Here is a 56,108-nt window from a genome sequence, read left to right as displayed (position 1 = left end):
CGATCAACGCGCCGAGGGTCGGGAAGTGATGCAGCAGCGCCCCGCGGCTCACGTTCGCGGCCCGCTGCACGGACAGCGTGGACAGCGCCCGGTAGCCCTGCTCGGCCAGCACGTCGGCGGCGGCGTCGAGGATGCGAACGCGGGTCGCCCGCTTCTGTTCCTCGCGTCGTCCGGCCATGCCAGCTCCTCCCGTCGCCGCGACATTTTCACAGTCAATATTGACTGTCAAATGGTGGGTGCGCCAGACTGCGGAGACCGGTTCGCACCAGCGTCGAAGGGAAAGCGATGACCGACAGTGACAGCCAGGCCGACAGCGGGGCGGGCGCGTGGTATCGCAATTGGACCGAGACACCGGACACCCCGTGGGCCGGACGCCCCGACCCGGACGACGCCCGCGAGTACCGGACGCTGACCTACGAGCGGGACGGCCGCGTCGCCCGCATCACCTTCGACCGGCCGGAGAAAGGCAACGCGATCACGCCCGATACGCCGCATGATCTGGCGCACGCGGTCGAACGCGCGGATCTTGACCCGCGGGTGCACGTGATCCTGGTGTCCGGGCGCGGCAAGGGATTCTGCGGTGGCTACGACCTGAGCATGTTCGCCGAGCAGAGTTTCGCGGTGGCGGGCGGTCCCGATGAAGTGGCGGGAACGGTCGTCGATCCGGTGGTGCAGGGCCGCAATCACGATCCGGCGCGGACCTGGGATCCGATGATCGACTACGCGATGATGAGCCGGTTCAACCGCGGTTTCGCCAGCCTGATGCAGGCGAACAAGCCGACCGTGGCCAAGCTGCACGGCTTCGCCGTCGCGGGCGGCAGCGACATCGCGCTGTTCGCCGACCAGATCATCTGCGCCGACGACACGAAGATCGGCTACCCGCCCACCCGGGTCTGGGGTGTCCCGGCGGCGGGCATGTGGGCTCATCGCCTCGGTGACCAGCGCGCCAAGCGCCTGCTGTTCACCGGCGACTGCCTCACCGGGAAGCAGGCGGTGGAATGGGGCCTGGCCATCGAATCCTGGCCGGCCGCCGAACTCGACGCGCGCACCGAGGAATTCGTCGCCCGGATCGCGCGCATGCCGGTCAACCAGCTGATGATGGCCAAGCTGGCGCTCAACTCGGCGCTGTACGCACAGGGGGTGGCCAACTCCGGCATGATCAGCACCGTCTTCGATGGCATCTCCCGGCACACCAGCGAGGGATACGCCTTCCAGACGCGTGCCGCCACAACCGGTTTCCGCGAGGCGGTCCGGGAACGCGACGAGCCGTTCGGCGATCACAAACGGCACCGGGCGCAGGAGTGAACGCCTACTGAGCCCCGCCCAAATCCGCACAGCGGCCGACGCATCGGGTCCGCAGGCGCGAACCGGCATCGCCACCGCCCCTTCCGAGCGTTCCGCCGGATCGTCAGCGGGCGGGCGGGACGTTTCCGGTCGCCTCTTCCTCGATGCCGCTGTAGCCGAGCCGCACATCGTGCGCGACTTCGCCGCCGCTCACCGTGACCTGGCTGGTCACCGGCGGATAGCCGCGCGCGACGATCGTGTAGTCGCCTTCGGCGAGATCCGTGACGACATAGCGCCCGTTCTCGTCGGTGCGCGTCGTCGCGGTCGGCACGCCCGCGGCGTCGAGCACGCTGATCTGCACGTCCGGGACCGCACGGCCGCTGTCCGACCACGCCGACCCGGCCAGCACCGCCATCGGCGTGAGTTCGATGTCGTGGTGCAGCAGCCCGCTGTCCGGCACGGTCAGCGCGGTCGCGCTGGGTCGCATGTGTTCGGCGACCGCGACCAGGGTGTACGTGCCGGGCACCACGCCGTGGCACAGGTAAGCGCCGTCGGCCGCCGCGGTGGCCGAGCCGACCACCTCGCCGTCGAGGTCGGTCAGCGTGATGGTCGCGCCGGGCAGCGGCTCGCCTTGCCTGCCGGACCGGACCACACCGGACAGCTCGCCGGAGCCGAGCAGGGTGATGTCGAGTTGCTGCGGGCGATCACCGACGGTGACGTTCACCGCGGCGGGCTGATGCCCGGCGGCCGAGACGATCAGCACGTAACCGCCCGCGTCGGGCGCACCGAGGAGGTAACGGCCGTCGGCGCCGCCGCCCGTGCGCGCTGCCTGCCGCCCGTGCTGGTCGATCAGGGTGAGAGCGGCCGCGGGCACCGGGCGGCCGTCCTCGCGATGGACATAGCCGCTGAGCGAACGCCCTTCGTGCTCCGCGCCGTCGAAGCTCGCGCGAGGTTCGCGCCGGTGTGCGCCGTTGCTCGCGGGATCGCCCGCGCCGTAGCCGCCCGCGGCCGCGGCGAGCACCGGTTCCGGCTCCGACAGCGCCTGCGCGGCGCCTTCCCAGACCTGATCCGCGTCCCAGCTCGACTCGGCGGCTTCCGGCTCCTCGATCGGCGTCTGCGCGACGGGCGCCGGAGCGTCCTGCAGCGGAATCTCTTTCATGAACATCAGCACCACGCAGGCCAGCAGCGCGACCCCGGCCGCCGTGTAGAACACGCCGTGCATGGAGTCGGTGAAGCCGGTGAGGATCGGCACCTTCAGCGCGTCGGGCAGCGCCGCGATGCCGCTGGTGTTGGACTGCATGCCGCTGAGCCGGTCGGCGCCGAACCCGGGCGGCAGCGCGCCGCCGAACGCGTCGATGATCCGGTTCGGCAGCAGGTTGAACAGGATGGTCAGGAACACCGCTACGCCGAGCGTGCCGCCCATCTGCCGGAAGAACGTGGCCGAGGCGGTGGAAACACCCATGTCCTTACGCGGTCCGGCGTTCTGCGCCGCGATGATCAGCGTCTGCATGCAACAGCCGAGCCCGAGCCCGATCACCGCGCCGATCGCCAGCGGCTGCCACAGCGGGCTGTCGTAGTGCACCTGCGCGTACAGGGCCGCACCGACCGCGACGATGAACGTGCCCGCCACCGGCAGGATCTTGTAGCGTCCCGTCTGCTTGGTGATCCGGCCCGCCGCCTGCGAGCCGACGGTGATGCCGAGCACCAGCGGCAACATGAGCAGGCCCGCCTTCGTAGGCGAGTAGCCGCGCACGACCTGGAAGTACTGCGGAACCATGGTGATCGCGCCGAACATCGCCACACCGACGATGAATCCACCGGCGATGGTGACGCTGAAGGTCGAGTTCCGGAACAGCCGCAAGGGGATCAGCGCCGAGTCCTTCATCAGGAACTCCACCAGGACGAACAGCGCCAGCCCCGCCGCCCCGATGCCGTAGCAGAGCAGCGACTTCTCCGACGACCATCCCCAGTGGCGTCCCTGTTCGGCGACAATCAGCAGCGGCACCACGCCGATCGTCAGCGTCAGCGCGCCGAGCCAGTCGATCCGGTGGTGCTGGCGCTGGTGCGGCACGTTGAGCACCTTGGCCACCACGAGCAGGGCGAGCAGGCCGACCGGGACGTTCACCAGGAACACCCACCGCCAGCCGTCGATGCCGCCGAGTTCTTCGTAGTCGGAGAAGAAGCCGCCGAGCACCGGGCCGAGCACCGTCGCGGTGCCGAAGACCATCATGAAATAGCCCTGATAGCGCACCCGTTCCCGCACCGGGACGATATCGCCGATGATGGTGAACGCCAGCGACATCAGTCCGCCCGCGCCCAGGCCCTGGAACGCGCGGAACGCGGCGAGCTGGTACATCGAGTCGGCGAAGGTGCACGCCACCGAGCCGATGACGAACAGTCCGATCGCCGTGAGATAGAACGGTTTACGGCCGTAGATGTCGGCCAGTTTGCCGTATAGCGGCGTGGTGATCGTCGCGGTGATCAGGTAGGCGGTGGTCGCCCACGCCTGCTCGTCGAAACCGTGCAGGTCGTTGGCGATCTTGACGATCGCGACGCTGACGATGTTCTGGTCGAGCGCGGCCAGGAACATGCCGAGCAACAGCCCGGACAGGATGGTCAGGATCTGCCGGTGCGACAGTGACGTGTCCGCGCCTGCGTCCGGGTTCCGCGGAGCCCGGATGGTGGAATTCGTCATGAATGAGCCCTATTTCGGATCGGCGTGGTGTCGGGGAGTGGTGGTCTCTATTCCTGCGGTGAGCCGGTCGAGCAGTGCGGTCAAGGTGTCGCGGTCGCTCGCGGGCCAGTCGGCCAGGATGTCGGCCAGCCACCGGTTGCGCAGCGCGCGGTTCTCCTCGAAGACGCGAACGCCTTCCGCGGTGGCCGCCAGCACGCACGCGCGGCCGTCGACCGGGTCGGCCCGGCGCTCCACCAGGCCGTGCGCCACGAGTGATCTGCTCTGTCTGCTGATGGTCGATGCCTCGGTGTGCAGCAATTCGGCGAGCCTGCCCGCGCGCTGTGGTCCCTCGTGCACCAGGCAGAAGAGCACGGAGTAGGCGAGTCGTTCCAGGCCGTCCGGACCGGGCCGAGCGGGCAGCCACTTCGCCCGGTTGACCGCGCGCATGAACCGGACCAGTCGCTGACCGAGTTCGTCGGCGGCCGCGAGTTCGGCCGCCTCGACCCGGCGCTCGCGAGCGGTTGCGGACATGACACCACCTCGATGTTCCCCACCAGCAGATTGATTAGCAACCACAACTAGTTGCTTTGAGCAACTATACATCCGGGTTGCCAGAGGTCTGCGCGGTGGGCCACTCGTGGGTCGCGTTGCTACCGTCGTTGGCGTGTCCGAGCCGCTTGTTCGCTTCCGCGCCGCCCTGCCGTCCGATTGCCGATGGGAGCCGGTCGGCGGCGGGGAGTCCGGCGCCCGGGTATTCCGGTCCGCCGACGGGTCCCGCTATGCCAAGTGCGTCGCCCCCGGCGAGGTCGCCGCACTCGCGCTGGAGCGGGACAAGATCACCTGGCTCGGCGGCCACGATATACCCGGCCCTCGGGTACTGGACTGGCGGCCCGATGGCGACGGCGCCTGCTTGGTTACCAGCGCCGTTCCAGGTGTGCCCGCGAACGCCGCTTCCGCGCAAGATCTCGCGCTCGCATGGGATTCCATCGCGGACACGGTGCGGCGCCTGCACGATCTACCCACCGCGGAGTGCCCGTTCGACCGTGGCTTGGCGCGGATGTTCGCGATGGCCCAGGACGTGGTGGTCCGGGGTGCGGTGCACACCGAGTTCCTTCCCGAGGAGCAGCAGGACACTCCCCCCACCGTCCTGCTCACCAGGCTGGCCACCCGGTTGGAGCCCAGGATGACGCAGGAGTCCGCCGAAGCGGTGGTCTGCCACGGCGATCTGTGCCTGCCGAACATCATCCTCGATCCGGAAACGCACACGGTCGCCGGATTCGTCGACCTCGGCCGCCTCGGCATCGCCGATCCGTACGCCGATATCGCCCTGCTATTGGCCGATGCCCGGGAGTCATGGCAGGACGAGCGGCGCGCCGGAGACGCCGACCGCGCCTTCGCCGATCGCTACGGCATCGATCTGGATGCCGAGCGGCAGCGGTTCTTCCTCGATCTGGATCCGCTCACCTGGGGATAGCCCGAGTCACGTCGCGGGCTGAAGCAGCACCGCGGTGCCGTAGGCCGCCACCTCGCTCATGGTGCCCGCGATCTCGTTGCAGTCGAAGCGCATGGCGATGACCGCGTTCGCGCCGAACGACATCGCGTGCTGGCACATCCGCATGATCGCCTCGTGCCGGGACTGGTAGAGCAGTTGGGTGTACTCGGGGATCTCCCCGCCGCCCAGCGAACGGAAACCGGCGCTGAAATTCGACCCGAAGCTGCGGCTGCGCACGGTGAGTCCGGCGACCTCGCCGAACACCCGGACGATCTCCTGGCCGGGCACGTCGTTCATGGTGGAGACCAGGATCGGGAACTGCGGTCCGGGTGGCGGGGGCGGGGGATACGGCTGGGGTGGCTGCTGATGCGCGGGATATTGCGGGTACGGCTGCGGCGGCTGGCTCATGTGCGGGATGCTACGGGCGGCGGCGATTCCGTTGCGGCCGAGGTATGCCCGCCGATCCGGAACCGCACCGACCACCCGGTCCTGATCAGCCGGTATCTCGCGTTCCGGGGACCGCCGCGCCGCGATTCGGGCTTTTCTGTTGAGCATTCGACCGACAGAATCCGAAGAGATATGCAATGTTGTTATTGCGCAACGGCATTGAGAGGGAACCCACGGTGGCCGAGTAGGCACCGGTAAAAGGGGGTGCGGCGAGATCATGTCGTCGAACACGTCCGAGCCCGGCGCCCGCCGAGGCCAGGTCCGGACCGGACGCGTGCCCACGTGGCCGGGAATGATCTCCGGACAGGAGCCGCCGCCCCGCGGCGACCGGCATCGGGCGTCCCGCGCTCGGCGCCGCGCTCGTCGCGGCCCACGCCGCGCTTGGCTGGTCGGCGGCGTCGGGCTGGCCGCATCGCTCGCCGCCGCCGCGCTGGTCCTGGTGTACACCGACGCGGCCTCCGCCCCCCGGCAATCGGCCACGGTGGCGGACCCGGTGCTCGGTGGTGGCCCAGGCTGCGAGCCGACCCGAGGTGGACAACTGGTGCGCGGCAACGGAACCGGCTCGACCGCGTCGGGGCCGGAGGTGATCCTGGCGTTTCAGCACGCCTACTACGTGACTCGCTCGGGAGCGGTCGCGCGATCGCTGACGGTGCCGGACGCCGCGGTGCCGCCGGTCGCCGTGATCGACGCGGGCATCGCCTCCGTTCCCCCGGGTACGCAGCACTGCGTCATGATCACCCCCATGCTCGACGGACGCTACGACGTGGTCATCACCGAGCTGCGCCCCGACTCCGCCAATCGCACCTATCGCCAATTCGTAACCGTGGCCACCACCGACGGTAAGGCCACCATCATCAAGATCGCCGCGCCGAACTGAATTCGATGCTGCTGGCGCTGCCGGCCGCGCCGTCGGCGGCGGAGCCGGAACTTCCGGTGGTGTCGCCCGAGCAGGACCCTTTTTATCGGCCTTCCGCCGAGCTGGTCGCGTCGAAGCGGCCCGGCGAGATACTCGCCGCGCGGCCGGTCGCCATCGCCAATCAGCTCGACGGGGCGCTGGACGCCGAGGCCTGGCAGGTGTCCTATCGGTCCGGTGACAGCGTCGATCAGCCCATCGCCGCTGTCGCGACATTGCTGAAACCCTCTGCGGGGAACGGTAAATTGGTGTCCCTGCACGCCGCCGAGGATTCCACCGGACTGTTCTGCGCGCCGTCCTACACGGTGCGCCGGTCGGCGCAGGCCGGTCTGCTGGACGGGCAGATCGACCCGTTGCGCAGCGCCCCGGCGTTGCTGGCGCAGGGATGGACGGTCGTGGTGCCGGACCATCAAGGCCCGAATTCGGCGTTCGCCCACGGCCCGCTGGCCGCGCGGATCGCCTTGGACGGCATCCGCGCCGCGGAGCGTTTCGGTCCGCTGCACCTGCCGGGAGCGGCCACCGAGGTGGCGATGTGGGGATACTCGGGAGGGTCGATCCCCACGCTGCACGGCGCGGAACTGCGCGGCGCCTACGCGCCGGAGGTGAATCTCGTCGGCGTCGTCTCCGGCGGTACCGATGTCGATCTCGAAGTTCTGTCCCGCGAGGCGAACAAGGGGCCCGGCGCCGGTCTGGTCGCGGCCGCCATCATCGGTCTCGCGCGCGAGGAGCCGGAACTGGACGCCTACCTGTGGGCGAACGCCACACCGCGCGGACGGCAGCTACTGAACGCGAAGGACCGCGGTTGCGTGCTGCACCAAGCCGCGCTGGAACCATTCCTCGACATAGACAGCCTGGTGCGAGGCGGCATACTGCACACACCGGTGCTGCGCGCGGTTTTTGACCGGACCAGGATGGGCAAGTCGGTCCCCGACACCCCGGTCTTCCTCTACCACGCGACCGCCGACTGGCTCGTCCCCATCGGCCCCGCCGACGCGCTCGCCTCCACCTACTGCCGTGATCCCGCCGCGCGAGTCACCTACATCCGCGACCACGCGAGCGAACACCTGACCCTCAACACGCTCGCCGAGAACAGCGTGATCGCTTGGTTGCGCGACCGGTTCGCCGGAGTGCCGGTGAACAACTGCACCGTCACCGATATGGGTTCCATCGCGCTCGGGCGATGAAGGTCGCCGAACCGCCCTACTCGAGCCCGGCGACCTTCCGGCAGCGCCAGTCCAGGTAGTTGATCAGCGTCCAGAAGTCCTTGAACGCCGGGTTCGTGGTCTGACCGTGGTGATAGCGGTAGTAGATCTGCTGGGCGATGACGGCCAGGCGGAACAGTCCGAAGACCTCGTAGAACGGCCAGTTCTCGGCCGAGCGGCCGGTGCGCGCGCAATAGTGTTCGACGATCTGGGCGCGGGTCAGCATGCCAGGCAGGTGACTCGGCTGGCGGCGGGAAGCGCGCATGACCTCGTCGTCGTCCGCCTGCACCCAGTAGGCCAGCGCCCCGCCGAGATCCATCAGGGGATCGCCCAGGGTCGCCATCTCCCAGTCCAGCACGCCGACGATCGCGCCCGAGCCCGCGGGGTCCAGCACCAGATTGTCGAGCCGGAAATCGTTGTGGATGACCGTGGTGGCGACGTCCGCGGGCTGGTTGGCGTCGAGCCAGGCCATCACCGCGGCGAAATCGCTGACATTGTCGGTGCGGGCGTTCACGAAGCGGCGCGACCAGCCCGCGACCTGGCGGGCGACATAACCTGCGCCCTTGCCGATTCCGGTGAGATCGGCCGCGACCGGGTCCACTTCGTGCAGCTCGATCAGGCAGTCGAAAGCCGTAGTGGACAACCGTCGCGCCTGGTCCGGGGACAGGCTGGTGCCTGCGGGGAGATCGCCGCGCAGGATGGTGCCCGCCACGCGCTCCATCACGTAGAACTCGCTGCCGATCACCTCCGGATCGGCGCAGCGAGCCACCATCCGTGGTACGTAGCGGTAGTGCGGGCGCAACCGCTGCTGCACCAGGAATTCGCGGCCCATATCGTGCGCCGAAGCCGCCTTGGTGCCGCCGGGCGGGCGGCGCAGGATCAAGTCGCGATCCGGGTAGCGCAGCAGATACGTCAGATTGGACGCGCCTCCGGAGAATTGGCGCACCTCGGGGGGCTCGCTCAGACCGGGCACCTGCTCGGCGAGCCAGGCGTGCATCGCGGCGACGTCGAAGGCGTCCTCCGCGCGGACGGCGGCGGCGTCCGCGGCGTTCACCGGTCGGTTCCGTATTTGCGCAGCTCCTGCCGGGCGATCACGCCGAGGTGCACCTCGTCGGGGCCATCGGCGAAGCGCAGCGAACGAATGCCCGCGAATGCGCGCGCCAGCGGGAAATCGTCGGAAAGCCCTGCGCCGCCGTGCAACTGCATCGCCATATCCAGCACCTCTTGGGTCATCCGCGGCACGACCGCCTTGATCTGGGAGACCTCGCTGCGCGCGCCGGCCAGTCCCTTGGTGTCCAGCAGCCAGGCGGTGTGCAGGACGAGCAACCGCGCCTGGTCGATGGCGACGCGCGCGTTGGCGATCCGCTCCCGGTTCCCGCCGAGGTTGGCCAGCGGCTTGCCGAACGCCGTGCGCGACAGGGCGCGACGACAGGCCAGTTCGAGCGCGCGCTCGGCAAGGCCGATAGCCCGCATGCAGTGGTGGATGCGGCCGGGGCCGAGGCGGCCCTGGGCGATCTCGAATCCGCGCCCCGGCCCGGCGATCACGGCGTCCAGCGGAAGGCGCACGTCGGTGAAGGTGACCTCGCCGTGGCCGAAGGGCTCGTCCAGGTAGCCGAAGGTGCTGAGCATCCGTTCGACGCGCACGCCGGGCGTGTCCAGCGGGACCAGCACCATGGAGTGCCGCTGATACGGGTGCGCCTCCGGGTCGGTGAGGCCCATGAAGATGACGAACGCGCAGTTCGGATGGCCGATGCCGGTGCTCCACCACTTGCGGCCGTTGAGCACGATCTCCTCGCCGTCCACCACGGCGGTCGCGGCCATGTTGGTCGCGTCCGAGGAGGCGACCTCGGGTTCGGTCATGCAGAACGCCGAACGGATCGTGCCGTCCAGCAGCGGCCGCAACCACTGCTCCCGCTGCTCGGCGCTGCCGTAGTGCAGCAGGACCTCGGCATTACCGGTATCGGGCGCGTTGCAGTTGAACACCTCCGACGCCCAGCCGGAAGCCCCCATCACCTCGGCCATCGGCGCGTACTCGACGTTGCTCAGGCCCGCCCCGAGTTCCGGATCGGGAAGGAAGAGGTTCCACAGACCCGCCGTCCGCGCCTTCTGCTTCAGCTCTTCGACCACCGGCGGCACCGCCCAGGGCGATTCTCGCAGGGCGGCCGCGTGCTCCTCGTCGCGCGGCTCGATCTCGTCGCGCACGAACTGCCGCACCTGCTCGGTGAGGCGGACGGCTCGGTCGGAATGCGTGAAATCCATACCCATCCTCGTGGCTCGCTGAGCATTGCTCAACTTCCGGTCGAGTCCATTGGTAGCATATTGTTGAGCATTGCTCAATAGAGGAGGGTGGATGACCGAGGTTGCCGTGCAGGCGAGCGGCCGCCGCTCTGCGGACGACCGGCGCAGACAACTGATCGGCATCGGTCTGGGCATGCTGATCGATCGCCCCTGGCACCAGATCACCATCGACGCGGTCGCGCAGCAGGCGGGCATCTCACGCGGGCTGCTCTTCCATTATTTCCCGACCAAGCAGGATTACTACGCGCAGCTCGTGCACGCCGCCTCGCAGCGATTCCTGCGCGGTACCGGCCCCGACCCGGACGCCGCCGACCCGCTCGCGTCGATGATCGCCAATTTCGTCGGCTACATGCGCAGGCGCAGTGGACCGCTGGTGGGACTGCTTCGCGCCGCCGGGCAGGATCCGGTGCTCGAGTCGATCATGGAGCGGATGCACGGCGAACTGACCGATCGGGTGTTCGCCGCGCTCGGCAGGCCCGCGCGGTCGACCGCCGAGCGCCTGGTGGTGCGATCGTGGTGGGCCATGGCCGAGGACCTCACGGTGCAGTGGTTGTCGCGCGACGACGTGGACCAGGACCGGCTGGACCGGCTGCTGTTCGACACGTTGACCCGGGTGCTCGACTCGGTGGACGCCGAAAGCTGAGCGGTTCGCCCGCCCCGGGAATCGCCCTGCGAAACTCATCCGCGATTCGGTGGAGTGCACCGGAAACACCCGCGGCCCGATGGCCGGTGCGAAGAGTGACCGGCCCGGTGCCGCCGAGGGGCGAATCTCGGCGGCACCGGCGTATCCGAACGCGCTGCGGGAGCGCACGCGCCGCCGCGAAGGGAAAGCGCGCCACTCCAGCATAGAGCGATCAATGGTCTGGTGCGCGGTGGCGAAGAAGTGCCTGCGACCCGAGGGAAATCACCTCGTGCCGCGTGTGTCGGCCGCGGCACGCCGAATAGTTGGGTGAGATGGCAAATGAACAGTTTCGCCGGTAGCGGTGGATCGACTATGAATGAGACGTGCCGTTGCCTTACGTGATCACTTGTCTGCCATCGATTCTCCTGTGCGGGGAGCGCTGATGGTCATCGAACATCCCATCGAGGACGAGGTTACACAGCTGGCGAGGCGGGTCGAGAAGGCCCGTGGACGGCTCGCCTACCAGTTCGATCCGGCGCTGACCGAGGCGCTGTCGGAGGACGAACTGTATGCCGAACGTGAGCTCGCCGAACGGATTCGCACCCAGGAGCGCGGACAGCGCTGGAAAGAGGCGCAGGCTGCCGCCGCGGCATCCGACCGCGCCAGGCAGACCACCGAAGCGATCGAGAAGGCCGACATGCGAGACCTCCTGCTCGCCCGCAAGGCGATTGCCGCGCAACGACGCGAATCCAGCCCGCACGCGAAGCTGGCCTCGCTCTACCGGCATCGGTCCTGGTCGCTGCGCGCGCTGGCCGGTGTCGTCGCGGCGGGCATGCTGTGGTCGGCGGTCAACGTCCAGCACAACATCGCTCCCGGTGGCGCGACCGATCCGCTGTACTGGTTCAGCTACCTGCTCGAAGGCATGATCAGCGTCTGCTTGATCATCATCATGATCGGCACCAACAAGGTCGCCGAATGGGGCGTGGTGGACAACCGCCGCCAGGTCGCGACCGCCGAAATGGCCCTGCTGGCCTTGACCGTCAGCCTCAACACCTACCCCTATCTGCGCGCCGGCGCCTGGTACGACGCGGCCGTGCACGCCATCGCGCCGGTGATGATCGGTGTCGCGCTGCTCATCCACGACGCGGCCAGCGCGCGCTACGGCCTCGCCATCGCCAGGGCCACCGAGCAGGTCCGCGACCTGCCCGACCCGGCCGAGCAGATCCGGCTCACGCTGCCCCGATACCGGATGCCGGTGGCGCCGGAGGCCCCGGGCATCCCGCACGAGCACGTGATCCCCGAACCGCAGCCCGTCGTGGTGGCGCCCCCGGTGGAGGTCGTCGAGCCCGAGGCGGTGGAGGCCGTCGAAACCAACGGCGCGCAGGTGGAATTCGAAGAGCAGCCCGAGGTCGCGGTGCAGGTCGAGAAGAAGCGGCCGCCGGTCGAGGCGCCGCGCAAGCCGGTGCTGCCCGAGTCCATCGAAGACCTCGACGCGATGGAAGTCTTCCAGACGCGTCCGACGAAGCCGGTGCAGGTCGAGGACGCCGACGTCACGATCGCCACCAACGGCCACGCGCCCACCAACGGCAAGAAGCTCGTCGCGAGCGAGCCTGTCGCGCCCGCACCGGTTCCGGCGGCCGAGTCCGAGGACCGGCCGGCCGCGCGGGTGCCCGTCGAAGAGCCCGCCGCGGCGAAGGTGGTCGTCCGGCAGCCGTCCGCGGCCAAGCCGAACACCACGGTCTCCGAGGCGGAGGTCCCGACGGCCGAACTCCCGGCGGTCACCCGGCGTCCGTCGGCCGAGGCGAAGAACGACGGTCCGGCGCCGGAGCCCAAGAACGGCAAGGACACTCCCAAGCCCGACCTCGCGCAGCCGCCGACGGCCCGCACCCCGGACATCTACGACACCGGTTCATTCCGCGTCGCCGACATCCTGGAGCAGGAACTCGCCGAGTTGCAGGCCGAACGCCGCCGCGCTCGCGCGGCGAGCAGGCAGCGTTCCGCCTCGACAGCGGGCCGCGAGTCCTAGCGAACTCTTTCGACGATGCCCGCCTGCGCCCTACGCGCGGGCGGGCATCGGCGTCTTCGGGGCACCGCTCGGGTTCGCGTCGCCGCTGTGTGTTCAGGGGGCCGCTCACGGCGTCGGCGGACCGTGGCTCGACTGCTGAGAGCGGATCTGCCGAGGGCAGCGAGGGAGCGGTTCGGCGCCGCGTGTGCGGCACCGTGGAGCCATGGCTCACGATGACAAGACCCCGATGTTCAGCTGGCGGGCGCGAGAACAACTGCTCAGCCGCCGCATAGTCGTGCTCGACGGCGCGCTCGACGACGACAACGGGACGCTGCTGATGACCCAGCTGCTCACACTCGCCGCCGAGGACCCGGACGCGGGCATCTCGCTGTGGATCCATTCGCCGGGCGGATCGGTTCCCTCGATGCTCGCCATCCGCGATGTGATGCGGCTGGTGCCGTGTGAGGTCTCCACGCTCGCGCTCGGATTGGCTTGCAGCGCGGGACAGTTCCTGCTGTCGTCGGGGAGCAAGGGCAGGCGTTTCGCCCTGCCGCACGCCCGGGTGCTGATGCACCAGGGATCGGCGGGCATCGGCGGCACCGCCGTCGACGTCGAGGTCCAGGCCGACGATCTGCGCTACACCGTCGACACGGTGCTCGGCATCATCGCCGAGGACACCGGCCAGCCGTTCGACCGGATCTACGAGGATTCGCTGCACGACCGCTGGTTCACCGCCACGCAAGCCAAGGAATACGGCTTCATCGATCACATCGTCGACTCGTTCGGGCAGATCGTCCCGCAACGCCAGCGAATCGGGATCTCGGCATGAGCGGTCAGATCATGAGCACCTACACCATTCCCAATGTGATCGCGCAGCATCCACGCGGCGGCGAGCGGATCACCGACATCTACTCCCACCTGCTCGCCGAGCGCATCGTCTACCTCGGTACGCCCATCGACTCGGGCGTGGCCAACGCGCTCATCGCGCAGCTGCTGCACCTGGAATCGGAGAGCCCCGAGCAGGAGATCAACCTCTACATCAACTGCGAGGGCGGCGATCTGCCCTCCATGCTCGCGGTGTACGACACCATGCAGCACATCCAGTCACCTGTGCAGACCACCTGCGTCGGCCAGGCGATCGCGGTCGGTGCGGTGTTGCTGGCGGGCGGCGAGCCCGGCCGCCGCGCCATGCTCCCGCACGCCAGGGCGGTACTGCACCAACCCGCCGCGCGCGGGCAGGGAACGATCCCCGATCTGATCCTGCAGGCCGACGAGCTGGTGCGGATGCGGGCGGAGATCGAGTCGATCCTGTCGCGGCACACCGGGCAGACGGTGGAGCGGCTCCGGCGCGACACCGACCGCGACCGGGTCTTCACCGCCTCGGCCGCGGTCGAATACGGCCTCGTCGATCAGGTCCTGGGGCGGCGGGACTAGGCCGCCAGGGCCATGAGCGTGGGCCCGGCGCCGGAACGCGGCGCCGACCGCCGCAAGAAGGCGATCCGGCGCCGGGCGCGGAGTTCGTCCGCCACCTGGCCGGTGAGCTCGCCCAGCGTGGTGCCGAGAGATCCGGCCAGGGCGGCGATCATCTCGCTCGACGGCTCCTTGCGGCCCCGCTCCACCTCGGACAGGTACTGCGGGGAAATGCCTGCCCGCCGGGCGGTTTCGACCAGTGTCTCGCTGCGGTCCTGGCGCAGGGTGCGCAACTGTTCGCCGAGCACCTCGCGCCACAGGGGTTCCGGCGGTGTCGGCGGGACCTGCGGCCGGTCGTCGCGTCCACCGGGAATCGAGTGAAGTCTCGGGTGCTCGCTCATGAGCCGAGCGTACGGTCCCGGAGCAGGGGTCTGCCCGGCATTACGCTCTGGGCGGACGAGTGCGGCGATACGGGCGGATTCGGCGTGGTCGCCGCCGTAATCCGAGCGGAGGCGAGCATGATGGGAAACCATGCCCGAGAATTCGAAGGTCTCCGATCTCAAGCCGCGCAGCCGCGACGTCACCGACGGTCTGGAGAAGACCGCCGCCCGAGGGATGCTGCGCGCGGTCGGCATGGGCGACGAGGACTGGGAGAAGCCGCAGATCGGCGTGGCCTCCTCGTGGAACGAGATCACTCCCTGCAATCTGTCCCTGGACCGGCTCGCCCGAGGCTGCAAGGACGGCGTCTTCTCCGGCGGCGGCTTTCCCATGCAGTTCGGCACCATCTCGGTCTCCGACGGCATCTCCATGGGTCACGAGGGAATGCATTTCTCCTTGGTTTCGCGTGAGGTGATCGCCGACAGCGTCGAGACGGTGATGCAGGCCGAGCGGCTCGACGGCTCGGTGCTGCTGGCCGGCTGCGACAAATCACTGCCCGGGATGCTGATGGCCGCGGCCCGGCTGAACCTGGCGAGCGTGTTCCTGTACGCGGGGTCGATCCTGCCCGGCATCGCCAAGCTCTCCGACGGCAGCGAGCGCGAGGTGACGATCATCGACGCGTTCGAAGCGGTCGGCGCCTGCGCCCGCGGGCTGATGAGCCGCGAGGACGTGGCCGCCATCGAGCGGGCGATCTGTCCCGGCGAGGGCGCCTGCGGCGGCATGTACACCGCCAACACCATGGCCAGCGCGGCCGAAGCGCTGGGCATGTCGCTGCCAGGCAGCGCGGCGCCGCCCGCGACCGATCGTCGTCGCGACGGTTACGCCCGCCGCAGCGGCGAGGCCGTGGTCGAGCTGATCCGGCAGGGCATCACTCCCTCCGACATCCTCACCAAACCCGCCTTCGAGAACGCGATCGCGGTCGTCATGGCGTTCGGCGGCTCCACCAACGCGGTGCTGCACCTGCTGGCCATCGCGCACGAGGCGAACGTCGATCTGTCGCTGGACGATTTCGCGCGCGTCGGCCGCCGCGTGCCGCATCTCGCCGACGTCAAACCCTTCGGTAAGCACGTGATGACCGACGTGGACCGGATCGGCGGCGTGCCGGTCATGATGAAGGCTTTGCTCGATGCCGGATTGCTGCACGGCGACTGCCTGACCGTGACCGGAAAGACGGTGGCGGAGAACCTGGCCGACATCACTCCGCCGGATCCCGACGGCAAGGTGATCCGGGCGATGGCGTCGCCGATCCATCCGACCGGTGGCATCACCATCCTGTCCGGTTCGCTCGCGCCGGATGGCGCCGTCGTCAAGTCGGCGGGCTTCGACTCCGACGTATTCACCGGCACGGCCCGGGTTTTCGACCGGGAACGAGCAGCGATGGACGCGCTCGAGGACGGCACGATCGCGGCGGGTGACGTGGTCGTCATCCGGTACGAGGGCCCGAAAGGCGGTCCCGGGATGCGTGAGATGCTGGCCATCACCGCGGCGATCAAAGGCGCGGGACTGGGCAAGGACGTCCTGCTGCTCACCGACGGACGCTTCTCCGGCGGCACCACCGGCCTGTGTGTCGGGCACGTCGCACCGGAAGCCGTGGACGGTGGCCCGATCGCCTTCGTGCGCCACGGCGACCAGATCCGCCTCGACGTCGCCGCGGGCACCCTCGACCTGCTGGTCGACGCCGAAGAACTCGACCGCCGTCGCGAAGGCTGGAAACCCCTGCCGCCCCGCTACACCCGCGGTGTCCTGGCCAAATACACGAAGCTGGTGGGCTCGGCCTCGATCGGGGCCGTCTGCGACTGACGGTCTGCCCGAACGACCGTCCGGCCGATCGCCGTCGTCTTCCGCGACGAATGCCCGGACCGACGACGGTCTCAGGAGCCCCGCGCGGAGTGAAATCTCTGCCGCGCGGGGCTCCCGAGGTGGTACTACTCGCTCGCCGCTGCTCGCGTGATCAGCTCGGCGACCACGTCCGGCGCGGACACCGAGACCGCGTGGGAGGCCGAGACCTCCACGGCTTCGGCTCCCGCGCGTTGCGCCATGAATCGCTGCGCTTCCACCGGAATGTTCTTGTCCTCGCCGGTGATCAGCGCGAACGACCGGATGCCCCGCCAGGCGGTGGCGGTGGCGGGCTGTTGCAAGGCGTCCAAGGCCACCGGCCGCTGGGTCGCGGCCATCAGTTCGGCGGTGGCGGCGGGCACGTCGGCGGCGAACTGGCGGTGGAATTCCTCTTGCCGGATGTAGAGCTCGGTACCGGTGCCCCCCTCGGGAAGCGGGTAGGAGGCGGGCCGGGTGGTCGGGCCGAGCGTCGATCCGGGGAACTTGTCCGTCAATTGCAATGCGCTCTCACCCTCGTCGGGGATGAATGCGGCGATGTAGACGAGCGCTTCGACATTCGACTTCCCAGCGGCAGCGACCGTGATGACGCTCCCGCCGTAGGAATGGCCGACCAGAACGCACGGCCCTTCCACGGAGTCGAGAACCGAGGCCACATAGGCGGCGTCGCTGTCGAGGCCGCGCAGCGGGTTGGCGGCCGCGATCACGGAATGCCCTTGTGTGCGCAGCCGTTCGACAACCCCGTTCCAGCTGGAGGAGTCGGCGAACGCACCGTGGACCAGCACGATGGTCGGCGCGGAAGTATCGGTGCTCACGAGTGTGGTTCCTTCGGGGTCAGGCGGGGTGCAGGGCGGACCGCAGCGTCGCGACGGCCTGCGCTACCGCGCCTTTGGCGGCATGGGTGTCGTGCAGCGAGTTGACCATCACGAAGTCGTGGACGATGCCGCCGTAGCGCACCTGCGTGACCGGCACGCCCGCGGCGCGCAACTTGCCCGCGAAGGCCTCGCCCTCGTCGCGCAGCACGTCGGCTTCGGCGGTGATCACCAGCGCGGGCGGCAGCCCGGCCAGCTGCTCGGTGGTCGCCCGCAGCGGCGAGGCGGTGATCTGCGCGCGCTCGTCCGCGCTGGTGGTGTACTGGTCCCAGAACCACTTCATGCCCTCGCGCGTGAGGAAGTACCCCTCGGCGAACTGCTGGTAGGAGCCGGTGTCGAAGTTGGCGTCGGTCACCGGGTAGAACAGCACCTGCTGCACGAAGGAGACGTCGCCGCGCTCCTTGGCCATCAGGGTGAGCGCGATGGCCATGTTGCCGCCGACCGAGTCACCCGCGATCGCGATCCGGGACGAGTCGAGGCCTTTCTCCGCGCCGTTGGCGGTGACCCACTGGGCAACCCGGTAGGACTGCTCGTTGGCCACCGGGTAGCGCACATCCGGCGACCGATCGTATTCGGGGAACACCACGGCGGCGCCTGCGCCTACGGCCAGATCGCGCACCAGGCGGTCATGAGTGTGCGCGTCGCCGAACACCCATCCCGCGCCGTGGGTGTAGACGATCACCGGCAGCGTCTCGGTGACGCCCTGCGGCTTGACGATCCGGACCCGCACCGAGCCGGTCGGCCCGCCATCGACGGTGATCCACTCCTCATCGATCTCGGGCTTGAAGATCGGCGCGTCCTGCACGGAGTCCACCGCTTTGCGGCCCTCCTCGGGCGCGAGCTGGTAGAGGAACGGCGGCTGCGAGGTCGCGTCGACGAACTCCTGCGCCGCCGGTTCGAGCGAGATGCCCAGCGGGTTTCCTGACATGATCGTGCCTCTCTCGTAAGGGTGGTGGGAACTGTTGTGGCTCAGGCCGAATGGGCGATCGCGTCGGTGATGACGGCGACGACCTCGTCGGGGTGGGTCTGCATCACCAGGTGTGGTCCGTCGATCTCGACCACGGCGCGGAATCCGGCGCGCTTGTAGCCGAATCGCTCGACGTCGGGATTGATCGTGTGGTCGGCGCTGGACACGATGCCCCACGCCGGCTTCGTCTTCCACGCGGCCGCCGAGGCGGGCTCGCCGAACGCGATCGCCGACAACGGCCGTTGCGAGACCGCGAGGACCGCGGCCTTCGCCGGATCGAGGCCGGCGGCGAAGATCGCGGGGAAGGCGGCGATGTCGACCGAGACGTCCGTGCCGGGCTCGGCGCCCTCGATCGGGTACGGCGCGTAGACGAGGTCGGCCGCCAGGTCGGAATCCGGGAATCCGCCCTGCAACTGCCCGAGGCTCTCGCCTTCCTCCAGGGCATAGCCGGACACGTAGACCAAGCCCACGACGTTGTCGGCGACGCCTGCCACGGTGATGACCGCCCCGCCATAGGAATGCCCGGCCAGCAGCACGGGCCCGTCGATCTGCTCCACGAACGACTTGATGTAGGCCGCGTCGGCCGACAGGCTGCGATTGAACACCGGGGGAACCAGGACGCGATGGCCTCGGGCGAGCAGCCGTTCGGTGACGGGGGCCCAGCTCGCGGCGTCGGCGAAGGCGCCGTGTACCAGGACGATGGTCGGACTTGCCGGGGCTGACATGGTGTTCCTTTCTCCAGCGCTCGCAAGTGGCGCTGCGGCCGACTCAGTCTCGGCCGCACGACCCGCTTCGCGCCCCTCCCCACGGGCCGCAAAAGCCTCCGATCAGGACACCGCCTGCTCCATCACCAGATCCGTGCGGGCGGTCGACCGGAAGCGCTGCTGGTACTTGCGCGGGGAGATGCCCAGACGGGTAACGAACGCGCGGCGCAACGCCTCGCTGGTGCCGTAGCCCGCGGCCATGGCGGCCTCCGTCACGCTGTATCCGGCGTGCAGCATGTCCCGGGCCGTTCCGAAACGGATGAACGCGACGTACTCCGCGGGCGAGCGTTCGAGTTCCGCGCGGAACAGCCGGGTCAGATGCCGGACGCTGACGCGCGCGTGGGCGGCCAGCGTCTGGACGGTGTGCGGATACGCCGGGTCGGCGCAGATGAGGTCCACGACTCCGCGAACCAGCGGGCTGCGCGGCGCCGGTCCGCTCAGCGACGCGGAGAACTGGGATTGACCGCCCGCGCGCTGCATGTGCACCACCAGCGACTGGGCCACGTGCCGGGTGACGTCGGCGCCGTGGTCCTCTTCGACCAGCGCCAGCGCCAGATCGACGCCCGCGGCGACCCCCGCCGAGCTGTACAGATTGCCGTCCCGCACGAAGATCGCGTCCGGATCCACCTCGATCGACGGGTAGCGCCGCGCCAGTTCGGTCGCGAACTTCCAGTGGGTGGTCGCCCGCCTGCCGTCGAACAGGCCCAGATCGGCCAGCACGAACGCGCCGCTGCAGATGGACGCCAGCCGCCGAGTGTTGCAGGACAGATGCCGCGCGGCGGCCAGCACCTCGGGAGTCACGAATTTGCCGGGTGGCAGCTCGCTTCCCGGGATCACCACCGTGTCGAAGCGGCCCGAGTCCTCGGCCGCGCAGCTCACCTCGACCCGCGCGCCGATCGAGGTTTGCGCGTCCTTGCCATCGGCCGAGACCAGGACCACCTCGTACCCCGCCACCGACTGGTTCGCCTCGACGAAGACCTCCGCGGGCCCGACGAAGTCGAGCATCTTCACGCCGTCGAACACCAAGACGCCCACACGTTTGCTGGGCGGAGCGGCGAAGTTGTAGGACATGTCAACAGTATTGTGGAGGTACGGCTCCAGAACAAGTGATGTGCCGGACCTCGCACACCGATTGGTACGGTGAGCCCATGGGACGGCCGCGCCAGTTCGACGAATCGAACCTGCTCGACGCCGCGACCGAGCTGTTCTGGTCGAAGGGTTTCGACAGCACATCGGTGGAGGACGTCTCGCTGGCGACCGGAGTCGGGAACGGAAGCATCTACGCCGCCTACGGCAGCAAGCAGGGCCTGTTCCTGGCCGCGTTCGAACGTTATTGCCGGCGCCGCACGCGTCTGGTCCGCGAGGCCATCGGTTCGGCGCGCGGTTCGGCGCGCGCCGCCGTGCGCGGGCTGTACCAGGCGATCATCGAAGACTGCGCCGCGCAGCCGGATCGGCGCGGTTGCTTGATGATCAACAGCATCGCCCAGCTCGCCGGCCGGATCCCCGAAGTCGCCACCATCGGCAGCCGGACCACCACGGAGATGGAACAGGGCGTCGCCGACCGGCTGCGACCCGCGATGCGCGAGGCCGGAGACGACGACGAAGCCACGCTCTCGGCTGTCAGCGCCAATGTCGTGGTTGTCGCCCAGGGGCTGATCCAATTGAGCCGCTTGGGATTTCCCGCGCAGCGGCTGCACGAGATCGCCGATGTGTCGAGTGCGGCCCTGCCACCGGCCTGGGCCGACCAGCTGGTGCACTGACCCGGTCGAGGACATCGGCCGCCATTTGTCTCCGCCCGAGTGCAGGTGAGCGCCCTGAGCGCCTCGGCTTGTTCCGACCCGCCGAAGCGCAGGACGCCGCCGCGCTGGATCTTGCGGCCGTCGTCAGGCGCGTCTCGACCTGCCGCGCAGCGCGGCCGTGCGACGTCACCTCGTCGTCCGGCCCGCCCCGGTTCAGGGACGCGTGCCCGCCGCCCGGCCGTTCGTGACGCGAAGCAGATCGAGCTTCCCCGCGTCGTCGCTTCCGGCCGCGGCCGTGTACGTGACCATGCGGAGATCCGCGCCCGGAACGACGAGGACGTCGCAGTCGAGGGTGATGTCGCCGATCTCGGGGTGCCGGATCGCCTTCCGGTCGCTCGTGTGCTGGGACGCGGTCGCCGTCGTCCAGAGCTGGGCGAAGGCCTCGGACGTGGTCCGCAGATCATGGACGAGGCGGTCGAGCCGGGCGTCGGCGGGGTAGCGGGACACCGCGTCCTTCAGATCGGCGACGATCGAGGCCGCGAACGCGCCTTCCGCGCGGTCGGACCGGAAGGGACGGACCGAGGCGCGCGCCGCGCCCGCGCCGAAAACGGCCCGCGCCAGGTTGCGCTCACCGGCCGGGACCATCGAGGGGTCACCGTGCAGGGCGCTCCACATGCCGTTCCACCACACGAGCGTCCAGTCGGCGGCGAAGACCCCGATCGGGACGTCGCCGAGACGCGCGGTGAGCCGTTGGATGCCCGGGGGCACGTGCGTGCCGATCGTCCCGTCCTGGGGCGGCAGCAGCCCGGCTCCGCGGTACAGCTCGTCGCGCTCGGCCCGGGAGAGCTGCAGGGCTCGCGCGAGGGCGCCGACCACCTGCGCCGAAGGGTTACGCGCCCGGCCTTGCTCCAAGCGCAGGATGTAGTCCACCGAGAGCCCGGCCAGCTGCGCGAGCTCCTCCCGGCGCAGTCCGGGAGCGCGGCGGCCGGGCGTCACCGCGAAGCCGGCGTCGGCGGGCGACAGGCGATCCCGCCAGGTGTGCAGGAGTTCGCCGAAATCGGAGCGAGCGGAAGTCACGCCTTCATTCTCGCCGCCGCGCGCCGAACCAGCCTGGGTACTGCCAGTCCAGGTGACGGGCATGGCACTGGTTGCCGAGGGCCGCGGCGGTGACGATGGAGACGCCCGGCCGGGCCGAAACCAATGCGGGAGGTTCCCATGCCGTCGACCATCGTGATGACCGGTGCGAGTCGCGGGATCGGCCGTGTCGCCGCGGAGCGCATTCTCCGGGAGGCGCCGCAGGCGCATCTCGTCGTCGCCGCCCGCGGGTCCACCGGTGCACGACTGGCCGCGGAACTCGACGGGACCGGGAGCCGAGTGTCGCACGTCGCCGTCGACCTCGGCGTGCCGGACAGTGTGCGTTCGGCCGCGGTCGAGATCCGCGGCAGGCTCGACCGGGGTGAGCTGCCGCCGCTGCACGGTTTCGTGGGCAACGCGGGGATCCAATACACGAACGCGCTCACCGAGGGGCCCGGCGGATTCGAGTCCACCTTCGCTGTCAACGTGTTCGCCAACCATCTGTTCGTCCGCCTGCTGGAGGACCGCTTCCATACCCCGGCCCGGATCGTGATCACGGTGAGCGACACCCATTTCGGCGACTTCGCGCACAACTTGGGCATGGTGCCCGGCCCGGTCTGGCGTTCGCCCGATGTTCTCGCCCGCCCTGGCGCGTTTCCCGAGCCGCGCGGCACTGCCGCCGGACGCACCGCGTATTCGACGAGCAAACTCGCCGCCATCTACCTCGTGCATGAGTACGCGCGCCGCCTGCGGGCCGGGGTCGATGCCGTCGGCTTCAACCCGGGGTTCGTCCCCGGCACCGACCTCGCCCGCAACGCGGGTCCGGCGTCCCGGTTCGCGATGCGCCGTATCCTGCCGCTGCTGACCCGGACGCGGTTCGCGACCAGCCGCGCCGCCGCCGGGCGCTGTCTCGCGGACGTCGTCCTCGGCGCCACCGCCGCGCCGACCGGCGCCTATGTCGACCGCGACCGGGTGGCCCGCTCGTCGGAGGAGTCGTACGACCCGCGGCGCGAAGCCGAACTCTGGGAATCTCTGGAGCGTTTCATCGCGCCCTACGCCGCGTGAGCCGAGAACCCGTCCGGCTCGCCGGAAACTCGTAGCCGGTAGAACCGCCGGCCGACAGCGAAGCACCCGGTCCCGGTGCGTGGTGGCCCGCCGACCGCGCTCAGTTCACAGGTAGGGGAAGCAATCGATGTCGCGGTGCGTGAAGCAGGGCTGTTCGACCGGTCGCAGCCAGCGGGCCGGGACCCGCAGCGGTTCGACCTCGGGCAGGCGCACGGGCCGGTCCTCGCCGTCGAACAAGGTCCCGCGCACCCGGAACACCCCGTCCGGCAATCCGAGGGCTTCGGCTTGCTCGGGAGTCAGCATCACGGCGATGCGCGAGTTCGCGGTGATCCGCAGGCCCTCGACGGTGGTCGGAACGCTGGTGTGATCGATCCCGGTGACGGTGAGCCGGAACCGGCCGCCGCGCAGCCACGACCACGCCCAAGTGAGCGAGCCCGGCTGGTCGCAATCGGGGTATCGACTGCGCGGCAGGCGCTGCGGGACCAGCACCATATAGGTGCACCCGACCTCGATATCGCGGGTCCGCATACTTTCAGCGTGACCGCCGCACCGCATGCTCGCAAGGAAACCGGCAAAACCACCGCACCACGTGCGGGCGAGGGTTGGGGGCGAGCGGATGGTTGAGAACGGGACTACCTTCCTCAGCGCATGAGGCGATCGCTGAACGCTTTGCCACCGATCCGTCCGACCGTGAGATTCCTCAGCTGCGATCGAGTGAACGTCACTTTCAAGCGGTTCAGTATGGGGGCGAGGGGCCGGGGATCGATGTCGCGGAGTGCCTCGGTGAGCAGGCGGATGGGTTCGCCGCACGAGTCGAAGCGGTCACCGGGGTCCTTGGCGAGTGACCGGTGCAGGATCGCGTCGACTTCGGGCGGGATCCAGCGGTGGCGCGCGGAGAGCGTGGGAGGCGGCTCGTGCAACTGGGCCTCGGCGGTGGTCATGAGGTTCGCGCGAGCGAACGGTGTGTGACCGGTGAGCAGTTCGATGGCCGAACAGGCCAGTGCGTACTGGTCCGTCGCCGGGGACACGGTCTCCGCTCGCAGCAGCTCCGGCGCGGCGTATGGCACCGAGACGACGACGAAACCATTGGACGACAAAGGCGGTTCGGGCCGGTGCAGCCACCGGGCCGAATCGAAGTCCGAGATCTTGACCGTCGCGGGCTCGTCCGTCCCGACCAGCACGTTCGCCGGCTTCACGTCGAGATGGACCACCCCGTTGGCGTGGGCGAAGTCGAGTCCGGCCGCGACATGCCTCAGTACGTGGAGCGCCTGCCGGAGATCGGGGTGCCGATGCGGCACCAACGTCGAACCCGTCGCACCTGCCACGTACTCGTGCGCCGACCACAGCCTGCCGTCGGTTTCGCCGTGCGTATACATGCGCACGATGTCGGGGTGCCGCAGCGCCGACAAGATGTCGAACTCGTGCACGAATCTCGCGCGCGCCTCGGGCGATCGGCTGTCCTCGGGCCCCAGGATCTTCAACGACACCGGCCGCGACCATTCCGGATCCTCGGCCAGGTACACCGCACTGCTGCCCCCGTGTCCGAGCGGGCCCCGCACGATGAATCCCGCGAACTGGTCACCTGGTTCTAGCAGCACCGCCTCACCATAGTTCGCCGCAAGGGCTCGCACGCCGGGGTTTGCCTACGTGTGCCCAACGGCACTGCACCACGGCGGCAGGTTACCGGCGGAGCCAGTCGGCATGCTTCCCCGCCGACCTGAAGGTTTGTGGTGCGAACACCTCAGGCCGGCAGGCAACAGGTGGGCGTCAGACGGCGGTGATCGTCAGGGTGTAGCCGGCCGGCCCGCCGTCGGCGGAGGAGACGACGACCTGGTAGTCGTTGCCGTCGGCGACGAGATCGGCATGCGGGACCTCGTTGGCGACCTGCGGCCCGATCAGCGGGGCCACCGAGACACGGGCATTGCCGGTGACGTCGAAGCTCAGGCGCTGCCCCGGCGCCGTGGCGATGGAGTAGCTGTCGGCCTTGCCCTGGGCGACGTTGCCACTGGCATCGACGTGGTTCTGGCCAGGGGCGATCTGCAGGCGCTGCACGACACCGGGGACCGAAGGAATGCCGGGCGCGGCTTGGGCGGTCGCGGCCCCTCCGGCCGCGGTGAAGCTGACGACGGCGAGCACCGCGGGCACGGCACCCACCAATGAACGAAACAGTCGAGATGCGGTCATGGCCATCATCTTTCCTCAGGACGTGTGCGAGATCTCATGCGGCTGCGATTAATCGGCAGCTATGCGGCCGGACCTGCGCAGACGGAGGACAACGACATCGTCCGGCAGCCTCCCGGGTGTCGTCCACGTCTGGTCGCCATCGCTGCTTGCCGCGCCTCGGCTGTCCAGGTCGGCGAAGTTCCACCGGGATGAACGCGTCGGCAGGCTGCGTCGAGGCGAGACACGGACGTCGAGGTGCTCCCGGCGCCGAGCGGTCAGCCAGGGGCGTCGACGGATCGGGTGAGTGCGAGGTAGAGCCAATGATGCGCGGCGCCGACGGTGGGGGTGTGGGTGATCCGGTCGGTGAGGTGCCAGTAACGGTGGATGCGGTGATCGGTGTCGGTTGCGCCACTGAGCAGTTCATGGCGGAACTGTGCCCGCGAGGACGTCCGCTATCGCGGTCAAAGAGACGCCGAGCGCACGCAGCCTGCGCACCAACAGCAGACGATCGACCGCGGTGCCGGAATCGAAGATCCGGTGCCCGCCGGTGGTGCGGTGCGAATCCAAGATCCCGTGATCGCAATAGAAGCGGATGGTCCGGACCGGCACGGCGGTCAGCCGTGACAACTCCCCGATGCTCACCGAGCCGGTATGTCGTGTGTCGTCGGTCACAATTGCTGGAACCTCCACCCGGGTGGAGTTCCTACCGTACTGGAACACCCCCGCTGAGAAGGAGCACGCTGATGACCGGTAGCGCGACGATGACCACCGACCAGATGTGGCGAGCGGTCGCCGCTGAACGGGCGAGTTTGATCGAACTGCTGGAGACTCTGCCGGAGTCCGACTGGAACCACGGTTCCCTGTGCGAGGGCTGGCGGGTCCGTGATGTCGTCGCCCACATCGTGCTCTCCGCGAACCCCGGCCTCGGCTGGATTCTGGTCAATGTGCTCCGCGCCCGCGGCAACTTCGACCGCGCGATCCGGGAGACCGCGATCCGTCTCGCCGACCGCACCACGCCGACCCAGTTGCTCGCCGCGCTGCGCGAGGGAATCGCTCTGCGATCGACGCCGATCGGCACCACCGCCGCCGATCGACTGATGGACCTGCTGGTACACGGCCAGGACATCGCGGTGCCCCTCGGCATCACCCGGCAGATGCCCGTCGATGCCGCGCGATCGGCTCTGGAAAGAATCTGGGCCACGAATGGATTCCGATCCCGCGAGCTGTCCCGGTATCACCTCGTCGCCACCGACACCGGTTGGGCCGCCGGCTCGGGACCTCTCGTCGAAGGCCCGGCCGCCGCACTGCTCCTGCTGGTCACCGGTCGCCGCGCCGGACAGGAACACCTCACGGGCGGGGGCGTCCCGCGCCTGAACACCCAGTAGCCGACGAGAATTCGGAGTTCGTGTCGGTGCCTCGTGCCAAACTGACGACGTAGTCACCTGGCCAGAGGAGAACGAAGTGGCCACCATTGATGAGCGCCCCACGGTGCGACTGGTCGCCCATTGCCGTCGCTGTCACGGTTGGCTCCTGTCGCCGCAATCGGTCGCCCAGGGAATCGGACCGACTTGCGCCGCCCGGGAGCGCGCCGAGTCCGCGCGGAATCCGGCAGAACTGACATTGTTCGAGGTCGCGGCGTGAGTGCGATGCGGTCGCCAGTCGGCGGGCTCGGCTGATCGGTAGACGGGTCAGGTGCGCATGGCGGCGGCCGCGATCGCAACCGCTGCACCGGTCGCTGTCTTGCGCCGGTGCTCCAGGCGGGTCATCCGTCTCGGCGCATCAGCAGATGGCCCCGGCGGAACCGCTCGTTCTCGCACGGTTCACGCAGCATCCGGCCGATTTCGATGAATCCGGCGGCGCGGGCCAGCCTCGCGAGGTCGTCGATCGGCCACCGGTAGGCCGCCGTCACTTTGTGGTCGAACACCGTCACCGGCTCGTTCTCCGATTCGAAGAACGCGAGCAATAGGTGTCCACCAGCGGCGAGCACCCGATGGAACTCGGCGAAGTACGAGGGGACGACCTGCGGCGGGGCGTGGATGACCGAATACCAGGACACGATGCCGCGCAGCTCGCCGTCACCCAGGTCCAAGGCGTCCATGGAACCGACCTCGAACCGCAACTGCGGGTAGGTCTCGCGGGCGAGCTCGATCATCACCGGTGACAGGTCGACGCCGAAGACATCCAGTCCCAGGTCTCGCAGGTGCGCGGTCACAGGCCCGGGGCCGCACCCGAGTTCGGCGACGAGTCCGGGATCAGCGCTCCGTGTGAGTTCGGCGAACGCGGCGAGCACCGCGCGATCCAGTGCGATGGCCTCGAGATCGTCGCGGGGGAGTTCGGCATAGCGGACGGCGACGGCATCATAGGCATCTGCCGTCGCGCGAAGGTGCGAGGAGGGTTCGATCACAAGCAAGGACCCTAGGGCCTCCGAACTCCACGGCTGCGGACAGGACACCAACTACTCTGTCTCGCAACATAATCCAAGCACCGCCGCGCACCACGTCGGATATCCGCAACCCTCGGCTCCGCCCTGCACCGGCGAATCGCTCCCGGCCTGCGGGCCACTTCGAATCCGTTGTCTCGCCCCGGTCCGGAAACCCCACCCCGTGACATGGCAATTGTCGGTCGGGGTTCCGGCGCGGGGCTCTCGACGTTCACCCGGTGGAGGCCGCGACCAGTGGACGCCCGCGTCCAGCGCGTGGCGGACCGCGGCGACCCAGTGCCAGCCTGAGCCTGGGCACCGCGTGACCAGGTTCGCGTCCAGCGGGTGCGGGGATACTGGCCACATGCCGCTGGACAGACGGGCAGAACTCGGCGAATTTCTGCGCTCCCGGCGGGCCCGCTTGCGGCCCGAGGAACTCGGCCTGCCGGACTACGGCGGTCGGCGCCGTGTTCCCGGGCTGCGCAGGGAGGAACTCGCGCAGCTCGCCGAAGTGACATCTCGGTTACGCACTTCCGAGCGCAGACTTCGGGCCACCGGTTCGGGCTGCGAGGTTGAGCGGGAGTACTTCGGGTCAAGCCATCCCGCCGATGGGTGGTGCGCCAGCACTGCTTGCACAGGTTCGTATTCGGATGCGTCGAGCAAGGATGTGCAAAGATGACGTAGTCACTGGGGGGTGCGATGAAGGGGAGGCAGCTTGTGGAACGTGCGACGGTCTACCGCTGGAACATCCGCAACGGCACCGGAGTGGTGACTCGGCTGGACGGCTCACTCGTGTGGTTTCATTCGTCCACCGTGGACAAAGGAGACGTTCTCGCACTGCGGGAGGGCGATCAGGTCGATGTCGAGATCGAGAACATTCCTCAGGGGGACTACGAATGTCGAGCCGTATCCGTGCGAAGGCACATGGGGTAACTGTCACCCTGACAGCGCTGTTTGCATGCGCCGCAGCGTTTCTGGTAACAGCGCCGCAGGCTGCGGCAGCGCCGGAAGCTAGGCCGGGTATCTATCACTAGCATCCGAACGATACGAGCTACCGCTATGATTTAATCGCCGAGTTCACCGAGTACAGCGTGGAGTTCGAGCAGGCGTGGGCCCGCCACGACGTGCGGGTGCAGGGGCGGGGGAACATGCCGTTGCGGCATCCGCTGGTGGGTCCGCTGGTCGTCAGCTACGAGGTGCTGATGCCCGTGCAGGATCCCGACCAGCGGATCATCATCTACCGCGCCGCGGACGCGGAATCCCAGTCGGCGCTGGACCGGCTCATCGCCGCCCTGGATGCGCCGTGACCGGCGTCGTTCCGCGGAGCTCAGCACCAGTTCGCCGTCGTCGTCCGCGTCCTCGTAGCGGCCTTCCCACTCCTCGTAGGCGGGCACGTCCTCGTCCCGGGTGACGATCCACTCCAACGAGTAGCCGCCGTCGTCGTCGGGAACGAGCACATGGACACGGATCCAGAACGCGGCGGCGGTCTCTTGCTTTTCGTCGGCCAGGATCTCGCTGTAGGTCAGCCTGGAGTGGTGGCCCGTGGCACGGTCGAGGTGGGCCAGCCGGTAGCTGGTGAGTCTCGGTGCACCGTGGCGGGATTGAGTCCGAGCAGGTAGCCGATCCGGGCGGGGCCCCAGTGGCGCAGCTTCCGGACCTTGATGATCCGTCTCTCGGTGCAGGTCGGAGTGCGGTGAGGGCGGCTCGACCGGTCGCGCATCCCGGCTTCGCCGCGCGCCGTTTGTGCATCTGGTCCCACTCTTATAGGTCCCTGGGTGGGGTTCGTAACAGCACTGTTTGTATTCGGTGGTCGGATGGCAGTGTTCCGCGAAGAACACGCTCGAGGACCTTGCCGGTGGCGTTGCGTGGTAGTGCGTCGAGGAAGACGACGTCGCGGGGTACCTTGTATCGCGCGAGATTGGCTTTGACGTGGTCGCGGATGTCATCGGCGGTGAGGGTGCCGGGTTCGGTGAGGACGACGAACGCGCGAATTCGGTGGCCATAGGTATCGTCGGGCACTCCGAGACAGCATGCTTCTCTGATCGCGGGGTGCGCGATCAGCAAGTCCGCGATTTCTTGGGGGAAGACGTTTTCGCCGCCGGAGACGATCATGTCGTCGTCGCGGCCGTCGATGAACAGGCGCCCTGCGGTGTCGAAGTGGCCGACGTCGCCGGATGCCATCAGTCCGGAGATGATGTCCTTGTGGCCGCCGCCGGTGTATCCCTCGGATTGGTAGGGGTTGCCGACGAAGATGCGGCCGGTTTCGCCGTTCGGGGTTGGGCGGCCGTGGTCGTCGAGGATCTGGATCTGTACGCCGCGTACGGGTTTGCCGACGCAGCTCGGTTGGTCGGCGAGGTCGTGGGGGGTGGCGATGGTGGCGTAGGCGACTTCGGTGGATCCGTACATGTTGTAGAGCACGGGGCCGAGTGTGCGCTGGGCTCGGGTGGCGAGGTCGGGGCCGAGTGAGGATCCGGCGACGTAGACGATCCGCAGTGCGGACAGGTCCGAGCGAACTTCGCGTTGCCGGTGGTTTTCGATGATGCGCGCCAGCATGATCGGGACGACGATCAGTGCGGTGGATCGGGTGTGTTCGAGGCTGTCGATGACGGTGTGTGGATCGAATCGTCGTCGGATGATCAGTGTGGAGCCCAGTGTGACGGCCAGCATCATGTGTGCGAAGCCGAGTGTGTGGAACAACGGTGGGCACAGGGTGGTGGTTTCGCCGGCGCGGAAGGGGACTCGGTCGAGGAGGGCGCCGATCGGTGCCAGCGAGCGCGGTTCGGGCCTGGCCGCGCCCTTGGGTGTTCCGGTGGTGCCGCTGGTGAGCAGGATGATGCGGGGAGTGACGCCGGGTGCGGGTGGCGGGGATGTGTTTCCGTGGTTGATGAGTGCGTCGAGTGTGTCGTGGTCGGGAGTGTCGGTCCACGTGCGCCAGCGGCCGCGGACCGGTACGAGGTCGTTGAGCAGGCTGCTGGATTCGTCGTCGTGAACGAGCAGGTCGATCTGTTCTCGGTGTGTGACCTCGTGTAGCTGTGGTGCGGCGAACTCGGTGTTGAGCAACACGATTCGGGCACCGCATTTGGCGGCGGCGAAGACGGCGTCCAGGAAACCGCGATGGTTTCGGGCCAGGACTCCGACGCTTTCGCCGGGCCGCAACCCGATGTCGCGCCATCCGTGCGCTATCGCGTTGGAACGCCGATCGAGGTCTCGGAAACTCAGCGTGCCGCGTTCGTCGACCAGGGCGGCCCGGTCGGGGAATCGTGCTGCGGCGGTGCCGATGACGCCACCGAGCATGCCGTAGCTCCGGATCGCCGCGACCGAGCGGCCGATCCGTGCGGGGGTGGTGGGTTGGATCATGCCGCTGCGCAGCAGCGCGGTGAGATAGTGCGTGTGGTCGACGGTGTGTGTCAGGGACGACCGGATCGTGCGGATCATGGTGGTGGTGTTCATTCCGATCCTGTGCGGTGCAGACGGCGGGGATCGACACCAACGCGTTCCCATCCTTCGGCGGCCCAGGGCGCGTAGAGGGCTCGGACGGGCAGCCTGTTGAAGGCTGGGTCCAGGGCGCGGATCGCTGCGGCGTTGCGGTGGAAGGTGTTTTCTTGCCGCTGGGACCAGTCGAGTCCGCATACGCGTCGTAGTGGAGGGGGGAGCGTGCCGGTGATCATGGTGCGGCTGTAGGCGTTGATCGGCGCGGACAGCACCTGCCACAGGGGTCGTGGTATCGGTCCGAGCGGTGGGATGCCCTTGCGGATGTAGCCGGTGCCGTAGACGACGACCTTGGTGGAGGTGAACCGGTCGAGCATGCTGTCCCAGTACTGCACGAATTCGTCGTAGGTGTCGGGTTGGTTGCGGGCGCTGATGCCGTAGAGCTGGTACCAGATCTTGCCTTCCTCGAAGATCCGCACCTTCTCAGCGTGGGTCAGCCGGCGTACGAATGTGTCTGTGTTGTAGAGGATTTGGTCGATAAAGGTGGCGTGTGCCCAGTAGAACAGCTCGGGGTTCAAGGCGTGGTAGCGCGTGCCGTCGGGCATGGCGCCTTTGATGCCGGTGTGGAAGTCGCGCACGGTGCGGCCCCAGATGTGGGGCTCGGCGCTGTAGACGGACTTCAGCACCGGCCGTGCCGTGCGGAGTGCGCGGCCCAGGAAGTCGCCGAAGATGACCGAGTGTTCCGACACGGCTTGTGCCAGTTCAGCGATCGCGTTCTCGGTGGAGGCCAGTCGCTGGAATCCGAACAGTTGCACCCGCACGTCGCCGTAGAACTTCCAGATCAGCGAATCCGGGCCCAGTCGTGGTGAGTCGGCGGTGATCGGGATGTCCACCGGCTGGGGCTCGGCTTCTCGCACGTGCCGGTCGAATCCGAACGGGTCCGCGGAGATCCGTCGCGTGCTCACAGCCGCCGTCCTCGGGGTGCTGTGCGGGACAGGTCGATCGGCAGACCATCGGCGGGGTACGGTCCGGTCAGGTATCCCATCCGTGGCTGGTAGCCGGCGGGAACCGTCCAGGCGAACCGCAGCAGCATCTGGTGCAGGATCGCTTTGACCTCCATGCCGCCGAAGTACATGCCGATGCATTTGTGCACCCCGGCGCCGAACGGCGCGAATTTGGTGCGGTGGTCCTTGTCTTCGCGACGGTCCTCGGCGAAACGGCCGGGGTCGAAGGTGTCGGGATCGGACCACCACGGTTCCATGCGATGCGAGGAGGCCAAGGAGACGGCCAGTTTGGTTCCCGCAGGGATGTAATGCCCGAGAAGTTCTGTGTCGCGGACGGTTTCGCGGGCGAGGGTGCCCACGGGGGAGGACAGGCGCAAGGTCTCCTTCATCACCAGGTCGAGGGTGGGAAGGCGTTCGAGGTCGTCGTAGTCGATGGCGGGTTTGCCCAGGGCGATACTTTCCTCGCGGGCGCGGCGCTGCCACGAGGGGTTCGCGGCGAGGTGGTACGCCATCATCGACACGGTGGTCGTGGTGGTGTCGTGGGCGGCCATCAGCAGGAAGATCATGTGATTGACGATGTCGTCGTCGGAGAAGCCGGCACCGGTTTCGTCCTGGGCCTGGCACAGGACTCCGAACAACGAGGTCCCCGGTTCGGCGCGCCGGGCGGGGAACTGGGACCGGAAGTATTGTTCGAGCACTCGCCGCCCGCGCAGTCCGGCGTGCCAGCGTCCGCCGGGAACGTCGGCGCGGACGACCGAGAGCCCGCCCTGCACGGTGTCGGTGAACGCGCGGTGTAGCTGGTCGGCCTCGGTGCCGAGCGGTGCGCCGACGAAGGAGCTGGTGGCGATGTCCAGGGTCAGTTGCTTGGTGCTCGGGTACATCAGGAATCCGCGGCCGGTGTGCCACTCGTCGAGGAGCCGGTCGGCGGCCTGGTTGATGAGTTCGAGGTAGCCGTGCAGTCTGGTGCGGGTGAAGGCCTGCTGCATGATTCGGCGGTGGTGCTTGTGTTCGTCGAAGTCCAGCAGGATGATGCCGCGCCGGAAGAACGGACCCAGGAACGGTTCCCAGCCCGCGTTGGCGAATGCCTTGTCGCGGTTGGCCAATACTTCGTCGATGGCGTCCGGTCCGACCGCGATCACCAGCTTGGTGCCGAAGGCATTGGTCCAGTGCACCGGCCCGTAGCGGTCGAACAAGCGTCGCTGCAGTGTGAGCAGGTCGTCGAAGACGTTGAACGAGTATCCGATCAGCGGTAGCCCGCCGTCGCCGGAGACGGGGCGTAGCCCGCTGTGTGCCGGCGGTGTGGCGAGGATCTGCCGGCGGACCGGTGCACGCAGCGCCGCGGTAGCGATCGTGCCGGTCGCAACCTGCGTCAGCGTGGTCATCATTCGCCACTCACCTGCCCCTCGATCCGGCGCCGATACTCCGAGCGCTTCGGATCGCGGTTGGCCGCGGCCGCAAGACCATTGGCGCTGGCCCGGCGGAGTGCGGCCTCCCGCACGCTCGACGGCAGCAGATTGGCGACGTCGACCGCCGAGCCCAGCCAGCGCGGCACCACCGTGGCCGCGCGGCGGGTGCGCACGCTGTCGACGATGGCATCGGCGACGGTCTCGGGTGTGACGGTGACGGCTGCGGGCATCGCCAGTCCGGCGCCGAGTTCGGTGCGCACCAGACTGGGCATGATCACGCTGATACTGATTCCGTGGTCGGCCATTTCGTTGCGGACCGCGCCGCTCAAACCGACGACCGCGTGTTTGGTCGCGCTGTACACCGCAGCACCCGGGGTCGACATCTTGCCCGCCAGCGAGGCCACGTTCACGATGTGCCCGCGGCCGCGTTCGACCATGCCCGGCAGCACGGTCCGCATGCCGTGGATCGGACCCCACAGATTGACGTCGATCTGGGTGCTGCTGACCCGATCGGATTCCTCGAGGAACTCCGACAGCGGCATGATCCCGGCGTTGTTGACCAGGATGTCCACGGGGCCGGTGCTGCACTCGACGCGGTTGACGAATTTCACGAACGACTCGGCCGAGCCGACGTCGAGGCCGAATGCCACACAGCGGGATCCGATGTCGGACGCGGCCTGTTCGGCGAGCTGCTCGTCGAGGTCACCGATGGCGACATACGCGCCGCGGGCGGCGAAGGCTTTCGCGGTCGCGAGACCGATGCCGCGGGCACCACCGGTGATCGCGACGGCCGCCCCGGCTGTACCGATGGCGGGATAACGACTGTTAGGGGACATCGTTCTTCCTAGCTGAGAGGGGTGGTCAGAATCCGAATCGGCCCAGTCCACGGCCGTGGATCAGGCGGACGGCGCCGCGGAAAGCCCGGCGTCGTGCCGGTGTGTAAGGGAACCAGTTGATTTCGCGGTCGCCGGTCGGAATCCGGCTGTTGGCTACGACTTTCGTGCGGGTGTACTTCAGCAGGCCGTACTCGCCGCCACGGGAGCCGAGACCGGACCGCTTCCACCCGCCTTGCGGGGCGTCGACGCAGGTCATGTTGATCAGGAAGTCGCCGATGTTCACCGCACCGACCTCCAGGCGGGCCGCGATCTGTTCGGCCTGGTGCTTGTCTTCGGCGAATACGGTTGCGCTGAGTCCGAATTCGGTGTCGTTGGCCAGCCGGATAGCCTCTTCTTGTCCGGTGACGCGCATGATCGGCAGGACCGGACCGAACGTCTCCTCGCGCATGATCGCCATGGAGTGATCGACGTCGGTGAGCACCGTCGGCGCATACCAGGTTCCCTCGCCCTCGACCCGGTGGCCGCCGGTGAGTACCCGCGCTCCGCGGGCGACCGCGTCGCGGACCTGGGCGTCGACGATGTCGAGCTGAGGAGCGAAGGTCAACGCACCGACATCGCTGTCGTCGCCGATCCCGCAGCGCAGCGCGCGGACCCTGGACACGACGAGATCGACGAACCGGTCGTACACGCTGTCTTCGACGTAGACGCGCTCGAACCCCATACAGACCTGCCCGTTGTTCGAGAATCCCCCGTACACAGCGCAATTGGCCGCGCGTTCGAGGTTGGCACCAGCGAGGACCAGGCAGGGATCCTTGCCGCCGAGTTCCAGGCTGACCGGCGTGATCGTGGCCGCGGCACGTTCGAGGATTCGTTTGCCGGTCGCTACCGAGCCGGTGAACTGGACGAAATCGGCCTCGTCGACCACCGCGCCGCCGACCGCGGCGCCGCCGTAGGCTGCTTCGAGAACCGGGGGCGCGCAGATGTCCTCCCAGCCGCGCAGTAATTCGCGCACCGCCAGCGGCGTCACCTCGGAGGGTTTGACCATGACAGCCGCCCCGGCGAACAGCGCCGGCAGGGCGTCACCGATCGTCAGCAGCATCGGAAAGTTCCACGCTCCGATGACGCCCACCAACTGGTATGGGTGGCGATGGAGCATCAGTTTCTTGCCCAGCACCAGGGGCGATCCCGGCCGAATTCGTCGTGTCCGCAGCAGTTTCGGTGCCGCCCGGGAGTAGTAGTCGATCAGTTCGACCAGCAGCGTGGTTTCGAGCATCGGTTCGTTGCGGACGCGGCCGCCTTCGTCCGCGCCGATCTCGATCAGACGGTCGGTGTTGTCGACGATCCACTGCCGGTAACTCTGGAGCCATTCGATCCGGCTTTCGACACCGATGCGTTCCCATTCCGGTTGTGCGGCCCGCAGCCGAATCGCGGTCTCGGCGATATCAGCCGGACGGTGCAGCAATAGATCGGCGATGTGGGTTCCGTCGGACGGACGACGCACATGGATGAGACCGGCTGTGTCATCGAGGCGCGGCGGCTGTTCGCTGGTAGCGGTCACGGGTCACCGAACCTTCGACGCGAGAAGCTGCGCCCCACGCAGTATTCGGCCCAAGGGCACGCGAATCGCAGCAGGCCACCTGCGCACCGCCACCATCCACGGGGCCAGCGACACGGTGAACACGCTGCCCAGCGCCCGCCCGGCCACGTCGTAGTCGCGGTCGCCCAACGTCACCGACCCCTCCAGCTCGGCGAAGCCGGTGACGAAGACGACCTTGTTGCCACCGGGGGCCTGCTTCACCGCGCGCTGCGCGGCATCACGACGGGTGAAGGTCAGATCGACGGAGCCGGCGGCGTTGCTGTCGGTCAAACGGAAACGGTGCACGTAGGCAACGCCTTCGACAGTGCGTTTCTCGAGGACCTCGAAACGGCCCGTCGTGAATTGGGTGAAGGTGGCGCCGTCCACGGAGATCGACACGAACGGCAATGGTTCGCCCTCGGTGATGATGCCCCCGGCCTGCACGACGATGCCCTCGGGGCCCGCGACGGGCGACCAGTACCAGTTCCAGCCGTTGACGAAGACCGGCGGATCGGGATCACCGAGATACGGCTCCAGCCACCCCAGGGTGCCGAACAGATGCTCGAAGTAGCCGTGCCCGTGCACCGGATACTTGTCACCGCCGATCGCGACGGTGCCCGAGATCGTGGACCGGTACACCACATAGTGATTGAGCTGGGAATCGATATACCCCTCGCGCTCCGGCGCGATATCGGCGCTGTAGACGAGGTCGACCTCGATGTTCGCGCCATTGGTTGCCTGCCCCTCCAGATGCAACTCGAGGTCGGGGTAGGCGCCCCGCAGATAGTTCGGGCCGTTGCGCACGTCGAGAGCGGTGCAACTGCTGCTGATGGTCCCGGGCCGCAGCGGTCCCGTCCCGAAATCGGCGAAGATCCCCGCGTGCGGCGAGATCAGCAGATGCCGGCCCTCCTCGATCACGCCCTTGAACAACGAGAACACCCCGACCAGAGCAAGACCGTCCAGCGGCGTGCCCGGCGCCTCCAGCAACGCGTTCGCATACCACCACTCCACCGGATGTTCCCAGGTGTCGGCCGCTTCACCGACCACACCCGCATCCAGCGGCCGTGCCACCGAAATCACCACCATGCCTCCTTCTGATATTCCGTCGTTTCAGTTCTATTCATTGGTTCGAGGACATGGCGGTGCAGACCATCCAGGGGCCTCCGATGGCGTACACGCCGTCATGTTGGCCGCCATCTCAACCGGCGGACGGGACACATCGAGTCCTATGCCCTGCGCAAAAGCCTCGGTATGCACAGCGTTTCCTTCGAACACGGGAGCTGCAGCGCGAGCATCTCCACTGATCACATCATCTGGTACAGATGCGTGCCAGATAATCTGGTACCGTACTGTGCCAGAGCTGGGTGGTGGAGTCAAGACCGACCAAGGAAGCGAATGCCGAGGACGAGTAAGCAGCGGATGTATGCGGGCGAAACCGGCGACGAACGCGTCGGCCGGAGGCGGACCGCACTGCTCGAGGCGGCAATCGCCTTGATCGCCGAGCAGGGTTGGCCCCAGCTCCGGATCGACCGAGTCTGCGAAGCAGCCGGCCTGAACAAGCGCTACTTCTACGAAAGCTTCGCCGATCTCGATGCGCTCGCCGCGGCTGTGATCGAGCAGCTCGCCGACGAGGTCCTGGAATTGGTCGTGGTGGACGATCTGTCCATTCCGACCCCGCTGCTCGTGCGGACCATGGTCGAGAAGTTGGTGGATCGCGCCGTCGCGCACCCGGCCAGAACCCGTGTGCTGTTCCGGGAGGCCGGTTCCAACGAAACTGCCTCAGTGGCCCGGACGGCCGCTGTGCAGCGGATCATCGACATCCTTGTCATGGACGCTCGAACCGTGCAGGCGACCATCGATCCCACCGTCGATGTCGCCGCGTCCATTCTGGTCCACGGCAGCATGAGAACCCTGCTGGATTGGCTCGACGGCCGCGTGGAGGCAACCGCCGATCGGTTCATCGACCAGCTCGCCACGGTGTGGCTGACGGTAACCAGCCAGACGCGAGGAATCGAATCTCCCAATGCAAAATAGCCTTCAGGGGTTGGACGGCCCCGAAGCGCGCTGACACCTCAAGCCCTGCCTATTCGGCGAGTGCGCAGCCCAGAGCTGCCAGGTTCTCGTCGCTACCGTGTAGTAAATCCGCTGCATCCCGGACATCTCCCTCTACGGCATCATCCTCCCGCGCGGTATCGTCCCAACTCGGTGGGTCTTCCCAATCAGCCGTCTGTCGTCCCTGAACGTCCGCGAATCGCAGACCAGCCAACCGGTTCGACGCAAGCCATGAGCGGAATGCACACCCGCACGCTTCGTGCCATCGACAGGACCGTCTGATGCGGCTTCTCGAGGAATGTGACCGGGTTCGAACGTGGCGTCACCGACATCGACAGCCTGGCCGTCCAGCTTGTCCGGGGTGACGAGATCTGGTTGCCCATGTTTTGTGTATCCTTCAGGGCAACTGGAAAACGCCTGGTCATCGCGGATTCCTATTCGATCTGACGATCCCCCGGCCGCCGGTACGGACCGGTTTCTGGTCCCATCTTCGATGTGCCCACGGCGGGGCGTGTCGAAGATGGGAACGGGGATGGCCTGCGGTTTCCAGGTGGGCGTTTGGTGATCGAAGCCGATTATCAGTTATTAGGCGTGTGGTGCCGCCGTCTTTCTGGGCCGCTTGCCATCGTGCCACTTGAGAATTGGCCTGCTTCTGGGCAAGTTCATCGCCCTCGGGTTCGTCGAGACACCGGGTTCGAGGGTTCGATTCCTGCTGTCGCCCACCGCTCGACGGAGGTGGAGACGGCAGGCGACCAGCGAGGCGATGCGACGTCAAACTGGAGTAGTCACCGACGATCGCCACGCGTTGAACGCCGCATCGTCGGACCTTGAAGTACGAGAGCCCCGAGCGTCTCGTGCATGCGGGGCCAGCTTCTTGACGATTTGCGACACGACCAGGAAGCGCGCAGCCTATGACGATTGCGGCGTCGCGGTGGTGCCAATGTAGTGGGGAAACTGGGCCATTTCCGGGTGGCCCTCGGTGATGCACCGGGCCTTCATCTGGTCGCGAGCGGTGCGCGTGAACGACACCAGGGCTCGTCCACTGCGGAGTGCACCCGCCGGACGTTGCAGATGGCGGGAGACGATCACATGCGTCTTGCCGGCACCGGGACACGCCTGCCACGAATAGAGGTGCGTCGGCGTCGATTGCGTGCTGCTGTTCGGCTTTGGCGTGTTCGATGGCCAGGCTCACTGGGTCGGAGCCTGTTCCTCAGCGGTCGTGATGTACTTGATCGCCTCTTGCAGGTAGCCGGGGATGGTGAAGGGACGCTCAGGTTGCCGAGTAAGGATGTCGGCCAGTTCCTGCGCGAAGCGCGGTTTCGAAACCTTTGTGACCTTCGCGGGCTTGTCTTCGTCATCGGGGTTCTTGTCCGGATCGAACAAGCCTCAGAACGCTCGGGATGGATCGTCCGATTCCAGGATCGTGTCCCAGCGATGTTGAGACTGGGGATGACAAGCGAGGAACGCGTCGCGGAGGACGCCCTCGTTGCTGGCCTGCCACAGTTGAGGTTCGAGTGATCGTTCACCTGCGAAGACACCCAGCCGTTCACGGCCGTGCCGCTCTGCTTCTGCGTCGTAGTTGACGATCCGCTGCGGATCGTCTTCCCCGGCTGCCCGGTCGGTGTCCGTGATCAAGGCGATGCGTTGGGCAATACGAGAATCCCCCACGGGGGTCAACAGCAACTTCAGGTAGGTCGGGAACCCGACGCCCTCGACCAGCAGCATGGTCGTGCCGTGGAAGCGTTCCCACGCTTGACGGGCCGCAAGAACGTCCGCTGGCCCTGCATGGTCGGCCGGAGCCAGAACGCGCTCAGCGAACGCCGGCAGCAAGAGAGCTTCTGACAGTCCCTCGACGAGGATCGCTCGCGGCGCATAAAGCAGGGCGTTACGGGTCACGTCGAGAAGCCGGTCGAGATGGCGGATTTCTTTACCACCCTCCGCGCTGATCGCCCACACGGTCGAAGAGAGCTCACCCTCGCAAACCGTCTTACGGCTACTCGCGAGCTGGGCCGAGGAAACGCGGCCGGTGACCTGAGACCACTCGCCGCCGCTGCGAAAATCGGCTGTCTGCCGATGACACAATCCAGCTCGCTTCCTCTGCCGTGGCTCCAGCTTCGACCACAGTGCTGGACAGCGATCAGCACCCGGCTCTGGACTCGAAGGGGTCCGGATGTGTCAAGGAGACGCTGGTGATGATCCGACCGCTGTAAGCGGGTATGTCTCACTGTTCATCAGCAGCTCGTAGGACTTGCATCGGTCGCTCGGGCTGTACAGATCGGTCTTGACCAATAGCTCGTCGGCGCCGGTGGCATCGACCAGCGCCTGCAGCTGCGGCAGCACAGTCGAAATACCCCCGACGAACACGCCGGTCAGTTCATCGTCTGTCTTCCGATTCTCCGCATACCCATGTGCCTCAGCTGTTCGAGGACTGGGTAGCTGTATCGGTTTGCCCTGCCGTCGCCGGGCGATCTTCATCCTCAGCGAACCGGCCAGCCACTGAGCTTGCTCGTCGCTGTCGGCGACAATAACCGCCACACTGATCGAGATCCGCGGAGTCGGGCATATCGATGACGGCTGGAACGTTTGCGAGTAGGTTCGAACCGCTTCAACGGTGTTCATCGGCTTCAAATGGTGGGCAGCGGCGAACGGGAGCCCGAGGCTCCCAGCGATCCGGGCGGTGTAGTCGCTGCTGCCGAGCATCCAGATCTCAGGTCTGTTGCCTACCGCAGGTACCGCCGCCGCGCGGCCGCGTGCGTCGAAGAGCGCGAGTAGTTCTAGAACCTGATCTTCGAACGATTCGGCCGTACGGTCGTGCTCGCTGCGCACGCGATCAGCGATTGCGCGAGGTCCGCCAAGCGCACGTCCGAGTCCGAGGTCTATACGTCCGGGATGGAAAGCCTCCAGAGTGCCGAATTGTTCGGCGATCACGACAGGAGCGTGGTTCGGCAACATCACCCCGCCGGAACCGACCCGTATCCGCCGGGTCACCGAGGCGACGCGTCCGGCAATCACGGCCGGCGCCGCACTGGCCACCCCTGACATGCCATGATGCTCGGGCACCCAGTACCGATGGTAGCCGAGGCCGTCGGCCAGCTGTGCCAGTTCAACGCTGTTGCGCAACGCCGTGGTCGCGTTCGATCCCTGGGTGATGGGAGCCGTGTCCAGAACCGAGATACGGACCTCCCGGAGAAGATTCATCACCTGGCCCACCTTCCCGCAACGTGGCTCCGCGCTGACCGAGTCCCGCCGACATTCCGCACTCATCAGCTCGAATGGACGGCCTCCGACGCGATCTTGTGATCGATGATCGGGGTTATCGCGCCGGATACCCCGATGGCACCGATCGCCACTCCGCCCGCGCGGATGAGCACCCCGCCACCGTGTGGCACGAACGGATCGCCAGAGGACACGGCCCCGGGCAATAGATGACCCGGGTCGTTGAGCGGGGCCATCTGAATAGTGTCGAAGCCGACTGCGATCGCGGCCGCAGCTTTGTGTTGGGCGGAGTGGATCGTAGGCAGCGAGACACGGGGCATCCGTGCGAATGCGACCAGCTTGCCGACGGCATCGACCACTGCGATCGTGACGGTTTCCCCGTGCCCGGCCGCAGCGCGGCGCGCGGCGGCAACCACGGAATCGGCCCGCTCGAGCGAGATCGTCATGGTGTCCAGAATGCCGTATGGCCGGTAGAAGTTCGGCCTTGTAAGCGGAAAGGTCGCCAGTTCACCGGAGTGCACCGCGGGGACTACAGATCGGCCCGAGCACCACCTGGGTCCAGCCCGCCGGTGCCGGTGCTCACCGGAGCCGCTGAATCCGGCAGGTAGCGCCGCCGCGGTGCCGATGTCCTCGACTTGCGCCTGGGCGAGGAATGGATCCCCAGACCAGACTCCGCCCAGCGATCATCGGCTCGCTCTTCGCGGGTGAACTCTGTCGGTCTCCTCCGGCCGGGACGGGATGGCGCGGGCCCTGCGTCTTGCCGCTCGGCGGTCATTACCGGCGCGCCTGAACCATCGCGAGTTCTCCCCGTCGGGCAGCCCGCAACCACCGCTGTCCGGAGTCGATACCACGCCGGATCTTGCGCACAGCGGGTATCTGGGTGAGTAGGTGTCGCTGGTAGCGCCACGGCATTTGTGGACCGTGCCGAGCCGCCATCGCATAGGCGAACTGCACGGCGCTGCGGTCGAGATACCGGTCGGCGTGTTCGAACCAGATCATGCTGGTACGGGCGGCGGCCTGGATCGGGCGCAGCGCGGCGCGCCGCTGCGCGTCGTAGTTCTCCAGCGCGTCGGCGACCTCGGCATGTTCGTACAGGCTCTGTGCGAGCACGACGGCGTCGACGATTGCCAACCGGGTGCCCGAGCCGATGGTGAAATGCGTCGTGTGCGCCGCATCGCCGAGTAGCACCACATTGTCGTGATACCAGGTCTTGTTGGTGATCTCGGGAAAGCGGCTCCACCTGGCGGCCTCGCCTCGCGTCTTGCTGATCAACGAGTGACCGTCGAGAAGGCGCGCGAATATGTTTTCCAGAACACGCAAGTTCTCCGAGTTGTCCAGGGAATCGAATCCCAGTCCGTGCCAAGTCTGTGGTTGGCACTCGACGATGCAAGTGCTGATTTTTTCGGCAACCGACGGGTAGGCATGGAACCAGATCCAACCGGCCGAGGTGTGCTCGAAGGCGAAGGTGAATCGGGTGAAGACTTTGTCCGTACCGAGCCAGATATATCGATTCTCGCCGAGCGTGACGGACGTGCCGAAACGAGGATCGCCCAGCTGCCGTACCCGGCTGTTCGCGCCGTCGGCGGCGACGATGAGATCGGTGTCGATGAAGCCGGACAGATCGTGGACCTCTTGCCCGTGCTGGACATCGACGCCCAAGTCACTCGCCCGCCGGGAAAGTACGTCGAGCAATGCCGCGCGCCCCATGCTGAACCCGTAGCCCCCGAAATGTGCGGTCTGGTCGTCGCGCACATGGATTGCCTGTTCACGCCATAGAACCGAGTCGGCGCGCACCGCCTGGGCGCTGTCGGGGTCGTTGCGATACAGAATGTCGAGCAGGTCGTCCCAGTACACGACGCCCCAGCCATAGGTGGACCCGAGGGGATCGCGGTCGATCACCGTGATGTCATGCGCCGGGTCGCGCCGCTTCATCGAAATGGCGAAGTACAACCCGGCCGGCCCGCCACCGACACACACAATCTTCATCTCGTCACCGGTTCCAGCCGATTGGTCGAACCTGGCTGCACATGATCGGTACTCGATGCAACCGAGCCCGGCACGCTGTGCGTGTCCGGGCTCGGTCACCGGCGCTAGAAGCTGCCCCAGCCACCCCAGCCGGGTGGGTTGAACCAATTCCACCAGCCTGGGCCGTTACCCCAGCCGCCGCCGTTACCCCAGCCGCCGTTACCCCAGCCACCGCCGTTACCCCAGCCGCCGCCGTGGCCCCAACCACCGCCGTTACCCCAGCCGCCACCGTTACCCCAACCGGGGCTGTCGACGAGCTGGGTTGCGGAGGTAGGCGTCGTTGCGCGCGCGCTGGGCGCTTGCGCCGCGGCTGCGACGACCGGAATCGCGGCAACAGCGGCTATACCGGTGGCGGCCGCCAACCGTGCGAACTTCGTGTGTGAATTCTTTCTCTCGAACATGATAGGGCTCCAGATACAGTCCCGACCTAGTTGAATCGTACGCTGTTTCGTCACACTCCAGAAGTCGCGCATTGGCAAATAGGTGCAAAAACGGGGAGGTGGTCGCTCAGTGCCCTCTCCGGAGCAATTTGCGAGGCAATTGCGGAGTCGAAACAGTGCCAACGGGTGGCTCAGCTGCTGGGGATCGAGACGCACCACGACCTCGGCTACGACACCCCGGCCACCCGCGCACCAAGGAATGGGCCTACGCCGGACTGGTCTTCGTCTACGGCGGCGCCGCGGCATCGCATCTGGCCGCCGGGGACGGCTACGACAAATCGGCCATGCCCCTGTTCTTCGTGGCCGCCACCTTCGCCGCCCGCGGATGGCTGCCGCAGGGCGCATCCACTGCCGCCACACTGCGCGCACTCGGGACCACCGGGCACCGCCCTCAGACCCGGCCAGCTCGTCGGCAGCACCCACCTGACGATCCTGCACGCCGGGAACCTGCGCGCCGCCGGGGAGGGCGAGGAATGGATCGCCGCGGTAGCGACCTGGCGCGACGCCCCCCTATTTCAGCGACGCCGAACGCGTCGCGCTCGCTCTGGTCGAAGCCGTCCTGCAACCGGCAACGCACGGGGAGTGGGTGCCCGATGAGCTCTACGCCCTCGCCGCCGAACACTACGACGACAAAGCGCTGGCCACTCTCGCCATGGCCATCGGCCAGGTGAACTTCTTCGTCCCGCTGCCCTCATCGGACAGCCGCTGCCCGGCCGGCCCCAAGCCGAGCAGTGGTCTCCCGTATCGGCCTGACAGCCCGGACATCGGCTGCGGGCGTGGGGCGAATATCGCCCGCGCCCGCAACCGCCTGCCGACTCGGTCTCGTACTGCTACTCGCATTCGCCGGCCATGACGTTGGGTGCCGCCGGGAGCGGTCGGCGTCCAGTTGCCGCCCCATTCTCGTATCTCCGGCGATGCCGGGTTCAGGAGATCAGCTACAGGAAAGCAGCGATTCGAAGGCGCTGTGCAGGTCGGACTCGTCGAAGATCTCGAGTGCATCGTCCGATGCGGTGTGACGCCAGACGACGTAATGAGCAGCCAGATATCGAAGATCTCCCCACGGTTCCTGCGCGTGGACTCGCGCCAGCACTGTTCCGCAGCGCAGGCATTCGAGCCACGGGACGACGAGCAGGGCCGTCAGGGCAGAGTCCGTAAGGCCGATCCGGGCTGGTTGGACCGGTGCCGACCGATCATCCGCGAGCAGCCGGATGGACGCTTCATCATCGGAATCTCGTACGCACGTAGTGATTTCGTCGTGGCGGGCCAGCCGCTCACCCCATTGCTCGGCAAGTACTTCGATTTCGGCGCGTGTTCGGTCGCTGATGGGCACCTGCTGCTCGAGCAGCCGTCGGGTCAGCATCCACAGCCCTGCTTCCTGATGGCCGGACTCGCGGCAGGCGCGGAAGTTTTCGGCGTCCTCGGTCGAGGGCAGCAACGCAGCCAGTCGTTCCCAGAGGTCGGCTTCGTATGCCGCGTAACGGCTATCGCTACCCACCGGCGCGACCGTACTGGACAGATCCGTGCACGCTGGTTACCACCCGTCCGGTGCTCAACGGGCGAACGCACTGAACTGCCGCATACCGCACGCTCGTCGATCGTTCAGTTCGAATGCTCGGTCGGTAGATGCGGTGCTTCGTCACAGCACCGCCCGACCCTCGACCAGGTAAGTCCGGAGAACGTAGCCGCCGCGTCAACTCCATGAGTATGCCCCGACGTCATTCCAGCGCGGTGAAGGTGAACTCATCGAGGATCCGGCCTCCGTTCCGACGGAGCAGAGCCCATACACGAGATCGTCAGCGGCGGGACGGACCACGCGGTTCGTGACCGCCGGTACGTGAACAGGTTCCTGCAACGGCGGCTGCGGCGGGATGACCGGCGCGATCACCCCTGCCGCCCCTCTCAGCAGCAGTGCCAGCAAACCTTCCGACGGGATCACAACTGCCGCAAAGCGGCAGCTATGTCGGAGATAGTTGCAGGTCAAAGTGAGTTTCCACTGGTCGCCCACGCTGTGTGCGAGTTCGCTCCAACATGCGCCTCGGGAACGTGTCACGACTGACGGAGATCTGTGCGCGAGAGGGGACTTGGTTACGAATTCGGGTCACCGATGGGGGTGATCCGTGCGGAAGGCACCTCTAATGTAGGTCGCTGACTGGTAACAGTCAAGTTGATTCTCGGTCTGTGGTGTGAAAGTGCCAGGGATGATAGAAGTTTCGCAACCCTGTGGAAGTAGCTGGATGTATCGTTGCGTGGGTGGACCCGTTCGCGCGGTTTGTGCCCTTGGTCCTGGCGCGAGTGCTCTTATCTGCGACCGCAGCGGGGCGTGATCATCGGTAATCCCCCTGTTGGCAAATATCTGGGCTGGTGAGGCACTGTTAGTGCGTTGATGGGCGGGGCGGGGTGGTTGTGGCGAGGGGGTGGGGTTCTCGGGTGAGTGCGGTGAGGGCGGTGGCGATGTCGGTGAGATCGGCTTTGGTGTAGGTAGTGGTGGGGTTGTGGTGGCCGGCGTATGCGTGGGCGGTGGCGTGTCCGAAGGTGCGTTCGACCCAGGTGAGAGTGGTGTGGCGGAGCCAGTGGGTGCTGATGTGTCGGGTGGCGACCCAGGGGAGGTGTCGGCCGAGGCGGTTCCAGAGGTGGTCGTAGCGGCGGGTGGTGACGGGGTTGGTGTTGCGGTAGCGCAGGAGTTGTTGGTCGGGTGGGCTGTATCGGTGGTGGGCGTGGTGGAGCAGGTGGTGCATGAGCGTGGGGGAGACGGGTTGGTAGCGGTCGGTGTTGTTCTTTTCTCGGAGGTGGATGAGGCAGTGGTGTGGGTCGAGGTCTCGGAGGCGCAGGTTGAGAGCGCCCGCGCGGCGGCACGCGGTTTCGATGTGTAGACGTAGCAGCAGGGTGTCGAGTTCGGCGTCGTTGCCGGTGAGTGCTGCGGTGTGGCAGATCTGGGCCAGTTGTGGTGAGGGGATGGCGTGGCGGTGGGAGGGCGCGCGACGGGGGAGGGCGAGAGTGCGGGCGGGGTTGCGGGTCGGGTGGATCCAGTTGTTGCGCTCGGCGTAGCGGTAGAGGCAGCGTGTCGCGCTGACGAAGTGCTCGCGTGCGCTTGTGCCGTTTCGGGTACTGGTGTGGTGGAGGGCTTCTCGTTGGACGCTGCGGGCGCGGTCGTGGAGTTCGGCGACGGTGACGGTATCGAGTTGGCGGTGTGCCCAGGTGGTTTCGAGCCAGCGTAGGTGGGTGTCATAGGTGCGGAGAGTTCCTGGGGTGAGGGTGGTGCGCAGGTGGGGAACGGCGTCAATGAAGGTCGGGGTGGCGGCTGTGGTGGTGGTGAGGTCGGTGGGGGTTATTGCGAGTCGGTGGAGCAGGATTCGGGTGGCGTGGAGGGTGGCCGGGTCGGTGGTCATGGTCAGGGCTCCAGGTGGCGGTGGTCACCGAAGTGGGCGTGTAGCGAGGAGGGTGGGTGGATGGCCAGGAGTTGGTGGCGGGGGTATCCGACGAGCAGGACCTTGTCACCGACATGTAGGGCGACTTCGCGGCGCCGTCGGACCCGGACGCGGAAGTAGCCGGGAGCCATGACTTCGGCGGCACCGAGTCGATCGGGAACGACGACGAGCAGGGCCGTGGAGGTCGATCGGGTGCGTAGGCGGGTACCCGGTGACCAGTCCAGGGCGGTGAGGACGGCGCGGTCGTGGATACGGCCACCGTCACCGACGACGCACATGCTGTAGGCGGTGTCGGGATCGACGGGCGCGGCGGTCGGACGAGGCCCGCCGCGCAGGGCTTCGATCAGTTCGTCGATCCGGGTCGAGGGCGGGACGAGCGCGGGGATCACCACACGAACCACCCACCGAAAGCATGGTATCCGTGCCGAGGCGGTGATGGATCGCGTCGATGACGAAGTGCGGCAGGCTGATGCATGTGCGCCTCCGATCGTCGTGCCCTCGCTGGTGCCCGTCGCCGCGGTGGTGTGGGCTGCCGGCGCGCAGTGGGCGGGGGCCGTTGCTCGCGTCGACGCGAGTCCGGTAACCATCAAATTATAGCTATTCGCTATCTTTGGGGTGGGTGGATTCGTGGGGTTGGGTCGACTTGTCGCGCAACGGCTGTGAGCTGGGCGGCGGGGAAAGGTGAATGGGCGCGGGTGTCCTGTGCGCTACGGCGGAGGTCGACGGGGCCGTCGGCGAGGCCGCAGGCCGGTTTCACCGGGGTGGCCATGAACGTGAACGATACGATCCGGTACACACGGGGCGAAACTCACTGGCCATTGACAATCCGGGGGCGACGATCAGGGCCGGGCCCAGGAATATGAGTCGCGCGCGGTTGTGGTTCAGATCATGGCGTGCGCTCATTCAGACGGTGATGCCCCGCTGCGGAGACCGACAGCCGACCGCAGCCGCGGCACGTCGCTGGTCCTCGGCTGCCTTTCTCGGATGTCAAAGGGTGGTGTCTCCGATGCTGCGGGCTGCCACATGCGGAGGGGATTTCGCTGGTGCTGTATAAGACACGGGTGCTGGCGTCATCTTCGGCCGTAACCCAAAGTCCTTTGCTGATGTCGACGTTTCCGGCTTCGCCCAGGCCGACTGGATGACACCGCCACGTTCCCGATCTTCGGGGCCGGGGATGTCGGTCTGCGACGGCTTCGCGGAAGAAAATCGGCAAGGCACCCGAGCACTGCGCGAGCGTCGCGGCGTCGACGATGGTCGGGGTGGAACAAAGCGACTCCAACGGCCAGACCGACGTAGAAAAGACTGAGAACTTTCAGCCCGTAGCACGCCTCGAACCTCACCGAGTCATTCGGAAATGACCTGGATCCGTGTCCTCGAATCCGCACTGGCAGTGATGGGGGTGTCCAGGATCGGGCCCTGACCTGCCGTAAGCCTTCGCGGTAGCGGAGGCTGTGGCCAATCTGCCGATTAGTGATTCGGTGTGTGTCGCAGAGTTGGGTTCGCCGTGCCGCCGGGGGTCGTGCGCTGCGTGCCGTGCACTGACGAGGATCATCCGCGCCATGAGCCGGAGCATTCCGAAGCCTGAACATGGGAACGGGACAACCTGCGGTTTCGACTGGTCGGCTGATGTTCGAAGCCAACTATCAATTAGCGGCGGGTAACGTCGCTGTCTTGGCGGGCTGCTTGCCATCGTGCGATCTCGTGAAAACATCGGCCTGCTGCCAGGCGAGAGCCTCGCCGTCGGTTCCGTTAACGGCTTCCACAGCCGCTGTCGGGTCGCCGTAGTAGTCGCGCCGTGTGCTCACGCGGAAGTGTTTGTTCGTAGGCGTCACCGATCTCGCATCCAGTCAGACCCGATCGGCCATGGCCCAGTTGGGCTGCCATGGATTCCATAGCAAAATGGCAGACGCAAGTTGAGGGATAGGTTGCCGCGTCGGCTGTGGCCTTCCTCTCGCTAGTCGAGGAAGTAGGCGGCGACCTTTTCATCGGAATCCAGGATCTCGTCCGGAGCCACGCCGAGTTCCACCGCTAGCTCGACCGATCCGACGAGCGCGACCTGCACGTCGGGCGAGAAGGCTCGTTCGAGGAGCCCGAGATAGTCCGACATGCTCTGGTCCAGCTTTTCCAGTATGGCCTGGTACTCCGCGGCGAGTTGCTCGTCGAGCGTGCGTTGCTCGTCGAGGTAGCGCTCGATCAGCGCCGCCTCTCGCTTCGTCAACGACGATGCGACGGCCTTGTACAGCACAGTGCCGACTGTGGTGCCGAGGACAGCGCCGAGGACCGGGATGGGGATTGTCGCCTGGCCGAGACAAGCGCCCAGCGCGCGTACTGCGGCTTGCAAGGCGATGAGCTCGGAGTTCTCGATGAACTCGAGTTCGTCGATCTGGCCCCGGCGCAGCTTGTTCGCTTGTTCTGCGATGCTGAAGGATGTGGTGACGATCGAGCTGGCGACGGCTGCGGAGGTCGCGGTGAAATTGGTGAGCGCGTAGATGCTCAGTCCTCGAACGCCGCCCGTGCTGAAACCTGAGCCGGTCTCGCCGGCGAGGTCGATCCAGTCGCGCTCGCTGAACTCACTGAGCCGCTTGCCTTCCCGACGCTTGGCGACAACGGCCAGTACGAACGCGGTCGCGCCCGCAGTCGCGGCGGCCGTGAGTGCGGCCGTGCCTCCTTCTCGCAGCGTCGGATGGCTGCGCTGGTAGGCATCGTCGCGCAGGGACCGGTCCGTGGCGTGGAGCGAGCCCTGTTCGGCCGCCATGGTCGAGGTGTAGACATCGCGCTGCACTTCGTTGTACTCGAGCGTCGAGGGCTCGAGCGATTCGAAGCCGACCGATCTGTCTTGGAAGAACGCCTGGACCCGCTGCCAGTCTCTGAGGGAAGGTCCGTCGCCGCTGCGTGACAGTAGCTTGCCCGCTTCCTCGGGCGACAAGGCATGTAGCCGCTGGATCACCTCGAAGTGATCACGCGGGATCTGGTATTTTCCGCCGTTGCGCACGTATTCGGGATACTTCTGGAGGTGCTCGGCGATCGCGCCCAGTGAGAAGCGGCCACCCGCTGCGACGAATTTCTGCTGGATCTCGACACTTCCGCGCATCAGGTCGACGGGTCCGTTGTCGTTGACCCACTGGTAGACGGCCTCGTGGCCGAGGATCTGCTTTCGGGCGTTGCCGATCCCGACCTCGGCGATCTCGGCGATGAAGCCGTGCATGCCATGCTGTCCGCCGCGGTTTGCGGCGACCACCTCGAGGTCGATCTTCTTGACGGCTTCATCGACGCTGGTGAGTGCGTCCCGAAGGTGCTCGTCCTGCTGGCTGAGCGCGCTCAGAAGGTTGTCTATGCGCAGCTGGTTGAGATAGCTCACCCAGGAAGCAACGGCCTGCTCGTGGGTGCCCGTGACGAACTCGGCAGCGTCACTCACTATCGGCATCCTGCTCGATGCGCATGCTCAGCATGGTCGCGCACGACTTCGTGTTGTTCACCAACGTAGCGAGTGTCGACCGCTCGGCAGGGGCGAGCGCGTGGAAATCGGCGCGGAAGTGCACCAAGGCTTCGCCGTAACTCTTTACCAGCCCTTCGCGCAGCGAGGTCGTCCGCTGGAGGAGGTCGTCGATCTGAGCATCCATGCCTTCGACGAGGGCGGTGTTGTGCTTTATCGCAGTCAGCGCTTCGTGCTTCGCCTCTCGATTCTCGAACTTCTTCTTCGCGAACAGGGCGATCGACGCGAGTAGGGTTGCGCCCGCGATTGTCCAGCCGATCGGGCCGGCAAGCGCGAGCAGTGTGGCGCCTGCCGCAGTGCCGCCGCCACCGGCGGCCAGCGCGCCGCCACCGAGCCACGCCAGTGCTGCCTGGCTGGCTGCCGCCCCGGAAAGAGTCGAGATCGCGGTGCCGGTCGACGCTGTCCCGAAGGTGGTGGCGACCCACATCGCCGCCGACGGTGCCAGGCCCGCTACCGCGGTGCCCGCCGCGAACCCGGCGCCGGCGCGGGCAGCCGACAACCGCGCCGCTTCCAGCTCTTTCTGAGCGAAATCCTCCGCGTTCAGGAACCGTTTCCGATGTACCTCGATCTCGTCGAAGTCGGTATCGAATGATTTCGGGGTGTTGGCGATGCTGTTCACCAACTGCTCGACCAGCTCGATCAGGTCCGTCGAACGTTCGCGCTGACGCAACAGAGACAGGCCCCTGTCGGCCATCGCCGTGAACACGCCGTTGTATTCCGCTACGGCCACTTCGTAGGGGTCCGGCCCTTTCTCGGTCAGCTTCTCGACCCTGCCTCTGGCAGCGTCCTTGACGTGGCCGACCTGCCCGGCGAACTGCGATGAAGCGGTTCGCGCCGCCTTGCCGATACCGTCGACGGTCCAGCCGATGCCCTCCTTGGCTTTGCCTACGTTGAGCTGTTCTACCATCGCACCCCTCCAAGACCATTGCGGCTCAACAACGTAACGGAGAATATCGACCACATGTGACAGATTGGACGAGATGCACACCCCGATCCACCCACGGCGGCGGCCCCCCGGGGTTGACTCACCGAGTGCCTTTGCCAGTCCGCTCCACGGCTCGCCCCCGTAGGGCTGGCCCCGCCGGGCATACTCTAACGAACGAATCGAGGTACCCACCGCCGCAACAACCCCGACCCACACTCCCGCCACGATCCAAGCGACCCCACCACCAGCAAGCCCGAACCCCTGAGCTGTCGACACTTTCAGCAGCGAACCGAGCCACATCAACCGTCGGGCAGGCTCTGTGCTCCGGAGACAGAGCTGAAGATCGCGGAGACGAGGGTGTTGACGCTGTCGAGTTCGGCGGCACCGGCATCGGCGTCCTCGCTGTCCCGCCTGAACTGTCGGAAGCTGTGCCGACGCTCGCGTCTAGCGAGAAGCTGGACCGCGCGCTCCCGGGAGGCCGTCTCGGCGATGCGGTCGAGCGTTGCAGGTGAGCCACGGCTGCCCGTCGGCGTTCCGGGTCTACGAGTTTCCTTCGCGGTATCGTTCAAAGCCGCCTTTTCCAGCTCCGCCTCAGCCAGTAGTCATTTCAAGGTGGCATTTCATGGCCCAGAAGGGGAATGGTTCGGAACACGGTTGGCCAGTTGCGGGACCGCCGAGCACCTACGATCTGCTTGTCCAAATAGACCTGTTTCCGTAGTCCTGGACAAGCAGCGATATCTGTTCGAGGTGGTGATCGATGAACGTGTCCAGTGGGAACACGCCGCCCCATTCGCCGATGTCTTCAGCGGTGAGGCTGCTTGGGAAATGAATCGACGCTTCATGCGCCGCATCGGCGGGCGAGGTTGGGTCCATAGCGAATTCGTGGGTGAGGTAGTGGATTCCCCAGAAGCGAAGCAACTGGAGGTCTAGCGGGTGCGTCTCGCCTCTCTGTATGTGCCAGGAGATCGGATCTCGATAAACGATCCGGGTGAGTGCGCCGAGATGCGGTACCTGTATGCCGTTCCATCGCAGTTCTCCGCGGAGGAAGTATGTGGCGGCATGCCCGTCACGGGCTTTCGCTACGCCGAGAACGAGAGGGCTGTACTTCTTCAACTGGTCAGGCAGCCCGTAAACGAGGGTGGTGATTATGTCGCAGGGGTTGTAGATCTGCAGATGGACGTCGTATTCCTCGGCCTTTTGCGCCAGCCAGTCGAGCCAGTTGCCGACGAGTTCAGTCCAGTCGTCGTTCTGGGACAGGCATGTCATCACTGCCTTTCTAAATTCGCGCCATTGTCCGATGATTTTGTTGCTGGCGCTGCCTCTGTACTGAACCTTCGCCTCACCCTCGTGGCCGCGGAGAGCTCTGACGATGTCATCGTCGTCGTACAAGCCTGTGGCGAAAGCGCCAGTGGTGTGAATCTTGCTGATCGTCCAGTTCTCTTCGTTGGTGATCTGCGTGAATTTATCTGGCCCTGCGCTTTCCTTATCATCCGAACGGATGGTGGCGCACACATGTGTCAGTGCATCGTATTCGTCGGGATATACGTACTCGGCGCGTTCTTCATCGTCGAGGACTCCGTGACGACACAAATGCGCACACGGCGACTCACCGTCGCGGTTATCGATGCGGCCGAAGGCCAAGTAGAGGGCGTGCGGATAGATGACGATGTCGGAAGTGCCGTCGTAGTCGAGATGGACACCAACGAGATCGATCGCATGTGCGTCTGCTGCCGATCGCACGGTCCACTGCCAGCAGGCATCCCGTTTGGCTGAATCGTCGAACAGGAAGATGACATGTGTTGAGGTGAGCCTCTGTTCGACCGGCTCACTGAGCAGCTCGACCCTCCGCGCTGCTGTCGGGACGCCATCGTTATCCACGGTCAAGCTGTAGCCGCGTAGATCGTGGTCCCACTTTCGAGCAAGGTTGCTCAGGGGCGCCAGAAGTTCCCGCCACTGCGGCTCCAGCGCGACGGCCATCGTTCGAATCCGATGCTGCGGTAGCCCTTTCTCGCGACGCAGCAGTTCGGCATACTTCGTAAGCTCTTGTGCTGTCTCGCGGGCTGACCTGTTCGCCCGTTTCAGCTCGATTACTACCCACATCTGGTGCTGGTCGCGAGCAAGAATATCGATCCGACCGCCAGTCCCGTTGGAGTTCGGCAGCCGGTACTCCTGATCGACAAGGCGCAGGTTAGGTTCCAGGATGTCGAGTCGGTGCGCAAGGAACTCCCGGATGCGCGATTCATGAGGATCTGCTGGCATCGGATCTCCTGCTTGTCGATTCGTGGCTCACAGTTCGCATCGATTCAGCCGGCTTCGATCCAACCGGTTTCATATTTCGTAAGCAGAGGCATAGTGGAGCCCACCTCGCTGGACTGCGCCACGTGTTGCGCGACCGCTCGCTGCCGCTGCAACCAGCCTCTGAAACCGGACCGTTGATGGGCAGCAGCTTCTGCTTGCTCCCATTCACGACTATCCGGACACCACAGACCCTCGTACTGTTGGCTGCGTTGTGCGAGCTCGGCCGCCAACTCACTGAAAGAGATGCCGCCTGGGTTGTCTAGGCGATGCACCATCCCACGGGTCCTTGAACGCTGCTCTTGCAGAACGAAGTTCAGCTCCAGACAGAAGTCACAATGGATGTTGTCGTCGGTCAGCATGGTGGCGCTGAACGCGAGGAACTCGTGGATTCTGTCCAGGGTGTCGTCGTCGAGCTCGTAGGGTTCGGGGCGATGCGCGATGTGAAGCAGCACCAGGCGGGAGCACGTCATGGCATCGGCACGCTGCGGGATGCTGATATCGGCAGGTCGCAGGCGCCGCAGGGGGTGCACGCGAAGACGAATAATGTCGTGCAAGCCACGAAGTTCTAGAGTTTCGCAGATCTTTCTGAGGTCGGTGTCCTCGCGGTCTCGATGCCAGTACCCGCCGTCGTATTCGATGACGAGCGGGTGTTCGCGAGCGCCCACCAGAAACATCATGTCGGCTCGTAGTTCGTAGCGTCCGGCCACCCGATAGTGGCGAACGCCGTTGCCGAGCACAAAGTTCAGGATCGCGAAGATGTCACCTTCGATCACCGACTCACCAGGCGGACTGTCACCGGGTCTCAGAAATCGTCCCGCGCCATACCAACTCACCATACCGACGATAGCGACAACCACCGACATTCCCTGTTACCGCTCGTCATCCAGCATTGATAGTGTACGACAGGTTGTAGTTATCGCCCATCGAAGCACAAGCGATGGCTGCGGTCTTCGGCGCCGACCGGCCAGCCGACCGGCCATGTTTGATCGGGTCCTCGAAGGCGAACGTCGGACATCTCGAAGCCGGCGCGGGCATCGTCGGACTCATCAAGGCAACAATGGCTATCAAGACGGGCCACGTCGGCCAGCGGCGGCCGAAGCGCACGGGCGTACCCCCCTCTACGGCCAGTCGCAGTTCGGCTGCTCGGCTGTCGTCGGTGGCGCTTGTGCCAGTTGCATGGCCACTGGGTTCGCGCGCGTCGATCCGGGTCGGAGTCATGACAACGAACCCACCGTCTTCCCCAGCTGCAGATGCCGAGAAGGACTGGAATGGACCAGTTCGTCCAAGCAATCTGCTATTTCATCGAGGGTGACCGATACGAGCGGCAGATTGTCGGTCCGCAGGGGCTTGCCGAGTTGCTGCCGTTGACACCCGTTCCCTCGGAAGCGCTCACGAAAGGACTGCGGCAAGCGCTGAATCGCGAGCGTAGCAATGTCGGGCGCACAGCATACGCCGACCGCGTGAAGGCCATCCTCGAGGAGTGTCGAACAGTTGGCGTCGCTCGGGGGCTCGCCGATGATCTGGCTGCGTTCACTACCGGTGGCATGCACGACGAGCTGGGCTGGAATGACATCGCCCTCCATGCCTGCCGAGTGCTGGCTACGCACGAAAAGGTTGTCTTCGTGTCCCGTAGCGACCGGGAATTCGGTGCCGCTCAGCTGGATGACGCGCGCGACGAGGGCTTCCGGCTGGTCCTTGTCCCCGACAACATCGCCGGCCGGATCGGAAATCTCACCGACTTCGAGGGCGAACCTCTTTACGACCTCGACGGCTACCGCGATGCCTGGAACGACAGCTTCACCTTCATTTTCGTCGATCCGGCCCGCCTGACTCCCAATGAACGACAGGTCTACTCACTGACCGGCCCCCTACTCGCGGCGCTCGGCATCGTACCCACACGCATCGGAGTCTCCGAGATCCTGATCTCGGAGACCATGCGCCTCAACAGCATCGGACACGAAATTCTCGGCGTCTACGAACGAGCTACCAAACGCATCATCATCCGCCGCGACCAACTCACCGCACCCGCCGACTTCTGCGGCACCCTTCTGCACGAACTCACGCACGCCGGCACCAACACCACCGACGGCACACTCGCCTTCGAGAACGCGCTCACCCAGCAGCTCGGCGCACGGGCAGTGGCGTTGCTGCGCAATACCCGTAGGTAGCCGCTCGTCGCCATTCCCAGGACACGGTCGGCCGCCGAACGACACAAGATAGCCGGTCCCGGTCCGCGCGCCACGGACGTCGGCACATGCTCGGCCGTATGGGTTTCCCCTCAACGGAAGGTATATACGGATTT

The 56,108-nt window shown here is 66.8% G+C and carries 58 protein-coding genes and 1 pseudogene (1 of these 59 running past the window's edge); 20 read left to right on the top strand and 39 right to left on the bottom strand.

Annotated features, from left to right (window positions below):
* On the bottom strand, nt 1–178 hold the 5' end (the start) of the coding sequence (locus NG1_RS15995; protein ID WP_062971588.1) for a TetR/AcrR family transcriptional regulator. 422 nt of this gene lie to the left of the window's left edge; only the first 178 of its 600 coding nucleotides appear in the window; the start codon lies at nt 176–178; its stop codon lies off the left edge, out of view.
* Between the two features lie 107 nt (nt 179–285).
* Here NG1_RS15995 and NG1_RS15990 point away from each other — a divergent pair, with 107 nt between their 5' ends.
* Nucleotides 286–1,305, top strand: a complete 1,020-nt coding sequence (locus tag NG1_RS15990; protein ID WP_062971586.1) for a crotonase/enoyl-CoA hydratase family protein — start codon at nt 286–288, stop codon at nt 1,303–1,305.
* A gap of 103 nt (nt 1,306–1,408) precedes the next feature.
* Here the strand turns inward: NG1_RS15990 and NG1_RS15985 are convergent, their stop codons facing one another.
* Both NG1_RS15985 and NG1_RS15980 read right to left on the bottom strand, forming a co-directional pair.
* Nucleotides 1,409–3,979, bottom strand: a complete 2,571-nt coding sequence (locus NG1_RS15985) for an MFS transporter (protein WP_062971585.1) — start codon at nt 3,977–3,979, stop codon at nt 1,409–1,411.
* 9 nt (nt 3,980–3,988) lie between these two features.
* A complete protein-coding gene (locus tag NG1_RS15980) occupies nt 3,989–4,489 on the bottom strand; it encodes a MarR family winged helix-turn-helix transcriptional regulator (protein WP_062971583.1) in 501 nt (166 codons plus the stop codon).
* 133 nt (nt 4,490–4,622) lie between these two features.
* Here NG1_RS15980 and NG1_RS15975 point away from each other — a divergent pair, with 133 nt between their 5' ends.
* Nucleotides 4,623–5,432, top strand: a complete 810-nt coding sequence (locus NG1_RS15975) for an APH(3'') family aminoglycoside O-phosphotransferase (RefSeq protein WP_084498960.1) — start codon at nt 4,623–4,625, stop codon at nt 5,430–5,432.
* A gap of 6 nt (nt 5,433–5,438) precedes the next feature.
* Here the strand turns inward: NG1_RS15975 and NG1_RS15970 are convergent, their stop codons facing one another.
* Nucleotides 5,439–5,762, bottom strand: a complete 324-nt coding sequence (locus tag NG1_RS15970) for a YbjQ family protein (RefSeq protein ID WP_217999093.1) — start codon at nt 5,760–5,762, stop codon at nt 5,439–5,441.
* 352 nt (nt 5,763–6,114) lie between these two features.
* Between NG1_RS15970 and NG1_RS15965 the strand changes: the two genes are divergently transcribed.
* Nucleotides 6,115–6,774 carry a DUF8176 domain-containing protein gene (locus tag NG1_RS15965; protein WP_062971581.1) on the top strand — a complete coding sequence of 220 codons (660 nt, stop codon included), beginning with the start codon at nt 6,115–6,117 and terminating at the stop codon, nt 6,772–6,774.
* 5 nt (nt 6,775–6,779) lie between these two features.
* Complete coding sequence (locus NG1_RS15960; RefSeq protein WP_062971579.1) at nt 6,780–7,994, top strand: lipase family protein; 1,215 nt, start codon at nt 6,780–6,782, stop codon at nt 7,992–7,994.
* Between the two features lie 16 nt (nt 7,995–8,010).
* Here the strand turns inward: NG1_RS15960 and NG1_RS15955 are convergent, their stop codons facing one another.
* Nucleotides 8,011–9,009, bottom strand: coding sequence for a phosphotransferase family protein (locus NG1_RS15955; protein ID WP_062971762.1), 999 nt, complete (start codon nt 9,007–9,009; stop codon nt 8,011–8,013).
* A 53-nt stretch (nt 9,010–9,062) separates the two neighbouring features.
* Nucleotides 9,063–10,271, bottom strand: coding sequence for an acyl-CoA dehydrogenase family protein (locus NG1_RS15950; RefSeq protein WP_062971759.1), 1,209 nt, complete (start codon nt 10,269–10,271; stop codon nt 9,063–9,065).
* Nucleotides 10,272–10,362: 91 nt separating this feature from the next.
* Here NG1_RS15950 and NG1_RS15945 point away from each other — a divergent pair, with 91 nt between their 5' ends.
* The 4 genes from NG1_RS15945 to NG1_RS15930 all read left to right on the top strand — a co-directional run bounded on the left by NG1_RS15945 (nt 10,363) and on the right by NG1_RS15930 (nt 14,371).
* Nucleotides 10,363–10,953, top strand: a complete 591-nt coding sequence (locus tag NG1_RS15945; RefSeq protein ID WP_062971577.1) for a TetR/AcrR family transcriptional regulator — start codon at nt 10,363–10,365, stop codon at nt 10,951–10,953.
* Between the two features lie 421 nt (nt 10,954–11,374).
* Entirely contained in the window at nt 11,375–12,958 is a 1,584-nt protein-coding gene (locus tag NG1_RS15940) for a hypothetical protein (RefSeq protein ID WP_062971575.1), read from the top strand.
* A gap of 202 nt (nt 12,959–13,160) precedes the next feature.
* Nucleotides 13,161–13,766, top strand: a complete 606-nt coding sequence (locus NG1_RS15935; RefSeq protein ID WP_040865262.1) for a ClpP family protease — start codon at nt 13,161–13,163, stop codon at nt 13,764–13,766.
* An 11-nt stretch (nt 13,767–13,777) separates the two neighbouring features.
* Entirely contained in the window at nt 13,778–14,371 is a 594-nt protein-coding gene (locus NG1_RS15930) for a ClpP family protease (protein WP_040865263.1), read from the top strand.
* Here the strand turns inward: NG1_RS15930 and NG1_RS15925 are convergent.
* Nucleotides 14,368–14,748, bottom strand: coding sequence for a helix-turn-helix domain-containing protein (locus tag NG1_RS15925; RefSeq protein ID WP_084498959.1), 381 nt, complete (start codon nt 14,746–14,748; stop codon nt 14,368–14,370). The two genes, NG1_RS15930 and NG1_RS15925, sit on opposite strands and share 4 nt — an antisense overlap.
* A gap of 130 nt (nt 14,749–14,878) precedes the next feature.
* Between NG1_RS15925 and ilvD the strand changes: the two genes are divergently transcribed.
* Complete coding sequence (ilvD, locus tag NG1_RS15920) at nt 14,879–16,585, top strand: dihydroxy-acid dehydratase (RefSeq protein WP_062971573.1); 1,707 nt, start codon at nt 14,879–14,881, stop codon at nt 16,583–16,585.
* Nucleotides 16,586–16,710: 125 nt separating this feature from the next.
* Here the strand turns inward: ilvD and NG1_RS15915 are convergent, their stop codons facing one another.
* From NG1_RS15915 to NG1_RS15900, 4 genes are all read right to left on the bottom strand, one after another.
* On the bottom strand, nt 16,711–17,433 hold the full coding sequence (locus NG1_RS15915; protein ID WP_062971571.1) for an alpha/beta fold hydrolase: 723 nt from the start codon (nt 17,431–17,433) through the stop codon (nt 16,711–16,713).
* A 19-nt stretch (nt 17,434–17,452) separates the two neighbouring features.
* Nucleotides 17,453–18,418, bottom strand: a complete 966-nt coding sequence (locus NG1_RS15910; RefSeq protein ID WP_062971570.1) for an alpha/beta hydrolase — start codon at nt 18,416–18,418, stop codon at nt 17,453–17,455.
* A 41-nt stretch (nt 18,419–18,459) separates the two neighbouring features.
* Nucleotides 18,460–19,182, bottom strand: a complete 723-nt coding sequence (locus tag NG1_RS15905; protein WP_062971569.1) for an alpha/beta fold hydrolase — start codon at nt 19,180–19,182, stop codon at nt 18,460–18,462.
* 102 nt (nt 19,183–19,284) lie between these two features.
* Nucleotides 19,285–20,292: a GlxA family transcriptional regulator gene (locus NG1_RS15900; RefSeq protein WP_062971568.1), complete on the bottom strand. Its 1,008-nt coding sequence runs from the start codon at nt 20,290–20,292 to the stop codon at nt 19,285–19,287.
* Between the two features lie 77 nt (nt 20,293–20,369).
* Between NG1_RS15900 and NG1_RS15895 the strand changes: the two genes are divergently transcribed.
* On the top strand, nt 20,370–20,981 hold the full coding sequence (locus tag NG1_RS15895; RefSeq protein WP_062971567.1) for a TetR/AcrR family transcriptional regulator: 612 nt from the start codon (nt 20,370–20,372) through the stop codon (nt 20,979–20,981).
* A gap of 192 nt (nt 20,982–21,173) precedes the next feature.
* On the opposite strand, the gene NG1_RS15890 is transcribed toward NG1_RS15895, so the two are convergent.
* Complete coding sequence (locus NG1_RS15890; RefSeq protein ID WP_245659919.1) at nt 21,174–22,037, bottom strand: helix-turn-helix transcriptional regulator; 864 nt, start codon at nt 22,035–22,037, stop codon at nt 21,174–21,176.
* A 138-nt stretch (nt 22,038–22,175) separates the two neighbouring features.
* Here NG1_RS15890 and NG1_RS15885 point away from each other — a divergent pair, with 138 nt between their 5' ends.
* Entirely contained in the window at nt 22,176–23,099 is a 924-nt protein-coding gene (locus tag NG1_RS15885; protein WP_062971566.1) for an SDR family NAD(P)-dependent oxidoreductase, read from the top strand.
* A gap of 105 nt (nt 23,100–23,204) precedes the next feature.
* Here the strand turns inward: NG1_RS15885 and NG1_RS15880 are convergent, their stop codons facing one another.
* The 4 genes from NG1_RS15880 to NG1_RS15865 form a co-directional block, all read right to left on the bottom strand.
* Nucleotides 23,205–23,627, bottom strand: a complete 423-nt coding sequence (locus NG1_RS15880) for a hypothetical protein (RefSeq protein WP_157114082.1) — start codon at nt 23,625–23,627, stop codon at nt 23,205–23,207.
* Nucleotides 23,628–23,740: 113 nt separating this feature from the next.
* Nucleotides 23,741–24,697 carry a serine/threonine-protein kinase gene (locus NG1_RS15875; RefSeq protein WP_062971564.1) on the bottom strand — a complete coding sequence of 319 codons (957 nt, stop codon included), beginning with the start codon at nt 24,695–24,697 and terminating at the stop codon, nt 23,741–23,743.
* 169 nt (nt 24,698–24,866) lie between these two features.
* The gene (locus NG1_RS15870; protein ID WP_218018974.1) at nt 24,867–25,292 is read right to left on the bottom strand and encodes a hypothetical protein; all 426 of its coding nucleotides are present in this window, start codon (nt 25,290–25,292) and stop codon (nt 24,867–24,869) included.
* A gap of 390 nt (nt 25,293–25,682) precedes the next feature.
* Nucleotides 25,683–25,934 carry a MerR family transcriptional regulator gene (locus NG1_RS15865; RefSeq protein WP_062971561.1) on the bottom strand — a complete coding sequence of 84 codons (252 nt, stop codon included), beginning with the start codon at nt 25,932–25,934 and terminating at the stop codon, nt 25,683–25,685.
* A gap of 71 nt (nt 25,935–26,005) precedes the next feature.
* Between NG1_RS15865 and NG1_RS15860 the strand changes: the two genes are divergently transcribed.
* Both NG1_RS15860 and NG1_RS35690 read left to right on the top strand, forming a co-directional pair.
* The gene (locus NG1_RS15860) at nt 26,006–26,647 is read left to right on the top strand and encodes a maleylpyruvate isomerase family mycothiol-dependent enzyme (protein ID WP_062971559.1); all 642 of its coding nucleotides are present in this window, start codon (nt 26,006–26,008) and stop codon (nt 26,645–26,647) included.
* A gap of 76 nt (nt 26,648–26,723) precedes the next feature.
* The gene (locus tag NG1_RS35690; protein WP_084498955.1) at nt 26,724–26,903 is read left to right on the top strand and encodes a DUF6011 domain-containing protein; all 180 of its coding nucleotides are present in this window, start codon (nt 26,724–26,726) and stop codon (nt 26,901–26,903) included.
* 121 nt (nt 26,904–27,024) lie between these two features.
* Here the strand turns inward: NG1_RS35690 and NG1_RS15855 are convergent, their stop codons facing one another.
* Nucleotides 27,025–27,666 (bottom strand): class I SAM-dependent DNA methyltransferase, encoded by a 642-nt coding sequence (locus NG1_RS15855; RefSeq protein ID WP_062971557.1) that lies wholly within the window; start codon nt 27,664–27,666, stop codon nt 27,025–27,027.
* A 732-nt stretch (nt 27,667–28,398) separates the two neighbouring features.
* On the opposite strand from NG1_RS15855, the gene NG1_RS15850 reads away from it, so the two are divergent.
* Both NG1_RS15850 and NG1_RS37465 read left to right on the top strand, forming a co-directional pair.
* Nucleotides 28,399–28,614 (top strand): cold shock domain-containing protein, encoded by a 216-nt coding sequence (locus tag NG1_RS15850; protein ID WP_062971555.1) that lies wholly within the window; start codon nt 28,399–28,401, stop codon nt 28,612–28,614.
* A gap of 158 nt (nt 28,615–28,772) precedes the next feature.
* Complete coding sequence (locus NG1_RS37465; RefSeq protein ID WP_245659926.1) at nt 28,773–28,988, top strand: MmyB family transcriptional regulator; 216 nt, start codon at nt 28,773–28,775, stop codon at nt 28,986–28,988.
* Between the two features lie 150 nt (nt 28,989–29,138).
* On the opposite strand, the pseudogene NG1_RS35675 reads toward NG1_RS37465, so the two are convergent.
* The 7 genes and pseudogenes from NG1_RS35675 to NG1_RS15815 form a co-directional block, all read right to left on the bottom strand.
* Nucleotides 29,139–29,413, bottom strand: a pseudogene (locus NG1_RS35675) (hypothetical protein); the annotation flags it as partial.
* 29 nt (nt 29,414–29,442) lie between these two features.
* Nucleotides 29,443–31,131, bottom strand: a complete 1,689-nt coding sequence (locus tag NG1_RS15840) for an acyl-CoA synthetase (protein WP_245659918.1) — start codon at nt 31,129–31,131, stop codon at nt 29,443–29,445.
* Nucleotides 31,128–32,075, bottom strand: coding sequence for an oxygenase MpaB family protein (locus NG1_RS15835; protein WP_174315467.1), 948 nt, complete (start codon nt 32,073–32,075; stop codon nt 31,128–31,130). The genes NG1_RS15840 and NG1_RS15835 overlap by 4 nt, the downstream gene beginning before the upstream one ends.
* Nucleotides 32,072–33,496 (bottom strand): cytochrome P450, encoded by a 1,425-nt coding sequence (locus NG1_RS15830; RefSeq protein WP_062971551.1) that lies wholly within the window; start codon nt 33,494–33,496, stop codon nt 32,072–32,074. Before NG1_RS15830 ends, NG1_RS15835 begins: the two co-directional genes overlap by 4 nt.
* Nucleotides 33,496–34,356 (bottom strand): SDR family oxidoreductase, encoded by an 861-nt coding sequence (locus NG1_RS15825; protein ID WP_062971549.1) that lies wholly within the window; start codon nt 34,354–34,356, stop codon nt 33,496–33,498. Before NG1_RS15825 ends, NG1_RS15830 begins: the two co-directional genes overlap by 1 nt.
* Before the next feature lie 25 nt (nt 34,357–34,381).
* Nucleotides 34,382–35,914, bottom strand: a complete 1,533-nt coding sequence (locus NG1_RS15820; protein ID WP_062971547.1) for an aldehyde dehydrogenase family protein — start codon at nt 35,912–35,914, stop codon at nt 34,382–34,384.
* 3 nt (nt 35,915–35,917) lie between these two features.
* Nucleotides 35,918–37,018 carry a hypothetical protein gene (locus tag NG1_RS15815; RefSeq protein ID WP_062971545.1) on the bottom strand — a complete coding sequence of 367 codons (1,101 nt, stop codon included), beginning with the start codon at nt 37,016–37,018 and terminating at the stop codon, nt 35,918–35,920.
* A 165-nt stretch (nt 37,019–37,183) separates the two neighbouring features.
* On the opposite strand from NG1_RS15815, the gene NG1_RS15810 reads away from it, so the two are divergent.
* On the top strand, nt 37,184–37,966 hold the full coding sequence (locus NG1_RS15810) for a TetR/AcrR family transcriptional regulator (RefSeq protein WP_084498954.1): 783 nt from the start codon (nt 37,184–37,186) through the stop codon (nt 37,964–37,966).
* Nucleotides 37,967–38,151: 185 nt separating this feature from the next.
* Here NG1_RS15810 and NG1_RS36740 read toward each other — a convergent pair whose 3' ends face one another.
* The 7 genes from NG1_RS36740 to NG1_RS35670 all read right to left on the bottom strand — a co-directional run bounded on the left by NG1_RS36740 (nt 38,152) and on the right by NG1_RS35670 (nt 43,626).
* Nucleotides 38,152–38,409, bottom strand: coding sequence for a hypothetical protein (locus tag NG1_RS36740; protein ID WP_157114078.1), 258 nt, complete (start codon nt 38,407–38,409; stop codon nt 38,152–38,154).
* 763 nt (nt 38,410–39,172) lie between these two features.
* Nucleotides 39,173–39,367: a hypothetical protein gene (locus NG1_RS15805; RefSeq protein ID WP_062971541.1), complete on the bottom strand. Its 195-nt coding sequence runs from the start codon at nt 39,365–39,367 to the stop codon at nt 39,173–39,175.
* Between the two features lie 3 nt (nt 39,368–39,370).
* Nucleotides 39,371–39,940, bottom strand: a complete 570-nt coding sequence (locus NG1_RS15800) for a toprim domain-containing protein (protein ID WP_157114077.1) — start codon at nt 39,938–39,940, stop codon at nt 39,371–39,373.
* A gap of 219 nt (nt 39,941–40,159) precedes the next feature.
* A complete protein-coding gene (locus tag NG1_RS15795; RefSeq protein ID WP_062971749.1) occupies nt 40,160–41,182 on the bottom strand; it encodes an LLM class flavin-dependent oxidoreductase in 1,023 nt (340 codons plus the stop codon).
* Between the two features lie 65 nt (nt 41,183–41,247).
* Entirely contained in the window at nt 41,248–41,646 is a 399-nt protein-coding gene (locus NG1_RS15790; RefSeq protein WP_062971537.1) for a GlcG/HbpS family heme-binding protein, read from the bottom strand.
* A gap of 328 nt (nt 41,647–41,974) precedes the next feature.
* Nucleotides 41,975–43,186, bottom strand: coding sequence for an FAD-dependent monooxygenase (locus NG1_RS15785; RefSeq protein WP_062971536.1), 1,212 nt, complete (start codon nt 43,184–43,186; stop codon nt 41,975–41,977).
* A 104-nt stretch (nt 43,187–43,290) separates the two neighbouring features.
* Nucleotides 43,291–43,626: a hypothetical protein gene (locus tag NG1_RS35670; protein WP_084498953.1), complete on the bottom strand. Its 336-nt coding sequence runs from the start codon at nt 43,624–43,626 to the stop codon at nt 43,291–43,293.
* Between the two features lie 98 nt (nt 43,627–43,724).
* Here NG1_RS35670 and NG1_RS38325 point away from each other — a divergent pair, with 98 nt between their 5' ends.
* Nucleotides 43,725–44,336, top strand: coding sequence for a DoxX family protein (locus NG1_RS38325; protein WP_309247325.1), 612 nt, complete (start codon nt 43,725–43,727; stop codon nt 44,334–44,336).
* On the top strand, nt 44,252–44,518 hold the full coding sequence (locus NG1_RS38320) for a carboxymuconolactone decarboxylase family protein (protein ID WP_245659929.1): 267 nt from the start codon (nt 44,252–44,254) through the stop codon (nt 44,516–44,518). Before NG1_RS38325 ends, NG1_RS38320 begins: the two co-directional genes overlap by 85 nt.
* A 78-nt stretch (nt 44,519–44,596) precedes the next feature.
* Here the strand turns inward: NG1_RS38320 and NG1_RS15780 are convergent, their stop codons facing one another.
* The 8 genes from NG1_RS15780 to NG1_RS15750 all read right to left on the bottom strand — a co-directional run bounded on the left by NG1_RS15780 (nt 44,597) and on the right by NG1_RS15750 (nt 54,579).
* Nucleotides 44,597–45,160, bottom strand: a complete 564-nt coding sequence (locus tag NG1_RS15780; RefSeq protein WP_157114076.1) for a hypothetical protein — start codon at nt 45,158–45,160, stop codon at nt 44,597–44,599.
* A gap of 877 nt (nt 45,161–46,037) precedes the next feature.
* Entirely contained in the window at nt 46,038–47,051 is a 1,014-nt protein-coding gene (locus NG1_RS38840; protein ID WP_062971532.1) for a tyrosine-type recombinase/integrase, read from the bottom strand.
* Nucleotides 47,052–47,053: 2 nt separating this feature from the next.
* The gene (locus NG1_RS38835) at nt 47,054–47,491 is read right to left on the bottom strand and encodes a hypothetical protein (protein WP_157114075.1); all 438 of its coding nucleotides are present in this window, start codon (nt 47,489–47,491) and stop codon (nt 47,054–47,056) included.
* Nucleotides 47,492–49,044: 1,553 nt separating this feature from the next.
* On the bottom strand, nt 49,045–50,514 hold the full coding sequence (locus NG1_RS15765) for a hypothetical protein (protein ID WP_210750858.1): 1,470 nt from the start codon (nt 50,512–50,514) through the stop codon (nt 49,045–49,047).
* Nucleotides 50,498–51,490: a hypothetical protein gene (locus NG1_RS15760; RefSeq protein ID WP_062971526.1), complete on the bottom strand. Its 993-nt coding sequence runs from the start codon at nt 51,488–51,490 to the stop codon at nt 50,498–50,500. The genes NG1_RS15765 and NG1_RS15760 overlap by 17 nt, the downstream gene beginning before the upstream one ends.
* Nucleotides 51,491–51,807: 317 nt before the next feature.
* Entirely contained in the window at nt 51,808–52,077 is a 270-nt protein-coding gene (locus NG1_RS36730; RefSeq protein WP_157114074.1) for a hypothetical protein, read from the bottom strand.
* 112 nt (nt 52,078–52,189) lie between these two features.
* On the bottom strand, nt 52,190–53,767 hold the full coding sequence (locus NG1_RS15755) for an endonuclease NucS domain-containing protein (RefSeq protein WP_062971524.1): 1,578 nt from the start codon (nt 53,765–53,767) through the stop codon (nt 52,190–52,192).
* A gap of 44 nt (nt 53,768–53,811) precedes the next feature.
* Nucleotides 53,812–54,579, bottom strand: coding sequence for a hypothetical protein (locus tag NG1_RS15750; protein WP_062971521.1), 768 nt, complete (start codon nt 54,577–54,579; stop codon nt 53,812–53,814).
* Nucleotides 54,580–54,728: 149 nt separating this feature from the next.
* Between NG1_RS15750 and NG1_RS35655 the strand changes: the two genes are divergently transcribed.
* Together NG1_RS35655 and NG1_RS15745 are read left to right on the top strand one after the other, a co-directional pair.
* On the top strand, nt 54,729–55,118 hold the full coding sequence (locus tag NG1_RS35655) for a hypothetical protein (protein WP_281218230.1): 390 nt from the start codon (nt 54,729–54,731) through the stop codon (nt 55,116–55,118).
* Nucleotides 55,075–55,974 carry a hypothetical protein gene (locus NG1_RS15745; protein ID WP_062971519.1) on the top strand — a complete coding sequence of 300 codons (900 nt, stop codon included), beginning with the start codon at nt 55,075–55,077 and terminating at the stop codon, nt 55,972–55,974. Before NG1_RS35655 ends, NG1_RS15745 begins: the two co-directional genes overlap by 44 nt.
* Nucleotides 55,975–56,108 lie beyond the last annotated feature (134 nt).

This window comes from Nocardia gamkensis NBRC 108242 (genome assembly GCF_001612985.1).
Classification (GTDB): domain Bacteria; phylum Actinomycetota; class Actinomycetes; order Mycobacteriales; family Mycobacteriaceae; genus Nocardia; species Nocardia gamkensis.
Note: the sequence above shows the minus strand (reverse complement) of the source record. Positions and strands in the feature narration are given on the sequence as shown.

Coding starts and splice junctions, on each gene's coding strand:
- NG1_RS15935 (WP_040865262.1), top strand. CDS start 13,161: ATGGCTCACGATGACAAGACCCCGATGTTCAGCTGGCGGGCGCGAGAA.
- NG1_RS15905 (WP_062971569.1), bottom strand. CDS start 19,182: ATGTCAGCCCCGGCAAGTCCGACCATCGTCCTGGTACACGGCGCCTTC.
- NG1_RS15885 (WP_062971566.1), top strand. CDS start 22,176: ATGCCGTCGACCATCGTGATGACCGGTGCGAGTCGCGGGATCGGCCGT.
- NG1_RS15790 (WP_062971537.1), bottom strand. CDS start 41,646: ATGACGATCTCGCTCGAGCGGGCCGATTCCGTGGTTGCCGCCGCGCGC.
- NG1_RS15925 (WP_084498959.1), bottom strand. CDS start 14,748: ATGAGCGAGCACCCGAGACTTCACTCGATTCCCGGTGGACGCGACGAC.
- NG1_RS15840 (WP_245659918.1), bottom strand. CDS start 31,131: ATGAACACCACCACCATGATCCGCACGATCCGGTCGTCCCTGACACAC.
- ilvD (WP_062971573.1), top strand. CDS start 14,879: ATGCCCGAGAATTCGAAGGTCTCCGATCTCAAGCCGCGCAGCCGCGAC.
- NG1_RS15910 (WP_062971570.1), bottom strand. CDS start 18,418: ATGTCAGGAAACCCGCTGGGCATCTCGCTCGAACCGGCGGCGCAGGAG.
- NG1_RS36740 (WP_157114078.1), bottom strand. CDS start 38,409: ATGACCAGGCGTTTTCCAGTTGCCCTGAAGGATACACAAAACATGGGC.
- NG1_RS15810 (WP_084498954.1), top strand. CDS start 37,184: ATGCACAGCGTTTCCTTCGAACACGGGAGCTGCAGCGCGAGCATCTCC.
- NG1_RS15985 (WP_062971585.1), bottom strand. CDS start 3,979: ATGACGAATTCCACCATCCGGGCTCCGCGGAACCCGGACGCAGGCGCG.
- NG1_RS15870 (WP_218018974.1), bottom strand. CDS start 25,292: ATGATGGCCATGACCGCATCTCGACTGTTTCGTTCATTGGTGGGTGCC.
- NG1_RS15765 (WP_210750858.1), bottom strand. CDS start 50,514: ATGCCGATAGTGAGTGACGCTGCCGAGTTCGTCACGGGCACCCACGAG.
- NG1_RS15895 (WP_062971567.1), top strand. CDS start 20,370: ATGGGACGGCCGCGCCAGTTCGACGAATCGAACCTGCTCGACGCCGCG.
- NG1_RS15795 (WP_062971749.1), bottom strand. CDS start 41,182: ATGAATCTTCTCCGGGAGGTCCGTATCTCGGTTCTGGACACGGCTCCC.
- NG1_RS15860 (WP_062971559.1), top strand. CDS start 26,006: ATGACCGGTAGCGCGACGATGACCACCGACCAGATGTGGCGAGCGGTC.
- NG1_RS38840 (WP_062971532.1), bottom strand. CDS start 47,051: ATGACCACCGACCCGGCCACCCTCCACGCCACCCGAATCCTGCTCCAC.
- NG1_RS15880 (WP_157114082.1), bottom strand. CDS start 23,627: ATGCGGACCCGCGATATCGAGGTCGGGTGCACCTATATGGTGCTGGTC.
- NG1_RS15980 (WP_062971583.1), bottom strand. CDS start 4,489: ATGTCCGCAACCGCTCGCGAGCGCCGGGTCGAGGCGGCCGAACTCGCG.
- NG1_RS15830 (WP_062971551.1), bottom strand. CDS start 33,496: ATGACCACGCTGACGCAGGTTGCGACCGGCACGATCGCTACCGCGGCG.
- NG1_RS15955 (WP_062971762.1), bottom strand. CDS start 9,009: ATGCACGCCTGGCTCGCCGAGCAGGTGCCCGGTCTGAGCGAGCCCCCC.
- NG1_RS15755 (WP_062971524.1), bottom strand. CDS start 53,767: ATGCCAGCAGATCCTCATGAATCGCGCATCCGGGAGTTCCTTGCGCAC.
- NG1_RS15950 (WP_062971759.1), bottom strand. CDS start 10,271: ATGGATTTCACGCATTCCGACCGAGCCGTCCGCCTCACCGAGCAGGTG.
- NG1_RS15825 (WP_062971549.1), bottom strand. CDS start 34,356: ATGTCCCCTAACAGTCGTTATCCCGCCATCGGTACAGCCGGGGCGGCC.
- NG1_RS15815 (WP_062971545.1), bottom strand. CDS start 37,018: ATGGTGGTGATTTCGGTGGCACGGCCGCTGGATGCGGGTGTGGTCGGT.
- NG1_RS15760 (WP_062971526.1), bottom strand. CDS start 51,490: ATGGTAGAACAGCTCAACGTAGGCAAAGCCAAGGAGGGCATCGGCTGG.
- NG1_RS15990 (WP_062971586.1), top strand. CDS start 286: ATGACCGACAGTGACAGCCAGGCCGACAGCGGGGCGGGCGCGTGGTAT.
- NG1_RS15965 (WP_062971581.1), top strand. CDS start 6,115: ATGTCGTCGAACACGTCCGAGCCCGGCGCCCGCCGAGGCCAGGTCCGG.
- NG1_RS15960 (WP_062971579.1), top strand. CDS start 6,780: ATGCTGCTGGCGCTGCCGGCCGCGCCGTCGGCGGCGGAGCCGGAACTT.
- NG1_RS15930 (WP_040865263.1), top strand. CDS start 13,778: ATGAGCACCTACACCATTCCCAATGTGATCGCGCAGCATCCACGCGGC.
- NG1_RS15745 (WP_062971519.1), top strand. CDS start 55,075: ATGGACCAGTTCGTCCAAGCAATCTGCTATTTCATCGAGGGTGACCGA.
- NG1_RS15900 (WP_062971568.1), bottom strand. CDS start 20,292: ATGTCCTACAACTTCGCCGCTCCGCCCAGCAAACGTGTGGGCGTCTTG.
- NG1_RS15940 (WP_062971575.1), top strand. CDS start 11,375: ATGGTCATCGAACATCCCATCGAGGACGAGGTTACACAGCTGGCGAGG.
- NG1_RS15945 (WP_062971577.1), top strand. CDS start 10,363: ATGACCGAGGTTGCCGTGCAGGCGAGCGGCCGCCGCTCTGCGGACGAC.
- NG1_RS15785 (WP_062971536.1), bottom strand. CDS start 43,186: ATGAAGATTGTGTGTGTCGGTGGCGGGCCGGCCGGGTTGTACTTCGCC.
- NG1_RS35670 (WP_084498953.1), bottom strand. CDS start 43,626: ATGTTCGAGAGAAAGAATTCACACACGAAGTTCGCACGGTTGGCGGCC.